Annotated in this window: 41 protein-coding genes and 2 tRNA genes (1 of these 43 running past the window's edge); 26 read left to right on the top strand and 17 right to left on the bottom strand. The window is 49.8% G+C overall.

The features are described from left to right. Positions 1 to 2 precede the first annotated feature (2 nt). The 5 genes from ACTHSW_RS05795 to ACTHSW_RS05775 form a co-directional block, all read right to left on the bottom strand. Positions 3 to 75: transfer RNA gene (locus ACTHSW_RS05795), tRNA-Gln, on the bottom strand. Positions 76 to 85: 10 nt separating this feature from the next. After that, positions 86 to 161 (bottom strand) — tRNA-Gln (locus ACTHSW_RS05790). A gap of 5 nt (positions 162 to 166) precedes the next feature. Then, positions 167 to 1,015: a 4-(cytidine 5'-diphospho)-2-C-methyl-D-erythritol kinase gene (gene ispE, locus ACTHSW_RS05785; protein WP_070461946.1), complete on the bottom strand. Its 849-nt coding sequence runs from the start codon at positions 1,013 to 1,015 to the stop codon at positions 167 to 169. A gap of 8 nt (positions 1,016 to 1,023) precedes the next feature. After that, the gene (lolB, locus tag ACTHSW_RS05780; RefSeq protein WP_004519905.1) at positions 1,024 to 1,608 is read right to left on the bottom strand and encodes a lipoprotein insertase outer membrane protein LolB; all 585 of its coding nucleotides are present in this window, start codon (positions 1,606 to 1,608) and stop codon (positions 1,024 to 1,026) included. Between the two features lie 56 nt (positions 1,609 to 1,664). Beyond that, positions 1,665 to 3,527, bottom strand: coding sequence for a tetratricopeptide repeat protein (locus ACTHSW_RS05775; RefSeq protein ID WP_070461774.1), 1,863 nt, complete (start codon positions 3,525 to 3,527; stop codon positions 1,665 to 1,667). A 175-nt stretch (positions 3,528 to 3,702) separates the two neighbouring features. Between ACTHSW_RS05775 and ACTHSW_RS05770 the strand changes: the two genes are divergently transcribed. Beyond that, the gene (locus ACTHSW_RS05770; RefSeq protein ID WP_070461773.1) at positions 3,703 to 4,308 is read left to right on the top strand and encodes a CoA pyrophosphatase; all 606 of its coding nucleotides are present in this window, start codon (positions 3,703 to 3,705) and stop codon (positions 4,306 to 4,308) included. A 53-nt stretch (positions 4,309 to 4,361) separates the two neighbouring features. On the opposite strand, the gene cysG is transcribed toward ACTHSW_RS05770, so the two are convergent. Beyond that, positions 4,362 to 5,759, bottom strand: coding sequence for a siroheme synthase CysG (gene cysG / locus ACTHSW_RS05765; RefSeq protein WP_070461772.1), 1,398 nt, complete (start codon positions 5,757 to 5,759; stop codon positions 4,362 to 4,364). Positions 5,760 to 6,059: 300 nt separating this feature from the next. Between cysG and aroA the strand changes: the two genes are divergently transcribed. Continuing rightward, a complete protein-coding gene (aroA, locus tag ACTHSW_RS05760; protein WP_070461771.1) occupies positions 6,060 to 7,352 on the top strand; it encodes a 3-phosphoshikimate 1-carboxyvinyltransferase in 1,293 nt (430 codons plus the stop codon). A 147-nt stretch (positions 7,353 to 7,499) separates the two neighbouring features. Then, complete coding sequence (recA, locus tag ACTHSW_RS05755; RefSeq protein WP_003680794.1) at positions 7,500 to 8,546, top strand: recombinase RecA; 1,047 nt, start codon at positions 7,500 to 7,502, stop codon at positions 8,544 to 8,546. Positions 8,547 to 8,638: 92 nt separating this feature from the next. Here the strand turns inward: recA and fghA are convergent, their stop codons facing one another. Continuing rightward, positions 8,639 to 9,487 carry an S-formylglutathione hydrolase gene (gene fghA, locus ACTHSW_RS05750; protein WP_070461770.1) on the bottom strand — a complete coding sequence of 283 codons (849 nt, stop codon included), beginning with the start codon at positions 9,485 to 9,487 and terminating at the stop codon, positions 8,639 to 8,641. Positions 9,488 to 9,982: 495 nt separating this feature from the next. Here fghA and ACTHSW_RS05745 point away from each other — a divergent pair, with 495 nt between their 5' ends. Further along, positions 9,983 to 11,695 (top strand): proline--tRNA ligase, encoded by a 1,713-nt coding sequence (locus ACTHSW_RS05745; RefSeq protein ID WP_070461944.1) that lies wholly within the window; start codon positions 9,983 to 9,985, stop codon positions 11,693 to 11,695. Positions 11,696 to 11,761: 66 nt separating this feature from the next. On the opposite strand, the gene pflA is transcribed toward ACTHSW_RS05745, so the two are convergent. The 5 genes from pflA to ACTHSW_RS05720 all read right to left on the bottom strand — a co-directional run bounded on the left by pflA (position 11,762) and on the right by ACTHSW_RS05720 (position 18,921). Next, positions 11,762 to 12,568 (bottom strand): pyruvate formate lyase 1-activating protein, encoded by an 807-nt coding sequence (pflA, locus tag ACTHSW_RS05740; RefSeq protein WP_039862212.1) that lies wholly within the window; start codon positions 12,566 to 12,568, stop codon positions 11,762 to 11,764. A gap of 139 nt (positions 12,569 to 12,707) precedes the next feature. Continuing rightward, on the bottom strand, positions 12,708 to 14,993 hold the full coding sequence (gene pflB / locus ACTHSW_RS05735; RefSeq protein WP_070461769.1) for a formate C-acetyltransferase: 2,286 nt from the start codon (positions 14,991 to 14,993) through the stop codon (positions 12,708 to 12,710). 302 nt (positions 14,994 to 15,295) lie between these two features. Continuing rightward, on the bottom strand, positions 15,296 to 16,594 hold the full coding sequence (locus ACTHSW_RS05730) for an adenylosuccinate synthase (RefSeq protein WP_070461768.1): 1,299 nt from the start codon (positions 16,592 to 16,594) through the stop codon (positions 15,296 to 15,298). Between the two features lie 43 nt (positions 16,595 to 16,637). Then, a complete protein-coding gene (locus ACTHSW_RS05725; protein ID WP_070461767.1) occupies positions 16,638 to 17,795 on the bottom strand; it encodes an ATP phosphoribosyltransferase regulatory subunit in 1,158 nt (385 codons plus the stop codon). Positions 17,796 to 18,117: 322 nt separating this feature from the next. After that, positions 18,118 to 18,921: an outer membrane protein assembly factor BamD gene (locus tag ACTHSW_RS05720; protein WP_003680807.1), complete on the bottom strand. Its 804-nt coding sequence runs from the start codon at positions 18,919 to 18,921 to the stop codon at positions 18,118 to 18,120. Here ACTHSW_RS05720 and rluD point away from each other — a divergent pair. From rluD to ACTHSW_RS05690, 6 genes are all read left to right on the top strand, one after another. Further along, entirely contained in the window at positions 18,920 to 20,044 is a 1,125-nt protein-coding gene (gene rluD / locus ACTHSW_RS05715; RefSeq protein ID WP_070461766.1) for a 23S rRNA pseudouridine(1911/1915/1917) synthase RluD, read from the top strand. The genes ACTHSW_RS05720 and rluD overlap by 2 nt on opposite strands. Before the next feature lie 81 nt (positions 20,045 to 20,125). Continuing rightward, complete coding sequence (gene pgeF / locus ACTHSW_RS05710; protein ID WP_107810891.1) at positions 20,126 to 20,896, top strand: peptidoglycan editing factor PgeF; 771 nt, start codon at positions 20,126 to 20,128, stop codon at positions 20,894 to 20,896. Between the two features lie 120 nt (positions 20,897 to 21,016). Beyond that, the gene (locus ACTHSW_RS05705; RefSeq protein WP_070461764.1) at positions 21,017 to 21,496 is read left to right on the top strand and encodes an LPS-assembly lipoprotein LptE; all 480 of its coding nucleotides are present in this window, start codon (positions 21,017 to 21,019) and stop codon (positions 21,494 to 21,496) included. Further along, positions 21,496 to 22,497: a DNA polymerase III subunit delta gene (gene holA, locus ACTHSW_RS05700; RefSeq protein WP_070461763.1), complete on the top strand. Its 1,002-nt coding sequence runs from the start codon at positions 21,496 to 21,498 to the stop codon at positions 22,495 to 22,497. Before ACTHSW_RS05705 ends, holA begins: the two co-directional genes overlap by 1 nt. Before the next feature lie 146 nt (positions 22,498 to 22,643). Continuing rightward, entirely contained in the window at positions 22,644 to 23,063 is a 420-nt protein-coding gene (locus ACTHSW_RS05695; protein WP_003746427.1) for a hypothetical protein, read from the top strand. A 91-nt stretch (positions 23,064 to 23,154) separates the two neighbouring features. Beyond that, positions 23,155 to 23,679: an RDD family protein gene (locus tag ACTHSW_RS05690; RefSeq protein WP_049359744.1), complete on the top strand. Its 525-nt coding sequence runs from the start codon at positions 23,155 to 23,157 to the stop codon at positions 23,677 to 23,679. 94 nt (positions 23,680 to 23,773) lie between these two features. Here ACTHSW_RS05690 and ACTHSW_RS05685 read toward each other — a convergent pair whose 3' ends face one another. The 3 genes from ACTHSW_RS05685 to ACTHSW_RS05675 all read right to left on the bottom strand — a co-directional run bounded on the left by ACTHSW_RS05685 (position 23,774) and on the right by ACTHSW_RS05675 (position 26,285). Continuing rightward, positions 23,774 to 25,009 (bottom strand): beta-ketoacyl-ACP synthase, encoded by a 1,236-nt coding sequence (locus tag ACTHSW_RS05685; protein ID WP_070461762.1) that lies wholly within the window; start codon positions 25,007 to 25,009, stop codon positions 23,774 to 23,776. Beyond that, positions 25,003 to 25,731 (bottom strand): 3-oxoacyl-ACP reductase FabG, encoded by a 729-nt coding sequence (fabG, locus tag ACTHSW_RS05680; protein WP_003746422.1) that lies wholly within the window; start codon positions 25,729 to 25,731, stop codon positions 25,003 to 25,005. The genes ACTHSW_RS05685 and fabG overlap by 7 nt, the downstream gene beginning before the upstream one ends. 65 nt (positions 25,732 to 25,796) lie before the next feature. Continuing rightward, positions 25,797 to 26,285, bottom strand: a complete 489-nt coding sequence (locus ACTHSW_RS05675) for an ApeP family dehydratase (RefSeq protein ID WP_168160499.1) — start codon at positions 26,283 to 26,285, stop codon at positions 25,797 to 25,799. 110 nt (positions 26,286 to 26,395) lie between these two features. Between ACTHSW_RS05675 and ACTHSW_RS05670 the strand changes: the two genes are divergently transcribed. The 9 genes from ACTHSW_RS05670 to ACTHSW_RS05630 all read left to right on the top strand — a co-directional run bounded on the left by ACTHSW_RS05670 (position 26,396) and on the right by ACTHSW_RS05630 (position 33,718). Continuing rightward, a complete protein-coding gene (locus ACTHSW_RS05670; RefSeq protein ID WP_070461760.1) occupies positions 26,396 to 27,157 on the top strand; it encodes a beta-ketoacyl synthase chain length factor in 762 nt (253 codons plus the stop codon). Then, positions 27,154 to 27,912: a lysophospholipid acyltransferase family protein gene (locus ACTHSW_RS05665; RefSeq protein WP_049344240.1), complete on the top strand. Its 759-nt coding sequence runs from the start codon at positions 27,154 to 27,156 to the stop codon at positions 27,910 to 27,912. Before ACTHSW_RS05670 ends, ACTHSW_RS05665 begins: the two co-directional genes overlap by 4 nt. After that, positions 27,909 to 28,169, top strand: a complete 261-nt coding sequence (locus ACTHSW_RS05660; RefSeq protein ID WP_003680822.1) for a phosphopantetheine-binding protein — start codon at positions 27,909 to 27,911, stop codon at positions 28,167 to 28,169. The genes ACTHSW_RS05665 and ACTHSW_RS05660 overlap by 4 nt, the downstream gene beginning before the upstream one ends. 12 nt (positions 28,170 to 28,181) lie before the next feature. Further along, positions 28,182 to 28,430, top strand: coding sequence for an acyl carrier protein (locus tag ACTHSW_RS05655; protein ID WP_003680823.1), 249 nt, complete (start codon positions 28,182 to 28,184; stop codon positions 28,428 to 28,430). 118 nt (positions 28,431 to 28,548) lie between these two features. Further along, positions 28,549 to 28,983, top strand: a complete 435-nt coding sequence (locus tag ACTHSW_RS05650; protein ID WP_101755195.1) for a hypothetical protein — start codon at positions 28,549 to 28,551, stop codon at positions 28,981 to 28,983. 269 nt (positions 28,984 to 29,252) lie between these two features. Then, a complete protein-coding gene (locus ACTHSW_RS05645; protein WP_070461758.1) occupies positions 29,253 to 30,038 on the top strand; it encodes a lysine exporter LysO family protein in 786 nt (261 codons plus the stop codon). Between the two features lie 78 nt (positions 30,039 to 30,116). Next, a complete protein-coding gene (locus tag ACTHSW_RS05640; protein ID WP_070461757.1) occupies positions 30,117 to 30,656 on the top strand; it encodes a septation protein IspZ in 540 nt (179 codons plus the stop codon). A gap of 233 nt (positions 30,657 to 30,889) precedes the next feature. Beyond that, entirely contained in the window at positions 30,890 to 32,593 is a 1,704-nt protein-coding gene (locus tag ACTHSW_RS05635; protein WP_440373790.1) for an AMP-binding protein, read from the top strand. Positions 32,594 to 32,629: 36 nt separating this feature from the next. Then, on the top strand, positions 32,630 to 33,718 hold the full coding sequence (locus ACTHSW_RS05630; RefSeq protein ID WP_070461755.1) for a class I SAM-dependent methyltransferase: 1,089 nt from the start codon (positions 32,630 to 32,632) through the stop codon (positions 33,716 to 33,718). Between the two features lie 91 nt (positions 33,719 to 33,809). Here ACTHSW_RS05630 and ACTHSW_RS05625 read toward each other — a convergent pair whose 3' ends face one another. After that, the gene (locus ACTHSW_RS05625) at positions 33,810 to 34,466 is read right to left on the bottom strand and encodes a cytochrome b/b6 domain-containing protein (RefSeq protein WP_070461754.1); all 657 of its coding nucleotides are present in this window, start codon (positions 34,464 to 34,466) and stop codon (positions 33,810 to 33,812) included. Between the two features lie 53 nt (positions 34,467 to 34,519). Here ACTHSW_RS05625 and ACTHSW_RS05620 point away from each other — a divergent pair, with 53 nt between their 5' ends. Together ACTHSW_RS05620 and ACTHSW_RS05615 are read left to right on the top strand one after the other, a co-directional pair. After that, complete coding sequence (locus ACTHSW_RS05620) at positions 34,520 to 35,401, top strand: NAD(P)H-hydrate dehydratase (protein WP_070461753.1); 882 nt, start codon at positions 34,520 to 34,522, stop codon at positions 35,399 to 35,401. Positions 35,402 to 35,551: 150 nt separating this feature from the next. Further along, on the top strand, positions 35,552 to 36,499 hold the full coding sequence (locus ACTHSW_RS05615; protein ID WP_440373789.1) for a bile acid:sodium symporter family protein: 948 nt from the start codon (positions 35,552 to 35,554) through the stop codon (positions 36,497 to 36,499). A 97-nt stretch (positions 36,500 to 36,596) separates the two neighbouring features. Here the strand turns inward: ACTHSW_RS05615 and ACTHSW_RS05610 are convergent, their stop codons facing one another. Continuing rightward, the gene (locus ACTHSW_RS05610; RefSeq protein ID WP_070461751.1) at positions 36,597 to 37,160 is read right to left on the bottom strand and encodes a YceI family protein; all 564 of its coding nucleotides are present in this window, start codon (positions 37,158 to 37,160) and stop codon (positions 36,597 to 36,599) included. A gap of 277 nt (positions 37,161 to 37,437) precedes the next feature. On the opposite strand from ACTHSW_RS05610, the gene ilvD reads away from it, so the two are divergent. The 5 genes from ilvD to ACTHSW_RS05585 all read left to right on the top strand — a co-directional run. Next, positions 37,438 to 39,297: a dihydroxy-acid dehydratase gene (ilvD, locus tag ACTHSW_RS05605; protein ID WP_070461750.1), complete on the top strand. Its 1,860-nt coding sequence runs from the start codon at positions 37,438 to 37,440 to the stop codon at positions 39,295 to 39,297. A 68-nt stretch (positions 39,298 to 39,365) separates the two neighbouring features. Next, a complete protein-coding gene (locus ACTHSW_RS05600) occupies positions 39,366 to 39,497 on the top strand; it encodes a hypothetical protein (RefSeq protein ID WP_256388404.1) in 132 nt (43 codons plus the stop codon). 69 nt (positions 39,498 to 39,566) lie between these two features. Then, a complete protein-coding gene (locus ACTHSW_RS05595) occupies positions 39,567 to 40,856 on the top strand; it encodes a CAP domain-containing protein (protein WP_070461749.1) in 1,290 nt (429 codons plus the stop codon). A 76-nt stretch (positions 40,857 to 40,932) separates the two neighbouring features. Beyond that, positions 40,933 to 41,166 (top strand): hypothetical protein, encoded by a 234-nt coding sequence (locus ACTHSW_RS05590; protein ID WP_003679719.1) that lies wholly within the window; start codon positions 40,933 to 40,935, stop codon positions 41,164 to 41,166. A gap of 1 nt (position 41,167) precedes the next feature. Beyond that, positions 41,168 to 41,406, top strand: partial view of a gamma-butyrobetaine hydroxylase-like domain-containing protein gene (locus ACTHSW_RS05585; RefSeq protein ID WP_070461748.1) — the 5' portion only. The gene runs 193 nt beyond the window's last position; 239 of the gene's 432 nt are visible here — the first part of the coding sequence; the start codon lies at positions 41,168 to 41,170; the stop codon falls past the right edge of the window.

The raw sequence follows: 41,406 nt of genomic DNA, 5'->3' as shown, positions 1-41,406 counted from the left end.
GGCTGGGGAGGAAGGATTCGAACCTTCGCATGCTGGAATCAAAATCCAGTGTCTTAACCGCTTGACGACTCCCCAACAAAGGGTTTGGCTGGGGAGGAAGGATTCGAACCTTCGCATGCTGGAATCAAAATCCAGTGTCTTAACCGCTTGACGACTCCCCAACTTACTAAATCATATGAAACAGCGGATGAATATCTAATCCTTCCACACAATACGCTTCATATGATTGAGAAACCTGTTGGTAAATTGTATTTGCTTCTTGATGAGATTCACTTGCTATGAATAAACAAGCTCCAGAACCAGTCATTAATGTATAACCATATTGGGATAACTCAACATAAGCCTTCCAAACTTCAGGATATTCCTGAAACACAACCGCCTGCATATCATTTTGAAACGGCTGTAATGATTGGAAAGTCGGCATTATGCTGGGTTTGGAATCCCGTGTCAAGCCTTCATGTGCAAAAATTTTAGCTGTTGCCACATGAACAGGGGGCTTAACGATAACATACCATTGTTTAGGGACATCTATTTCAGCCAGCTTCTCGCCTACGCCTTTGGCAAAAGCACTTCTTCCAAAAATAAAAAAAGGAACATCCGCGCCAAGACTTAGGCCTAAATCAATCAGTTGCTGCCTGCTCAAATCACATTGCCACCATTGGTTTAAAACCATTAAGACTGTGGCTGCATCAGAGCTGCCACCGCCCAATCCGCCTCCGGTCGGAATCACCTTATCCAACCAGATTTCAACGCCGTGCGGCACGTTGGCATAGGGCAGTAATAATTTAGCCGCCCGATAAGTCAAGTCTTGCTCAGGCTTAAGCCCTTCGACCGGCGTATGCAGAATAATCTGCCCATCAGTACGCATTTTCAGATGAACGGTATCGTATAAGCCGATCAAACAGAAAATACTTTCCAAATTATGATAACCATCGCTCCTACGGCCGGTAATCCTCAAATCCAAATTTAATTTGGCCGGCGCAGGAAAGGCTTGGATTTCCTCTGAAACAGACATGGCATCCTCTATTTGCGTGCTGCGCATCGGGTTTGTCCATTCTTATCCAAAGAGTGGTTTACCGTGTCAAACACCAAGCGGATATTAAACTTGGCATTCTCAAGTTGAAGCGTTTTAGGCTGTCCTGAACTATTTAAAGTACGCGATATTGTCCAGTCAAACTGCTCCAGACGGCCATCAGGCAGGATTTTGTATGGCGCATTGGCAACGCGTTTACCATCAGCCCAAATATGCAGATATTGGACCGGCAAAGCAAAGCCTAAAAGCTGTCTGCTCAATTCCTCAGCCGTTTCCGCCTGATAGACCTTACCCTTACTGTCTACTGCCAATACACCTTCACTGTCTTGACACAGCTGACCTACGGTATTGCCCAATGGTGTATTGACATCAATGGTTTGAACCGCATTCTGATAAGTCCAGTCGAAATTAGCATATGAGCCTTTGCCTTCCACTTTAACAGCCAATCGACCATCTGCGCTAAAATCCTGCACCTGCTCTGCTGCTTGCCAACTGTTTTGCTGAGGTAAATTTGGCTGCGCACAGGCAGCCAAAAGCAATAAGGCTGCAACCGATGATAATCGTTTCAAATTCATGGATATTCCTTCATAGGCCGTCTGAAATCAAACGCTTTTCAGACGGCCTTTTGGTTTTATTTGTGTTTTTGAGTATGCGGTTTACTGGACGTTATACCGAATTTGGACATTGTCTCTTTTAATACTCGGAGATTGCTTCCGCGCTTCAAACCATCATTCCAGATTTCTTTGGCCTTATCTTGGTCTCCAAGCGTCCATAGGACTTCGCCCAAATGCGCGGCGACTTCGGCTTCAGGTTCTTTTTCGTAGGCATATTGGATATATGGAAGCGCCATTTGCGCATCACCTTTAAGATAATACGCCCAGCCTACACTATCATTAATTGCTGCGCTTTCCGGCTCCATTTGATAGGCCGTCTGAACCATTTTAAAAGCTTCCTCCAAATCCTTGCCACTTGACAGTAAGGTATAGCCCAAAGCATTCCAACCGTGCGGATTATCCGGATACAGCTCTACCACACGGCGCAAATCGGCAATCGCCTTGCCTGGCTGATTCAGCTTCTCATACACCATCGAACGCTGATACAGCACATTGGCAAGCAACTCTGGAGAAGCTTGGGTTTTCAAGGATTTTTCGGTGGAGTTTACCAAGCTGTTCAAAGCGTTCAACGATTCTTGAAGATTGGTATTTTTAGACAATACAAACAAAGCCGTATTCAGCAAATCCCTGGCTTCAAAATAACGTCCTCTTTGCTCGGGTATTTTTTGTGCGCGTTGCACCAAAGCCCAAGCCTCTTTATGGTTGCCCTGCTTGGCCTCGATGGAAGCGGCCAAAATGGTTTTATCAAACGTATAAGCCGTAGCCGTGACCTTGGCCAGCCATTGTTTGGCTTTGGCAAAATCCTCGGCATCATTGTAAGACACCGCGCCAATCAATGCCGCACGGCTGCGCTGCTCCTCCGTACCGGCTTTATAAGCCTTTTCCAGATAGCTGTTTACTGCAGAAATATTTTCCGTCTTGCTGGCTGACAATAAGGCAGCCTGAATATACAAATCAGGGTTGGGATTTTCTTCCAACAAAGTCTGCAAACGCTTGAATGCCTTATCATTTTGACCATGAGCGATCAAATTGGCGATGTCCAATTCCTGCCAAATCGGAGATAAGGTTTTGGTGTCTGTCTCTTTGAAGAAACCGTCCAGAATATCAGGATGCCGTTGCGCCATCAGCCGCAGGGTGACGAAAGTCGGCGGCAGGATTTCGTTGTCCAACTTGGCCAATCGCTGCAATGCCGCAATGGCGTGTTTCTTTTGACCGTCTTTTGCACTAAAAATTGCATCCGCAATCGCCGCTTCTGGAAAGTCTTTATAAATCAGTGCCGTTTTATGTACCTGTTTGACTGCATCGCTGGTCAGATTCGGCTGTTGGGCTGCGGTTTGTGCCAAAAGCAGGAACACGCGCTTTTGCTCGTCTTCACTACCGCCGGCAATCACCTTATCCAATCCGCTCAAATTCTTATCGGCTTTGCCCAGCAGCAAATTGCGCAACCAAGTCATACGCTTTTGTGTTTCACCAGGCTCCGGCTCAATTTCGCGCCATTTTTGGTAAATAGCTTCAGCCTGTTCAAATGCGTTTAAAGAAACCGCCATCTCCAAAGCGCGTTCGGCCACTTCGGGAGATTTGGTGCGATGCAACGTCAAAATATAAGTAAACAAAGCAGAAGCCGCATCACCCTTTTGCAGGGCCAGTTCTGAATTTAACAAAGTGAAAACCTGCGAGGTGCGGTTTTGTATACCCAACAGACGTATCCGCTCCTGCTCTCGTTCTTCGGGAGAAAAATGGTCGGCACGGCTTTTCTTTTTAATAATCTTAGCCGATTCAAAAACTGCATTTGAATCGCCGGGCGCGGCAAAAGTCTGTGTAGCAAACAACATCATGACAGCCGCGGCTACTACTCGAATACGGGATGGGGAAAACAACATAACTATCCTTTTTGAGAACCTGCCGACATTTTCAGACGGCCTAAGCACTTGCAAAACAGACGCAAAGCTTTATTTATCATTCAGGCATAACTGTAACACACGCACCCTATTTTGTTGACACGGTAACCGTAAACCTTGTGTAATCCTCATCTGCATAAAACGATCAGCGCCAAAAATGAATACCGACCACCTTATCCATTTCCTAACTCAAGCTTCACACTTCAGCAGCCGTATGCAAGCAGAGCGCAATCAATTAGTTACCCCAAAAACGGTCAAAAAAGCAGCCGTTTTGGTCGGCATTGTCTTGCATGAAGGAGCGTGGCAAATTTTACTGACCAAAAGGGCCGAGACCTTAAGGCAGCACACCGGACAAATCGCCTTTGCCGGCGGCCGCAAAGATGCCCAAGATGACAGTCTAACGGCAACGGCGTTAAGAGAAGCTTATGAAGAAACCGCCATTCCGATTGCCGCATGGCAGACTTTTGCGCCGCTACCCTTTTATGACACGCCTTCCGGCTACCGTGTTACGCCTGTTCCGGCAATTTGCACCCAGCCCATCAACCCAAAAGCAAATCCCGATGAAGTAGCAGAAATTTTTTATCTGCCTTTGGACTTCGCCTTAAACCTGCAAAACTACACATTCCGCCAGCTTCATCACAACAATCAAACCCTCGCCCTCCCCGCCCTACCTTTTCGGCACTACGACATCTGGGGGCTGACAGCAATCATCCTATATGGACTGGCAGAACGTTATCAGCAATATTGCCAAGCTTTTAAATAAGGCAAGGCCGTCTGAAAACCAATATTCAGACGGCCTTGTTTGATCAATACTCTTTACGCCGCTTCTTCATAGCATTCGACAAATTCTCCAAACCATTTCATCTCATCGCGCAGGGCAACCACTTCACCAATCACCATTAAAGCCGGACGCTCTGCTTCGGCAGCCAGCAAGCCCAAATCTTTCAGACGGCCTGTCCGCACGGTTTGATTAGGTAAAGTGCCATTAGAAATCACGGCAACGGGCGTAGAAGGCTGCCTGCCATAAGCCATTAGTTTTTCCGCAATCTCAGCCGCTTTAAGCGTGCCCATATAGATTACCAGCGTTTGACGGCTTAAAGCCAAAGTCTGCCAATCAGGCTGATTGCCCTCGTGTTTGCTGTGGCCAGTTACAAATAAAGCACTTTGGGCGCAATCGCGATGGGTTAACGGAATACCGGCATAAGCAGTAGCTCCAAGTGCAGCAGTAATACCCGGCACAATGCGGTAAGCGATTCCAGCTTGATGCAGGGTTTGCACTTCCTCCCCACCACGTCCGAACACAAAAGGATCGCCGCCTTTCAACCTTACCACACGCTCGCCTTTTTGAGCGTGTTCAACCAACAGACGATTGGTTTCTTCCTGCTGGACATGGTGCGCACCGGCGCGTTTGCCCACGCTGATTTTCACTGCATCTTTACGTACCATCGCCAAAATATCATCCGATACCAAAGCATCGTAAAACACCGTATCCGCAGCCTGTATCGCCTGCAAAGCATGTATAGTCAGCAAGCCCGGATCACCCGGCCCTGCGCCCACCAAAACCACTTCGCCGCCAAACGGCGTTTCCCGATTCAACTGCGTGATCAATTCACGTTCTGCCGCTTCGATATTGTTTTGAGCCGCAAAAATACTAAAACGGCTGTCGAACAACTTTTCCCAAAAATAACGGCGGCGTTCGACATGATGAATCGTCTGTTTCACCTTCTCACGCCATTTACCGGCAATACGCGCCATCGTGCCCGTATGCAACGGAATCAATGTTTCAATAATCTGCCGCCATTTACGCGCCAATACAGGCGCAGTACCGCCGCTGGATATGGCTATCTTCAATGGCCCCCTATCCACCACGGCAGGCACGATAAACGAACACAAATCTGCCGTATCCACCGTATTGCTCAATTTTGCCCGTCGTTCCGCCGCTTCAAAAACACGGCGGTTAAACCCATCATCATCCGTCGCCGCAATAACGAAATACACCTCGTCCAGCATAGCTTCTTCAAACAAGCCGCCCAGCCAAACTATTTTCCCTTCAGTCACCCATTGCTGAAACTGCGGATTCAGAGTTTCCGCAACAACGCGTACGCGCGCTCCGGCAGACAACAGGCTTTCCGCCTTGCGTTCGGCAACCTTACCCGCACCTGCCAGTAAAACTGGGCGGTCTCTCAAATCGGCAAACAAAGGATAATGTCTCATGGTCGTGCTCTTGCTTTATCAATGATTGTCCGCCGATATTAAAGGCCGTCTGAAAAAATAGGAAAGAATGGTTTCTGATTTTCTTATGGTGTTTGGTTATATGCCTGCCACAACAAAATAAGTTATAGTGGCAAACATAAAACTGAAGCAGAAAATTTCAAAATAAACGATTAGAAAATCGTGTACTGATATAAAAATTCATTTTTTCACAAATAAATTGCACCCTCTTCATTTTTCAGACGGCCTTTGCCTGCGTATAATATCGGTCTAATTTACAACTCAAATGAGCTTAGTCCAGCCATGACCGAATCCATCCGCCTGCCCGCTTCTACACTCAAGCCTTCGACCGTTGCCCTGCCCGGTTCCAAAAGCATCAGCAACCGCACGCTACTCTTGGCGGCACTCTCCGACAACGTTTGCGAAATCCATTCTTTGCTCAAATCCGACGATACCGACCGAATGCTTGAAGCACTCGATAAACTCGGTGTTCAAATTGAATCTTTACCTGAAGGCCGTCTGAAAGTTCATGGCACCGGCGGCCGCTTTCCCAACCAAACCGCCGATTTGTTTTTAGGCAACGCCGGTACGGCATTCCGTCCTTTGACTGCCGCGCTTGCCGTTTTGGGTGGCGACTATCATCTGCATGGCGTACCGCGTATGCACGAACGCCCCATCGGCGATTTGGTGGATGCGCTGCGGATTGCAGGCGCGGACGTACAATATCTGGGCAATGAAAACTATCCGCCTCTTCAGATCGGCAAACGCCAAGACAACGGCGAGCGCGTTATTCCGATTAAAGGCAATGTTTCCAGCCAATTCCTGACCGCCCTGCTGATGGCTTTGCCCTTGACCGGACAAGCATTTGAAATCCACATGGTAGGCGAATTGATTTCCAAACCTTATATCGACATCACGCTCAAGCTGATGGCGCAGTTCGGTGTGGACATCATCAATGAAGACTACCGTGTATTTAAAATCCCGGCTGGTGCCAAATATCATGCGCCCGAGCATTTATATGTAGAAGGCGATGCCTCCAGCGCGTCTTATTTCTTGGGCGCAGGCCTGATTGCGGGTACACCCATCCGCGTAACCGGCATCGGCGCACACAGCATCCAAGGCGACGTTGCCTTTGCGCGTGAATTGGAGAAAATCGGCGCAGATGTCATTTGGGGCGAAAATTTTGTAGAAATTTCCCGTCCTGCCGAGCGCAAGATTCAGGCTTTTGATTTGGATGCCAACCATATTCCAGACGCGGCCATGACTCTGGCCATTGTTGCGCTGGCCACTAAGCAACCCTGCACCCTGCGCAATATCGGCTCATGGCGCGTCAAAGAAACCGACCGCATCGCCGCTATGGCAACCGAACTGCGCAAACTGGGTGCAGAAGTCGTTGAAGAAGCCGAAGCCATCCATATTACGCCGCCCGAAACACTTACCCCCAATGCCGTCATTGATACTTACGACGACCACCGCATGGCCATGTGTTTCTCGCTGGCTTCGCTTTTGGGCGTCCCCGTCATCATCAACGACCCGAAATGTACGCATAAAACTTTCCCCGAGTATTTCCAAGTTTTTGCATCATTAACCAACTGATTGATTATTCAAAGTTTCAGACGGCCTGTTGCATACAAAAAACACAGGCCGTCTGAAAAATAAAAATAAAACTATACTTTTTCTTAATTTATGCGATAATAGCTAAATAAATTCTTAGCGATTCATATTTCCTTTCGGAGAGAAAACATGTCAGACGAAAAAAGCAAAGCCTTAGCCGCCGCCCTTGCCCAAATCGAAAAAAACTTTGGCAAAGGCTCCATCATGAAAATGGACGGCAGCCAACAGGAAGAAAACCTTGATGTTATTTCCACCGGCTCCCTCGGCGTGGACTTGGCACTCGGCGTTGGCGGTCTGCCCCGCGGCCGCGTGGTTGAAATTTTCGGCCCGGAATCCTCCGGTAAAACCACACTCTGTCTCGAAGCCATTGCCCAATGCCAAAAAAATGGCGGCATCTGCGCATTCATCGATGCCGAGCATGCTTTTGACCCGATTTACGCCCGCAAACTCGGTGTAAAAGTCGAAGAACTCTATCTCTCCCAACCGGATACCGGCGAACAGGCATTGGAAATCTGCGATACATTGGTACGCTCAGGCGGTATCGATATGGTTGTTGTCGACTCCGTAGCCGCACTTGTACCTAAAGCCGAGATCGAAGGCGAAATGGGTGACAGCCACGTCGGCCTGCAAGCTCGCCTGATGAGCCAAGCCCTCCGCAAACTGACCGGCCACATCAAACGCACCAATACATTGGTTGTTTTCATTAACCAAATCCGTATGAAAATCGGCGTGATGTTCGGCAGCCCTGAAACCACGACCGGCGGTAACGCACTCAAATTCTACGCCTCCGTCCGCCTCGACATCCGCCGTACCGGTCAGATTAAAAAAGGCGATGACGTCATTGGTAACGAAACCAAAGTCAAAGTCATCAAAAACAAAGTTGCACCTCCATTCCGTCAAGCCGAATTCGATATTCTTTACGGTGAAGGCATCAGCTGGGAAGGTGAATTGATCGACTTGGGCGTCAAACATGACATCGTTGAAAAATCTGGTGCATGGTACAGCTACAACGGCGCAAAAATCGGCCAAGGTAAAGACAATGTACGCGTTTGGCTGAAAGAAAACCCTGATATCGCCAACGAAATCGATGCCAAAATCCGTGCGGCAGTCGGTATCAATGTCGATATTACCGAAGGCAAATTGGACGATACCGACGGCGAACGTCCTGAGGAATAAGTCTGTTTGAAATTAAAGGTTAAAGACCAAATAAAGGCCGTCTGAAATCCGACCATTAATCGGATTTCAGACGGCCTTTTATTCAATACTGCTTAAAGCCCCAATGCCTGAGCATGAAACTCAATATGCGAATCGATAAAGCTGGCAATAAAGAAATAGTCATGCCCATAGCCCGGGCGTACTTTATATTGGATATTGAAACCTTTTTCGCGTGCTGAGCGGACAAACCCTTCCGGTTGCAGGACTTCAGGATACAAAGCATCTTCACTGCCGACATCAATCAAAACAGGCAATTTATGCGAGGTCGTCTGAAGCAGCTCTGTACTGTCATAGCGTTTCCACGTTTCCACGTTTTGGCCCAAATAAGCTGACAACGCCTGCCTGCCGCCTTCCGTATCGATAGGATGACATAAAGGCGCAAAGGCTGAAACCGCAGCATATCGGCCTGGATGATTCAAAGCCAAATGCAGCGCGCCATGCCCGCCCATGTTGAAACCTGCAATGCTGCGCTCTTTCGTTACCGGAAAATGATGCTCGATTAAATCAGACAATTCTTGGCTGATATAGCTTTCCATTTGGTAATGCTGCGCCCAAGGCACTTCAGTTGCATTGACATAAAATCCGGCACCCTGTCCAAGATAATGTTCCTCACTGTCGGCAACATGCTGACCGCGTGGCGAGGTATCCGGAAAAGCCACAATAATATTCCACTGTGCCGCAAAACGTTGGATTCCACTTTGCCGAACCAATTCAGAACCATCGCTATTTAAACCGGAAAGAAAATATAAAACAGGCGCGGGATAGCCTTTTAAGACTTGTGGCGGCAGATAGACATCAAATACCATATCCGTCCGGCAGGTTTGAGAAAAATGGCGGTACCGTTCCTGATACCCGTTAAACATCTTTCTGCGTTCCAGCAAATGCAATTCTGAATTTTTCATTTTACCTCTTGTAAGGAAACAGCAATAAGCAGAATGTTAGCGCAAAACCTGCCCATCGTGTTGTTGCCCCATCTTTTTAAGGCAATCAAATCTGCTTTAAACAAGGTTGCCAATCATGCAAAATCATTACGCTGGCGGCATTTAAAATCTATACACAATCTCTGTGGATAAATCTGTTGATAAGCTTTGGGTAATCGTAAAATTTTCTTTAGGAACAAACCAAGTCTTAAATTGACTAAAATTTAATCAAATAAAACATAATAAAATCAAATAGTTATATTTATAAGATTTTACTATAATCATACAGTGAAAATTTATAGGTAAAACAAGGTTATGCGGCTTTGTGCATAAATTAGGGTTGACATCCCTAAAAATCGCCCCGAATCAAAAGCTGCGTAAAACAACGGCCGATTTCATCAGATGCCATTCAAAAGACACGCGGTCATACATTTTGCGTTACAATACGCACTTATTTTTAAGAAAGAAAAATACGCCATGAAAGCCTCCCAGTTCTTCATTTCTACCCTTAAAGAAGCCCCTGCCGAAGCCGCACTTGCCAGCCACAAGCTGATGATTCGTGCCGGCTTGATCAAAGCCAACGCATCAGGTCTTTATACTTGGATGCCGATGGGTCTGCGCGTATTGCGCAAAGTTGAAAATATCGTGCGCGAAGAAATGGCCCGCGCAGGTAGCGTGGAGCTGCTGATGCCGGTGGTACAACCTGCCGAACTGTGGCAGGAATCCGGCCGCTGGGAGTTTTACGGTAAAGAACTGCTGCGCCTGAAAGACCGTCATGACCGTGATTTCTGTATGGGTCCGACTTGTGAAGAAGTGATTGCCGACATCGTGCGCAAAGAAGTCAACAGCTACAAACAATTGCCGAAAAACTTTTATCACATCCAAACCAAATTCCGCGATGAAGTGCGTCCGCGCTTTGGTGTGATGCGTGCACGCGAGTTTGTCATGAAAGACGCTTATTCCTTCCATGCCGACTATGCCTCGCTTCAGACGACCTATCAAGATATGTACGACGCTTACTGCCGTATCTTCACCCGTTTGGGTTTGGAATTCCGTCCTGTTGCCGCGGATACCGGTAGCATCGGCGGTACCGGCTCTCACGAATTCCAAGTATTGGCTGAAAGCGGCGAAGACGTTATTGCATATAGCGACACTTCTGATTACGCCGCCAATATCGAGCTGGCGCCGACTTTGCCGCTTAAAGGCGAACGCGCTGCTGCTCAGGCCGAGTTGACCAAAGTACATACGCCAAACGTCAAAACCATTGAGTCTTTGGTTGAATTCCTCAATATTCCGGTTGAACAAACCCTCAAATCCATCGTGGTTGAAGGCGAAAACGAAGGCGAACTCGTCCTGCTGCTGTTGCGTGGCGACCATGAATTTAACGACATCAAGGCAGAAAAACTGGCCGGCGTAAAATCGCCACTGACCATGGCGAGCCCTGCCGTGATTATTGAACAATTCGGCGCAAACGGCGGCTCTCTCGGCCCTGTCAACTTCAAAGGTAAAGTCTATGCCGATTTCGCTACTGAAAAAGGCGCAGACTGGGTTATCGGCGCGAACGAAGACGACTACCACTATACCGGCTTCAACTTCGGCCGAGATGCTGACGAGCCTGAATTTGTCGATTTGCGCAATGTCATCGAAGGCGATATCAGCCCTGACGAACAAGGCCGTCTAAAACTGGCGCGTGGTATTGAAGTCGGCCACGTTTTCCAATTACGCGATAAATATACCCAAGCCATGAATGTCAGCTTCTTGGACAATAACGGTAAATCCCAAATCATGGAAATGGGCTGCTACGGTATCGGTATTACCCGCGTTGTTGCTGCCGCCATCGAACAAAACAACGACGAAAAAGGCATTGTTTGGACCAAAGCAATGGCGCCGTTTGAAGTCGTTATCGTGCCGATGAACTACAAAAAATCTGAAGCCGTACGCGAAGCCGCTGACAAAATCTATGCCGAGCTTTTGGCTGCCGGTGCGGATGTATTGTTGGATGACCGCGATGAACGTGCGGGCGTATTGCTGAATGACTCTGAGCTGTTGGGTATTCCTCACCGCATCGTGATCGGTGATCGCGCCTTAAAAGAAGGCAATGTCGAATATGCCGAACGCCGTGACAATCAGGCTCAAGCTGTTGCAGTATCAGAAGTTGTTGCCAAGGTTCTGGCCGCATTGAACGCTTAAATTTTTTTCAATAATGAAAAGGCCGTCTGAAACTGATTATTTCGTTTCAGACGGCCTTTTTCTGTTTTAATAAATAATGTTTTTTCCGTAGCTCTCTAATATTTCTTTGATTTTCAAAATGGTTTCTTTAGGCGGCGGATGTACGCCTTTTAACTTGTATTCGTCGCCGCACAAAGCCCATTTGTGTGCGCCCAATTCGTGATACGGCAAAAGCTCGACCATTTCGACATTATCCATATCACCGATAAACTCGCCCAATAAATGCGCTGAACGCTCATCATCAGTGTAGCCTGGAACAACCACATAACGCACACGCGTCGGCTGATTGCGTTCGGCAAGATAGCGCGCGAATTTCAGCGTTTTGGTATTTGGAATACCGACAAGCACTTTATGAATTTCAGGATCGATTTGTTTTAAGTCGAGCATGACCAAATTGGTATGATCGAGCAAATCATCCAAAATCGAATCATAGTGCAAAGCATAGCCATTGCTGTCGAGACAGGTATGGATATCGTGTTCCCGGCAGGCCGTAAACCAATCGCGCACAAACTCATATTGCAATAACGGCTCGCCGCCGGTTGCCGTTACGCCTCCGCCTGTCGCACGCAAATAATGACGATAGGTCATGACCTGCTTCATCACAGTTGCCACATCCAATTCCTGCGCCTGCTCAGTATGAAGATCCCATGTGTCACGATTATGGCAATACAGGCAACGCATCAGGCAGCCTTGCAAAAAGAGCACGTAGCGCAAACCCGGACCATCGACAGCACCGCAAGATTCAATCGAATGAATAATGCCTTTGCCGTTATAGTGACGGTGACCAAGGTCTTTCAGTGCCGGCTCGGGGGTAATGGCAAAAGTCGTGGACATAGTGTTCGGCTCAAAAATGTTTTTGCTTATATGGATTGTACGATAATAAAGGCCGTCTGAACATTTCAGACGGCCTCGGAGCTTTGTTTCAAAACAAACCAAATGCAAATTTAGCTTCCGGTTTGTTTCTCCACCCGGATTACATGGTTTCTGTGAACGTACGGGTAATCACGTCAAGCTGTTGTTCGCGGGTCAGCGAGTTGAAGCGAACCGCATAACCGGACACACGAATGGTCAACTGCGGATATTTCTCCGGATTGTGCATCGCATCTTCCAAAGTCTCGCGATTCAATACGTTGACGTTCAAGTGTTGGCCGCCTTCCAAATTACCGTCTTCATGGTGGAAATAGCCGTCCATCAAACCGGCAAGGTTGCGTTCGCGAGAATGTTCGTCTTTACCCAACGCGCCAGGAATAATGGAGAAGGTATAAGAAATACCGTCTTTGGCAAACTCAAATGGCAGTTTGGCTACGGAAGTCAATGAAGCGACTGCACCGTTGACGTCACGGCCGTGCATTGGGTTTGCACCCGGACCAAACGGAGCGCCTGCACGGCGGCCGTCTGGAGTATTACCGGTTTTCTTACCGTAAACAACGTTGGAAGTAATGGTCAGTACGGACTGAGTCGGAGTAGCGTTGCGGTAAGTTTTGTGGGTTGCCACTTTTTTCATGAAGCGTTCAACCAAATCGCAGGCGATATCGTCAACGCGGTCGTCGTTGTTACCAAATTGTGGGTATTCGCCTTCGATTTCGAAGTCAACGGCAATGCCATTTTCGTCACGAATCGGTTTCACTTTGGCGTACTTAATGGCGGACAATGAGTCGGCAGCCACAGACAAACCGGCGATACCGCATGCCATCGTACGTTTCACATCACGGTCATGCAACGCCATCAACGCGGCTTCGTAGCTGTATTTGTCGTGCATGTAGTGAATAATGTTAAGCGCGGTAACGTATTGGGTTGCCAACCAATCCATGAATTTGTCCATGCGCTCAAAGACAGTGTCGTAGTCCAAAACTTCGTCCATAATCGGCTCGGTTTTCGGACCAACTTGCTCTTTAGATTTTTCATCCACGCCGCCGTTGATTGCGTACAGCAGAGTTTTAGCCAAGTTGGCGCGTGCGCCGAAGAACTGCATTTGTTTGCCGACCACCATCGGGCTGACGCAGCAGGCAATGGCGTAGTCGTCGCTATTAAAGTCAGGGCGCATCAAATCGTCGTTTTCGTATTGGATGGACGAAGTATCGATGGATACTTTGGCGCAGAATTCTTTAAAGCCTTGAGGCAGTTGTTCTGACCACAATACAGTGATGTTTGGCTCAGGAGACGGGCCCATGTTGTACAGGGTATGCAGCACGCGGAAGTTGGTGCGGGTTACCAGCGTACGGCCGTCCAAGCCCATACCGCCGATGGATTCGGTTGCCCAAATCGGGTCGCCGGAGAAGAGTTGGTCGTATTCGGGCGTACGCAGGAAACGGACCATACGCAGTTTCATCACCAAGTGGTCGATAAATTCTTGCGCTTGGGTTTCGGTAATCACACCGTTTTTCAGGTCGCGTTCGATATAAATATCCAAGAATGAAGATACACGGCCGAAAGACATCGCCGCACCGTTTTGAGATTTAACGGCAGCGAGGTAGGCAAAGTAAGTCCATTGGATGGCTTCTTGTGCATTTTTTGCAGGGCCGGAAATATCGTAGCCGTAAGAAGCTGCCATTTCTTTCATTTGGTTCAATGCTTTATATTGCTCATTGATTTCTTCGCGGCGGCGGATCACTTCTTCCAAGTCCACACCGTTTTCCAAATCGGCTTGCAGTGAGTTGAACTGGTTGAGTTTGTCTTTCATCAAGAAGTCGATACCGTACAATGCCACGCGGCGGTAGTCGCCGATAATACGGCCGCGGCCATAAGCATCCGGCAGGCCGGTAATCACGCCTGATTTGCGGCAGCGGCGGATGTCGGGCGTATAAACGTCAAATACGCCTTGGTTGTGGGTTTTGCGGTATTTGGTGAAAATTTCGCTGACTTCGGGATTCAATTCAACGTTGTACACTTTGCACGCGTCTTGCACCATTTTCAAACCGCCAAACGGCATGATAGAGCGTTTCAAAGGCTCGTCTGTTTGCAGGCCGACAATGGTTTCCAAATCTTTGTTGATGTAGCCTGGAGCGTGGCTGGTAATACCGGAGACGATTTGCGCGTCGATTTTATACGGCTCGTGTGTACGGTTTTCAACCTTGATACCTTCCATCACTTCCGCCCACAGCTTGGTTGTGGCTTCGGTTGCAGGTGCTAAGAATGAAGCATCGCCCTCATATGGCGTGTAGTTTTTTTGAATAAAATCGCGGACATCTACGTTGGTTTCCCAGTTGCCACCGACAAAACCTTCCCAAGCGGCAGGACGTTGCTGAACATCATTTGACATATCAAGCTCCTAATTTTATTGAAAATATAGACTGTAAATTTTCTGAAAGGATAACATCAATACCCATTTATTTACAGGGGTTTTTGTGAAATAAAATTACAGATTTGGTTTTTCTTGATTTACGTCAATGAGAATAATTGTTACTTGGCACTACATCTCATTTTCCAAACATTCGTACTTCAAAACGGCGTAAAATACAAAATTCAGCCCTGAAGACAGGTGTTCTTCAGGGCTGAGTTTTTATTGCATTTTATATAAAAGGCCGTCTGAATTTTCAGACGGCCTTTTATTCACTTAATCAATTAAGCAAACGGATGATGCAAAACAATGGTTTCTTCACGGTCAGGACCGGTTGAAACAATGGCCACAGGCGCACCGCACACTTCTTCAATACGTTTCAGATAAGCTTTAGCGTTTTCAGGCAGCTTGTCGTACTCTTTCACACCGAAAGTCGACTCGCTCCAACCCGGCATGGTTTCATAAATCGGTTTGCAGGTTTCCACCGCGTCAGAGCCGCAAGGCAGAATGTCGGTTTTGCTGCCATCAGGCAATTCATAGCCTACGCAGATATTGATGTTTTCAACACCGTCCATGACATCCAGCTTGGTAATGCACATGCCGGAAATGCCGTTAACTTGAATGGAGCGTTTCAACGCAGCCACGTCAAACCAACCGCAACGACGCGCACGACCGGTTACAGAGCCGAACTCATGACCGCGCTCAGCCAAACCTGCACCCACTTCGTCAAACAATTCAGTCGGGAACGGGCCGGAACCCACGCGGGTCGTATAGGCTTTAACAATACCCAAAACGTAATCCAGCATTTGCGGGCCCACGCCTGCACCGGCAGAAGCGGCACCGGCTAAGCAGTTGGACGAAGTTACAAACGGATAAGTACCGTAGTCGATGTCAAGCAACGTACCTTGCGCGCCTTCAAACAACAGGCTTTCGCCTTTGCGGTTTTTCTCGTTCAAAACACGGGAAACATCGGTAATCATCGGCGTAATGCGCGGCGCAACTTTTTCAATGACCGCCATCACGTCTTCAAGTTTTACCGGCTCGGCATGGTGCAGGTGTTGCAACTGAACATTGTAATAAGCCAAAACAGCTTCCAGTTTTTCAACCAGTTTTTCAGGGTGCAACAAGTCCACCACGCGGATCGCACGACGGGCAACTTTATCTTCATAAGCCGGGCCGATGCCGCGGCCGGTTGTACCAATTTTGCTTTTACCGCGGTAAGCTTCGCGTGCTTGGTCAAGCGCAATGTGGTAAGGCAGAATCAATGGGCAGGTCGGCGCAATTTTCAGACGGCCTTCAACGTTTTTCACACCGGCGGCGTTCAATTCGTCGATTTCACCCAACAATGCTTCAGGAGAAACCACGACACCCGAACCGATGAAGCAGTCTAAAGTCTCATGCAAAATGCCGCTTGGAATCAGACGCAAAATGGTTTTTTTGCCGCCGACGACCAATGTATGGCCGGCATTGTGGCCGCCTTGGAAACGTACAACACCGCTGGTTTCTTCCGCCAGCCAGTCAACAATCTTACCTTTGCCTTCATCACCCCATTGGGCACCGATTACGACAACATTTTTAGCCATAGCTATCTAACCTTATTTCAGATACAAAATTTCAAAATAAAACTCAATTATTCAAAGCGATTACTTTCCAAACGCCGTCCACTTGTTTCAGACGGCCTGTAACCTCTTCCGAACCGTTGTAGCCGATACCGTAATCGATAACGACACATTGTCCTTGTTCGCGCAAAGCATCTACCGCTTCTTGAGCCGCAGGCATGTCTTTGACATCGACCGCCACCACGGACTCTCGTCCGATAGCGGGAAGGCGGCCGATAAAGCTGCGCAAATCAAAACTGAATCCGGCAGCCGGACGTGCGCGTCCGAAGTATCCGCCCAAACCGTCATAACGGCCGCCGCGCGCCACGGCATCATAAAGATTTGAACCATAAGCCGCGTAAAGCAAGCCGGTATGGTAATTGTCAACGCGCAATTCCGACAAATCGATATGCACTTTTTGATTTGGGAACGCATCGCATACGGCCTGCAATTCATCCAGCGCCGCACTGACTGCGGATAATTCAGGTAATTTCTCACGGGCCAAAGTCAGCACTTCGCGACCGCCGTACAGTCGGGGCAACAGTGAAAACGCTTTTGCCCACATACCGTCGAGTTTCCACTCTTTGACCAACTGGCTGACAGCCTCGGCATCTTTGTCCTGCATCAATGACAGCAGGGTTGCCGATTGTTGCTCGTCCAAATGAGCGGCATTTGCCAAAGCGCGGAATACACCGATATGGCCTAATGAAAGCAGAACTTCGCCCATGTCGGCGATTTTCATGCTTTTCAGCATCAAATCAATCAATTCGATGTCTGCTTCAATGCCTTCCAAGCCGTACATTTCCGCACCGGCCTGCAAAGGCTCGCGCATATTGAGCAATCCGTCAGGCCGCGCATGAAGCACCGAGCCGGCATAGCACAAACGGTTGATGCCTTGATTGGCGGAAAGCAAATGGGCATCAATGCGCGCCACCTGCGGCGTAATATCCGCGCGGATACCGAGCTGACGGCCGCTAAGCTGATCGACGACCAAAATGGTTTTCAAAGACAAACCGGCATCGATATGCGTCAATAAGGAATGGCTGTATTCCATCAATGGCGGTTGCACCAATTCATAACCATGCACGCGAAACAAAGCCAACAACCGCTCACGGGCGCTTTCCAGTTGTCGGGCATTGGTCGGTAACACGTCGGCAACGTGTTCAGGAAGCTGCCAAGACTTCATGAGAATCTACCTCTGTTTTTTTGTAAACATAAAGGGCTGATTAAATTTAAAACCAAATCAGCCTGACGACTGAAATTTTCCTGAATGCATCAATAGCAAATCTGATGCGGCTTCAACAAAACTGATTTTAAATTTAAACAGCCCCTGAGTAACGGCTTCAAACCGTCGAGTTATTAAAATCAGACTTTACCATATTAAAACGAATTTTGCACCCTGTTTACAGAGAACGTAAAAAAACATTAAAAACAAAGGCCGTCTGAAAACCAAATGCATAGCTGCATCGTTTTCAGACGGCCTTATTCATGCCTGAACAACCCGACGCTTAGCGCCAGTAACGCCACCAAGGCATATCGTCAGATCGCCATTCGTGTTGCAAGAACGGGCTTTGCGGGAAGTTGGTTTCCAAAACGCGGCGTGTATCGGCAGCCAGTTGCGGCTTGTCCAGTTTTTTGTATGCCAATTCCATCATCGCCAAAGCTTCTTCGACGTAACGGGTATTTTGGTAACGGCTGACGATTTTTTGCGCACGGTTGGCCGCTGCGACATAAGCACCGCGTTTCATGTAATAACGTGCCACAGATATCTCGTTACCACCCAAAGCGTCCACCAGCTTGGCCATACGCTCGGTTGCATCGGCAGCGTATTTGCTGTTTGGATAACGTTGAACCAACTCGGCAAACGCCTGATAAGCATCGCGGTTAGCTTTCGGGTCGCGGTCGGACCAGTCTTGGGAAGCCAGCTTGTTCAAGAAAGACTGGTCTTCGTTAAACAGGACCAAACCTTTCAAGTACAGCGCGTAGTCCATATTCGGATGTTGCGGATGATGGCGTTGGAAGCGCGCAATGGCAGCCAAGGCTTTTTCCGGCTCATCGTCTTTATAATAGGCATACGCCGTATCCAACTGGGACTGCTGGGCATAGCGGCCGTTTGGAAAACGGGATTCTAAAATTTCGTATAACTTGACAGCTCGCGTATAATTGTTGCTGTTCAATTCGTCTTGCGCTTCGGCATAAAGCTTTTCCACACTCCAATCTTGAGTAATTTGGGCGTCTTTATCGATTGTGCCTTTATTTGCGCAGGCACTCAGTGCCAAACCTAAAGAAACTACTAAAAGAATTTTTTTCATGCAGAATACTTCCTTTGATAACGAAGCCGATTATAGCGATGATTTAGACTTTCCGTCATCCCCTGAAACAGAAAGTTGTGTTAATTTGACCGTTCCGCTCGAAATGGCGGGCGGAAGGCTGGATGCCGTATTGGCCAAACTCATGCCCGACTACTCGCGCAGCCGTCTGAGTTCGTGGATTAAAGAGGGTGCGGTCATTGTAAACGATAAGCCCGCTCAACCCAAAGATAAAATGATAGGTGGTGAATTGATTGCCGTTACGGTACGTCCGAGCGAAGAAAACCTCGCGTTCACACCCGAACCCATGGATTTGGACATTATTTATGAAGACGATACCGTTATCGTCATCAACAAGTCTGCCGGGTTGGTCGTCCATCCTGCCGCAGGCAACTGGAGCGGCACCCTGCTCAACGGCCTGTTGGCGCACTGTCCCGAATTAAGCCAAGTGCCGCGTGCGGGCATCGTACACCGTTTGGACAAAGAAACCAGCGGCCTGATGGTGGTCGCCAAGACCCTGCCGGCGCAAAACTCACTGGTTCAACAGCTTCAAGAGCGCACAGTCAAACGCATTTACCGCGCCGTTGCCAACGGAATCGTCCCTTTTGACGGCAAAATCGAAACCCAAATCGGCCGCGATCCGCACAACCGCCTGAAAATGGCAGTCGTCAAATTCGGCGGCAAACCTGCCATTACCCACGTCAAAGTGTTGGAACGTTATCTGGCGCACAGCTACATCGAATGCTCGCTCGAAACCGGCCGCACGCATCAAATCCGCGTTCATATGCGCGAAGCCAACCATCCGCTGGCCGCCGACCCTGTTTACGGCAACCTGCGCCATCCATGCAGCGACGCAGTTAAAGAAGCCATCAAAGCCCTTGGTGCGCGTCAAGCCCTGCACGCCTACCGCTTGAGCTTTGTACACCCGAAAACCGGTGAAACCGTTTCCTTTGAAGCGCCTATGCCTGACGATATGTACCACCTGCTTTCCGTCCTGCGTCTGGAAGCCGGTTTGGATTCGTCCCTAAGCAACGAGGAAGAATGGCAAGAGAAATTCGGCATGGACGATGACGATGATTGGAATGAAGACGACTACGATGTCGAAGTCGTTTATGTAAGGGATTAAACCCATTTTTCAGACGGCCTAAAATATTATTTCAGGCCGTCTGAAATCAATCCGTTCCAATATTTCAGCGACTCAAAGATTATGAAAACCATCACAGATACCCTAAACCTCGCCCCGCAAGGCAAGAATTTTTTGACTGCCGACTGGCCTGCCCCTGCCAATGTTAAAACGCTTATTACCACGCGCAACGGCGGTGTCAGCGAAGGCGTATATCGCAGCCTGAATGTCGGTTCGCACGTCGGCGACAATCTGGAAGCCGTGCTCCGCAACCGTGAAATCGTACAGGAACAAGTCGGCCTGCCCGTTGCCTACCTCAATCAAATCCACAGTACCATCGTTGTAAATGCCGCCGAAGCGTTAGGTAATACGCCCGACGCCGATGCTTCGGTTGATGCGACGGGTACAGTCGCCTGCGCTTCGATGACTGCCGATTGCCTGCCTGTCTTGTTTTGCGACAAAGCAGGAACGGTGGTTGCGGCGGCTCATGCAGGTTGGCGTGGTTTGGCTGGCGGCGTTTTGCAAAACACCATTGCAGCAATGAATGTCGAGCCGTTGGAAATCATGGCCTATCTCGCGCCTGCCATCGGCCCTGATGCGTTTGAGGTAGGGCAAGATGTATTTGATGCGTTTTGCACCCCTATGCCGGAAGCTGTCGATGCGTTTGAAGACATCGGCGGCGGCAAATACCTTGCCGACATTTACGCTTTGGCACGCATGGTTCTGCACCGCGAAGGCGTGAACATGATTTATGGCGGCACCCATTGCACCGTCTTGGAACGCGATACTTTCTTCTCCTACCGCCGCGACGGACAAACCGGTCGCATGGTCAGCCTGATTTGGTTGGAAAAATAAAATTTGCACCATCAAAGACAAGGCCGTCTGAAATACTTTCCGTTTGCGATTTCAGACGGCCTAAACATTATTCGTTATAATCCGACGATACCGTAACCGGTTTCAACGAAGGAATATCCAATGAAAAAAATCCTATTGCCTGCACTCGCCCTATTGCTTGCCTCTTGCGGTTTCCACCTGAAAGGCACAGGCGTGACTTCTCAGCCGCTGCCTTATCAAAACTGGCATGTAGAAGGCGGAGCCGTCATGCAAAAAGCGCTGGAAAATGCCTTACGCCGTGCTGACGGCCATCCAGTTAGCGAAGCCGAATCACAAATCACCCTGCGCGTTGTCGACTTTCAAAAACGCCGCGACATCTACACCATCACCCGCGCCGCCGCAATCAACGAATACCTGCTGGCCATGACCATCAAAGCCCAAGCCTTCCGCAACAGCGAGCCGGTTGGCGAACCGATGGAAGTTAAGGTTCACCGTACCATGGACTACGCCGACAGCGAAGTTTTGGGCAAACAGGAAGAGGAAGAAACCATTTGGTCTGAAATGCGCATCGACGCCGCAGATCAAATCGTCCGCCGCCTGACTTTCCTGAAGGCGCAATAATGGCTGCCGCGCCCATTGAGAGCCTGCGCCCCGATACGCCGCTCAAACCGTTGTACATTATTCACGGCGAAGAGGATTTGTTGCGCATCGAGGCTTTGGATACGCTGCGCGCAGCCGCAAAAAAACAAGGCTATCTCAACCGCGAAGTCTATACCGCCGAAAACAATTTTGACTGGAACGAGCTGTTGCAAAGTGCCGGCAGCGCAGGTTTGTTTGCCGATTTGAAACTGCTGGAAATCCACATTCCCAACGGCAAACCCGGCAAAAACGGAGGCGATGCCCTGCAAACTTTCGCCGAACGCCTGCCCGAAGATACGGTTACGCTTATCCTCCTACCCAAGCTTGAAAAAGCGCAAATCCAGTCCAAATGGTTTTCTGCATTGGCAGGCAAAGGCATCGTCTTAGAAGCCAAAGCCGTTGCGCCACATGCTTTGCCGCAATGGATACAGGGCCGTCTGAAGCAGCAAGGTTTGGATATCGAACCTGAAGCACTTGCCCTTTTTGCCGAGCGCGTCGAAGGCAATCTTTTAGCCGCCCGTCAGGAAATCGAAAAACTCGCACTGCTCCATCCCAAAGGCCATTTGATCAATATTGCCGACGCAGAAGCCGCAGTTGCCACCGTTGCCCGTTTCGACGTATTCCAACTGGCCGGTGCATGGATGAAAGGCGATGCCCTGCGCGTTTCCCGCTTACTGGACGGTTTGGAAGAAGAAGGCGAAGAGCCGGTTTTGCTGTTGTGGGCGGTTGCCGAAGACATCCGCACTCTAATCCGCCTGATTGCCGCACTCAAGCAGGGACAAAACATCCAAAGCCTGCGCAACAGCCTGCGCTTATGGGGCGACAAGCAGACCCTTGCACCGATGGCGGCCAAACGCATTTCCATCAACCGCCTGCTCGACGCGCTCAAAACCTGCGCTAAAATCGACCGCATCATCAAAGGCGCGGAAGAAGGCGATGCATGGACCGAGTTCAAACAACTCGTTACCTCGCTGGCCGCTTGAAACCGTTGCCACGCGTCAAGAAACTTGCACGCAATACGCCCCAAAAACAGAAAATACTGTAAAATAGCGTAAACTCAAATTCAGGCCGTCTGAACCTCGCATTTCAGACGGCCTCTTCCAGCAAAAAACAAGGAAACACCAACCATATGGATAATAAAACCAAACTTCGCATCGGCGGTCTGGCCCTGCTGACCACTGCCGTATTAAGCCTCATCATCGTTCTGATTGTCGATTCATGGCCGCTGGCCATTCTGTTGGCCGTCATCATCGTGGCCGCTGCCGCAGGCGGTTTCGTTTGGACTTCACGCCGTCAGCAACGCCAATTCCTCGAGCGCCTGAAAAAATTCGACATCGACCCGGAAAAAGGCCGTATCAACGAAGCCAACCTGCGCCGTATGTACCACAGCGGCGGCCAACATCAAAAAGACGCGATTACCCTGGTTTGCCTGTCACAAAAATGTTCTGTTGACGAAGCGCATGCTATCTTCAAAAAACGTCCGACCCGTCAGGAAATGAACCAAATGGCTGCCCAACAGGCACGCGGTCAAAAACGTCCACATCGCTAATCCCGACAGTAACAGGCCGTCTGAACATCCTATCCCGTTTCAGACGGCCTGTTTTTATTGCCATCAAACCCATTTTCGTTTCCATCGCATTATGACCCGTCTTCCCACTGCCCCACTTAAACGCCGCCTCGCCGCACTGGTTTACGAACTTCTGCTGACCGGCGCCGTTACCAGCATTGCCGCCCTTGCAGCCGGTATTGTCGCCATCTTTCTCAATCCCGTTTCCACGCGCCTGTCCATGCTGGCAACCTGTCTGATTCTGTTCTACGCATGGTGGCTCTACTTCCGCGCCAACTGGCACAAAAAAGGCCAAACCCTCGCCATGCAAACATGGAAAATCGGCTTAGCCGATAAAAACGACACCCAGCCGCCCCTGCCTCAACTGCGCCTGCGCTTTATTTGGGCCAGCATTTTTATTGTTTTCATTCCCCTGCTTGCCTACGCCGGATTGCGTCATCTGCTCAATATACCGCCCAAAGGCGCATTCGGAGCCGCGCTCATCTGGCTCATCCTGCCATGGGGCTTCGCCCTGTTCCATCCCGACCGCCAATTCCTCTACGACTTCTTGGCCGGAACAAGGCTGGTGGATTTAAATCAGAAGAAAACAAACGAATAAAATTCGCAAGCATCTCAAGCTCTAAATGAAATAAAGGCCGTCTGAAACTCAAGATACGTTTCAGACGGCCTTTAATCATAAAATCAAGCAATGATTATTCTTGCCAACGTTTGAACACCAGCGAAGTATTGACGCCGCCAAAAGCAAAGTTATTGCTGACCACATAATCGGTTTGAATCTCACGTCCGCCAGTTTGGATGTAATCCACCTTGCCGCAACGCGGATCGATGTTTTCCAAATTGACAGTCGGCGCAAACCAGCCGTTGTTCATCATTTCAATGGTAAACCAGGCTTCCAATGCGCCGCACGCGCCGAGTGTATGGCCGAGATAGCTTTTTTGCGAACTCATCGGCACAAAACCAAATACCGCCTCAGTCGCCAATGTTTCGGCAATATCGCCTTTTTCGGTCGCCGTACCGTGGCCGCTGACATAGCCGACTTTATCAGGCGTAATACCGGCGTCTTTCAGCGCAAGCTCCATACATTTCTGCATGGTTTCTTTTTGCGGCTGGGTAACGTGGCTGCCGTCGCTGTTGGCACCATAGCCGACAAGCTCGGCATAGATTTTCGCACCGCGCGCACGGGCGTGTTCTAATTCTTCCAATACGAAAATGCCTGCGCCTTCGCCGATGACCAAGCCGTCTCGAGCGTTGTCGTAAGGGCGCGGCGTCAGCTCAGGTTCGCCGTTGCGGCGGCTGGCGGCATAAAGTGAATCGAAAACATAAACTTCGGACGGACAAAATTCTTCGCCGCCGCCCGCCAGCATCATGTCTATCATGCCGTATTTGATGGCTTCGTAGGCATAGCCTATGCCTTGGCTGCCGGACGAACACGCGCTCGAAGTCGGGATAATGCGGCCTTTCAAGCCGAAGAAAATGCCGATATTGGCGGCAGTCGTATGCGGCATCATACGCACATAAGTATTGGCGTTGAAATTACGCGATGTGCCGGTCAGCAGGAGCTCGCCCAAATCGCCGATGTCTTGGGTACTGCCGACAGACGAACCGCACGCCACGCCCATACGGCCGTCGGTAATGCTTTCATCACCCAACAAGCCTGCATCCGTCAGGGCTTGTTCTGCCGCATCGACACACAAATGCGATACACGCCCCATGCTTCTGAGCTGCTTGCGCGTCCAATGTTTGGGAGGAGAATAGCCTTCAATCGGCGCACCCAGTTGCGCTTCCAATTCAGGAAAGCGTTCGCTCCAGTCCATATGTTTGACTGCGTTTTTTTCGGCTTTAAAGGCCGTCTGAATACTTTGCCAATCACGGCCGAAGGCGGTAATACCGCCGATACCTGTTACAACGACTCTTCTGGTATTCAACACAAACCTCCGTTCACAGCAATCACTTGGCGCGTAATGTACGCCGCTTTTTCATCCATTAAAAAGCGCACCGCATGCGCCACTTCCTCGGGCAATCCCATACGCGCGGCAGGGACAGCCTTTAAGATTTCTTCGACAGGTACGTTCTCATCGATAATATCGGTATCAATAAGGCCCGGTGCCACGCAGTTGACGGTAATTTTGCGTTTAGCCAACTCAACCGCCAAGGCTTTTGCCGCGCCGATCAAGCCCGCTTTGGACGCGCTGTAATTGACCTGACCGCGGTTGCCCGTCAAACCGGATACCGACGCCATGCACACAATCCGTCCGGCTTTGCGGCGGCGGATCATCGGCATGGTCAAAGGGTGCAACACATTATAAAAACCGTCCAAATTGGTACGCAGCACCAAGTCCCAATCATCATCTGTAAATGCAGGAAACGCATTGTCTCGCGTCAGGCCGGCATTCAGCACCACGCCGTAATATGTGCCGTTTGCCTCAATGTCGGCAGTCAAAATTTCTCGGCAAGCTTCGCGGTCGGACACGTCAAACTGCAACACGCGCGCATTTCTACCCAATGCACGGATTTCTTCTGCAACGGCTTCCGCTTCATCGCGGCGGCTGCGGCAGTGGACGACAATATCAAAGCCGTCCTGCGCCAAACCAAGCGCGACGGCTTTGCCGATACCGCGATTAGACCCTGTAATTAAAATAGTTTCACTCATACGTTTTCTCACTATATCGACAGGCCGTCTGAATCTTTGTCTTTTCAGACGGCCTTGTAAACGGTTTAAATGACTTGACCGTCTTTCGGACTGTACACATTTAAAGAAGCTTTTGCCAGTAAACCGTCCGGCGGCAACAGATGCTTCACATCTTCCGGCGCATCCGTCCAGCGCAACTCGCAATCAAATACGCCCATGCCGCCCAAATCCTGAATGGACACATGCGCCCTGACTTCCAGCTCAGTACCGACAGGCACGGAATCGGCAAACAAATCCAGCTTGCGCGTTCCCAATAAAAAACCCAAGCGTACAGGCTCTCCGGCCTTTAAAGCCTCAATGCCTGCAAACGCGCCTATACCCTGCGCCATCAATTCCATATAAGCCATAGACGGCAACACGCCATCCTGCAGCAAAATATGCTTGTCGCCAACTGGCGCACAGCAAACCGTATAGTCATCGCCAAATTCTTTCACACAGTCGATAAGCACCATATGTCCGTTGTGCGGAAGTAGCGACGCCACATCATAAATCGGGGCACTCGGTATTGAAGGCATAAAATGTCATCCGGGAATAAATTACGTTACAATATGCATTATAACAGAGCCTAGCTTTTACTAACCCATTTCATTACAATGTATGAAAATGTAAAACATTGAAAGACATCATGCCTCAAAACGTTTGCCGTTTCAGCTTCAATATCGCCGCATGGCAGGCCTCCTCCAGCAAAATCAGTACGCCGGAGCAATGGCAGGACTGGGCACAGGGAAAACTCGATACCGCCTCCCTGCCGGAGTGCAAACCAGTGCTCTCCTTTTTGCCGCCTATGCAACGCCGCCGCTTGGGAAAAGCGGCGCGCTTGGTTTGTGATGCCGCATGGAATCTGGCCGACCAATATCCTGAAAGCGTCCCGGTGTACGTTTCGCACGACGGCGAAAGCAACCGCAGCTTTGAATTATGGCAAGAGCTTCTGAACACGCATACCGTCTCGCCGACCTCATTCGGCCTGTCCGTTCACAACGCGACGATTGGGCAATGGTCGATGTTGCGTAAAGACATGAGCGAACATACCGCGTTGGCCGTTGCCGCCGATTCCTTTGAAACCGCGCTGACTGAAGCATTCGCGCTTTTGCAAGACGGCGCGCCATCTGTTTTAGTGATTGTCGCCGATGATCCGTTGTCTGAAGACTATCCTGTCTTGGCTACACGTGCGCCGTTTGCCTATGCATTGGCACTGGTCATCACAAAGGGCGAAGACTATACCCTAAGCTTGGAAACCACATCCGCAAGGCCGTCTGAAAACCCTAACGATACAACAGTCGAGCCCTATTGGAGCAGCTTGGAGTGGGTACGCTTCCTGCTTTCAGACGGCCGACAACACACGCAACACTATGCCGGTAGAAACTGGTACTGGCAGAAAAACGCATGAAGACTTTAGACTATTTCCGTCGCTTTTTTGCCACACTCTTCGGCTTCATCCTCTTCGGCGTTGCAGGCGTATTGTTCAAAATCGCACTTTTGCCCTATACGCTCAAATCGACCAAAGGCGACATCAAACGCCAACTTGAAGCAAGACGCATGATAGGCAAAGTTTGGCGTTTCTTCGTCGGCTACCTGCAATGGTCGGGCGTATTGAGCGTCCGTTTCAACGGCTTGGAAAAACTCGGCAGGCCCGGCCAGCTCATTCTTGCCAACCATCCCTCGCTTTTGGATGTCGTCTTGCTGATCAGCCACTATTCCGAGCCAAACGTACTGGTAAAAAAAGACCTGCTGCACAACCCCAGCATGAAAAGCCAGATTATCGCTTCCGGCTACATCCCCAACGATGAAAGCATGGAAATGCTGGAAGAAATCGACGCCGTGTTCAAAAGCGGACAAAGTTTGCTGATTTTCCCCGAGGGCACGCGCACAGGTTGGGACGGACAGGTTAAAATGCACCGCGGCGCCGTATCACTCGGTTTGCGCAGTGCATCAGTCATCACGCCCGTGTGCATCAAGATGACGCCACCCAATTTTAAAAAAGGGCAACCGTGGTACAAAATCCCGCCACAAAAAATTCATTATGAAATTACCGTCGGCGACGACATCCTGCCGGAAGAATGGCTGGCAGAAAAACCCCTGCCCATCGCCGCACGCCGTTTAAACGAATACCTGCAAGACTATTTCACAAGGAAAACCACATGAGCAATTTAGAAAACCAAATCAAACAATTAATCATCGACAGCTTGGGCTTGGAAGACATTACCGTTGCCGACATCGGCAGCGAAGATCCACTTTTCGGCGACGACGGCCTGGGCCTGGATTCGGTTGATGCATTGGAACTTGGTTTGGCCGTACAAAAAACCTTCGGCTTCCAGCTCGACGGTGAAAACGACAACCTGCGCGAAAACTTCGCCAACGTCAAAACTTTAGCCGAGTTCGTCAAGAGCCGCCAAGCATAAGGGAGAGACAAGATGACCGAACAAGAAGTACGCACCCTGCTGACCGATGCACTGGTTAACCTGTTTGAAATCGAACCGGAACGCATCAAACCCGAAACCAACCTCTACGAAGATTTGGAAATCGACAGCATCGACGCTATCGACCTTATCGACCACATCAAACGCGAAACCGGCCGCAAACTGCAAGCCGAAGACTTCCGCAACGTGCGTACCGTAGAAGACGTGGTTCAAGCGGTCTTGAAAGTACAACAAGATTCCTGATTTTACTTTGAATCAGCATATTTTCAGACGGCCTTACCCACCGGCAAGGTCGTCTGAATATCAATAAACAACCTAATCATCAATCTTTCTCACTTATCCATAATATACAACTAACACCATGAAAAAATTCATTTCCCTACTGCTCTTACTCCCCGCCTTGTCTGCGCACGCTGAAATTTCCCTCATCAAAAAAATGACACATGCCGAGTGTATGCAAGTCATTCGTGATTCATTGGATATGTATAACGATATGGAGTTTTGTGAAAAAAACACGAACGAGGAAACTCAACGTAACGGGATGCTGGCATGGAATATGGCTGGATTTGCCAACAGCAAATCAGCAATGGCCCCTATCTGCCCAACGGTCAAAAAAATGACCAAACAAGAGCAGACTGAAATGTTTTCCCGCTATCCTAAATCTCATGAACCCAAAGAGGTTGCAAAATTCTGCACCTCGGAAAACCGTAACCGCATCGCCAAGCTTTATCCAAAATACTATAAGCTGCTCGTAGAACATGAAGCCTTTGAAAAAAATAAGGAAGAAAACGAATAATCCAAGACACCATCGACCTTATTGACCACATCAAATGCGAAACCGGCCGCAAACTGCAACTGGCAAACCTGCTCAAAGAACAATGATATTAATTGACTTCTCTCTTACGAAACAAAATATTTAATATCAAATCAATAATTTTCAACTGGAGAATTATAAATATGGAATCATCTTTATCATCGATCTTTATTGTTCTTGCATTGTTATCTACCGGTTTCCTATCTGGTAAATTTCTTGCACCACCCCTTCGACAAGTCCTACTCAAACCCTTGTCCTTTATTGTCCTGCTGCTGCTCTTTTTCATGGGCTATGAGTTCGGCGGCGTCTTTACCGACCCGAATCTGGGCGCGGACATCGTCAAATATGCCCTGCTGCTCGCACTGATTATCAGCGCGTTTACCTTGATTGCGCTTTATCGCAAACCCGAAGCCTCGACTGCTCCCACTCCATCGGGCAGCTTTATCAAACCCTTTTACGGCTGTTTCAAAGCCTTTGCTTTTTTCGGTTTGGGTGTCGCGGCATTTGCCTTTTTCGGGCGACAGGTCGGCAATCTGCCCATCGACAGCACCCATATCCTCTATCTGCTGATTTTCATGGTTGGCATGGACTTGGTTCATTTCCAGCTTGGCGGATTCGGACGTAGGATTTTCCTGCTGCCGCTTCTGACCGTTGCTGCAACCGCCGCCGCGTGTTTCGTTTTTTCGCTATGTTCGCCCTATTCGTTTGCCCAAAGCCTGGTATTGTCGGGCGGTTTCGGCTGGTTCTCCCTTTCGGGTCCTATGGTTGGAAAAGCGGTATCGCCCGAAATGGGTGCGGCAGCGTTTATGACCGATTTTTTCCGCGAAATGATCAGCATCGTCTTCCTGTATTTCTACGGACGAAAGCAGCCTATGGCGGCAATCGGCATTTCCGGCGCAGCAGCAATGGACTCCGCCCTGCCCTTTGTAAAAGAAAACTGCCGCGCCGAATACATCAAATACGCCGTCGTCAGCGGCTTTATCCTGACCCTTGTCGCACCGTTTTTTCTGTCCGCCGCCATTGCCATGCTGCACTGACCCTACTATTTTTCCAAACAACTTTCAGACGACCTTTCCCCCCTAAAACCCAAAAGTCGTCTGAAACCGAACACCATTATGAAAACACTGGGAAAATTCCTACTGACCCTTGCCAGCCTCGCCTATCCGCTTCTATGGTATTACGGAAGGGAAAACGGTGCGTTTTTCTGGCTTGCTGCGGCCATGTGTGTGTTATGGCTGATACGCGCCGCCATGCCGCAAACCACAGCCCAACGCATTACGGCGATTATCCTTGCTGCTTTTTTTGCGGCGGTACTGGCTTTCAGACGGCCTGACTCGATGTATTGGTATCCAGTCGCCGTCAATGCGCTGATGCTTGCCATTTTCGGCGGCAGCCTGTTTGCCAAACAAACCGTTATCGAACGCCTCGCCCGACTGCAACACCCCGACCTGCCGCCCGAAGGTGTGCGCCACACTCGACGCGTTACGAAAATCTGGTGCGCGTTCTTTATCTTCAACGGCGCAACCGCCGCCATTTTGGCAAGCTTGCAATATTACGATTGGTGGGCGGCTTATACAGGCATCGTGTCGTATGTGTTAATGGGAATATTATTTGCCGGAGAGTGGATTTATCGGAAATTAGTTTTGAAGGTTTAAACCATTAAAAATATTTCATCAATTATCAGCCTTTTGTAGACGGACAAAACGGCAAAACCGATCGGTTACTCCATTGCTTCAAAAGAAGTGAAAGCCATTCATTGGAAGAGTGGCAGGCAAATGATTACGAATTGGTACGCCAAACGACAAACAAACAATACGATGAATGCTTGGCCCAATTCAAAGAAGATACCAAGGCAAATACATCAAAATTATAAAACCTTAGAACCATCATGCACCTAACCCAAATTCTATCCCCCGACCTGCCCCAACACGACCTTATCGCTGCCCATCCGAATTGGACGCGTGCTGATTTCAACCGTGCGGTTTTTCATCTGTCAGGCCGTCTGAAACAGGCAGGCGTGCAAACGGCCGCGCTGTGGTTTGACGATGCCGCGCTGTTTGCCTGTGCCGTGTTGGCAGTGTGGCATTCTGGCGGAAAGGTTTTATTGCTGCCCAATTTGGCGCAAGACAATTTGGAGTGGGGAAAAACGGCAGAAGCGTTTTTAACGGATTCAACAGATAAAAAGCTGTCTTCAGACGGCCTGAACATCTGGCACTTGCCTGATGTATTGACTCAAACAGAATCGGAAGGACTGAGCACCTATCCTGAAAACCATCTGATTCCCGACCATGCCGAAGCATGGCTGAAAACATCAGGTTCCAGCGGTGAAGCGCAAATTATTGTGAAAACCGCCGCGCAGATGCAGGCAGAAGCCCTGACTTTGGCAAATACGCTGCCATTTGGACAACACGGTGAAACCGTGATCGGCAGCGTGATTCCGCAACATCTTTACGGCTTCACATTTCGCTTCGCACTCGCGCTGACAATGGGTTGGACTATGGAACGACAGCAGGCGGTTTATCCGGAAAACCTGCTTTCCAGCACGGCCGCACACGATAAAGTGGTTTGGATTGCCAGCCCGGCCGTACTCAACCGCTTGGGCGAAAACCGCAACTGGCAAAGTATCGGCCATAAAATTGCAGGCATTGTCTCGGCCGGCGGCGCGCTTCCTTCTGCCACGGCGGATTTGCTGCAACAGGCTGCCGTCCGCCCGTTTGAAGTTTATGGCAGTACCGAAACCGGCGTGATTGCCTCACGTTGCGAACGCCAAGAATGGCAGCCTTTCGAAGGCGTGGAAATCGGGCAAAACGAAGAAGGCGCACTTTGGGCTTCTTCGCCTTGGTCGCCCGAACGCCGCCAAACCGCCGATTTGATCGAGCCGCAAGATGACGGTTTTCTGTTACTCGGTCGCCAAGACCGCATTATTAAATTTGAGGACAAACGCGTGTCGCTGACCCAAATCGAACACGAACTTTTACAACACCCTTGGATTGCCGACGCCCACTGCGGCCGTCATCCGCAACACCAACGCATTGCCATATGGGCGGCATTGAACGCAGACGGTATCGCCGCCTTGCGTGAGAAAGGCCACGCTGCGGTCGCAGATACGCTCAAACGCCATCTGGCCGCCACGCAGGACACCATCGCCCTGCCGCGTTACTGGCGTTTTACTGACAGCCTGCCGCGCAATGCCCAAGCCAAAATCGCCGCGGCAGATTTTCAGACGGCCTTTACCGTTGCCCAAACTTCTCCCGTTTGGTCGAAAACATCATCTGACGATAAAACCAATACCGAAACTTTTATCGGCCGCGTGCCTTTGGATTTGGTTTATTTCGGCGGCCATTTTGCCACCTTCCCGCTGGTTCCCGGCGTGGTCGAGCTGCAATGGGTGCGCAACCTAATCGCGCCCCAGCCATGGGGCAAACAGCGCGTCATCCGCATCGAAAATCTAAAATATCAGCAGTTTATCCGTCCTCACGATGAAGTGTCGGTAGAGCTGAAATTTGATGAAGGTAAAAACAAACTGAGCTTTAAAATCAACAACGGAGAGCATCCGTGTGCATCAGGACGGATTGTGTTTGAGGCCGTCTGAATATACCTATTAACTTTTTAGTGGAAAACCAACAATATGCAACTCTTCCCTGCCCTAGAACAACGCTATTCCCACGAACACCAGTCCGCAGGCGAGGCTCAACGTCTGGCTCAAGAAATCGCTTTTGCACCGATTGTGTTCCAAGTTTCTCGCCTGATGGTGAAATTTGGCATTCTGGATTTGCTGAACGACCATCCAGACGGCCTCACTCAAGCTGACATCGCCGAAAAAGCGAAAATCAGCAACTACGCGGCACAAGTCCTGCTGGAAGCCTCGCTGTCTATCGGCACTGTCTTGACTCGCGACAACCGCTATTTCATCAGCAAGGCCGGTTGGTTTGTCCTCAAAGACAAAATGGCCCGCGTCAACATGGATTTCACGCAAGAAATCTGCTACCAAGGCATGTTTGATTTGGAAAAAACCCTGCAAACCGGCAAGCCCGAAGGCCTGAAAGTATTCGGCGACTGGCCGACCATTTACGAAGGCTTGTCTTCATTGCCAAGCATCGCGCAGGAAAAATGGTTTGCATTCGACCATTATTATTCCGACAACTCCTTCGCAGAAGCACTCAACACCGTGTTCGCCAAACCGGTTAAAAAACTGCTCGATGTCGGCGGCAATACCGGCCGCTGGGCGGAACAATGCGTCAACCACAATGCCGAAGTCGAAGTAACCATCATGGATCTGCCGCAACAAATCGGCTTGATGCGCGAAGCGACCAAAGGCAAAAACGGTGCGGACCGTATCCACGCCCATCCGGCCAACCTGCTTGATCCTGAAATTCCGTTCCCAACCGGTTTTGACGCGATCTGGATGAGCCAATTCCTAGACTGTTTCACCGAGGAACAAGCTACCAGCATTCTTCAACGCGCCGCTGCATCTATGAGCGAAAACACCAGCCTCTACATCATGGAGCCTTTCTGGGACAGACAACGCTACGAAACCGCCGCCTACTGCCTGACCATGACCAGCCTGTATTTCACTGCCATGGCCAACGGCAACAGCAAAATCTTCCACTCTGAAGACCTAATCCGTTGCGTCGAAAAAGCCGGATTGAAAGTAGCGGAAGTTTCAGACGGCATCGGCCGCGGCCACAGCATCTTGCGCTGCGTTAAGGCCGTCTGAACATCATCTTTTAAACCCTAAAAATAAACCGACCCCAACAACCATTTCGGCTATCGGGGTCGGTTTGTTTTTAGGTATCAGCCTTAAAACATCAACCGCGCAACATCCATACTGCGCACACTAACGCAATCGCCACCGACAAAGCGGCAAGCAGTTGTCCCACTCCGGCCAACTTAGGCTGCTTGGCATCGATGGTTTTAAAGCCGCTCATCATTGGCGTAATCAAATCCTGTTTTTTCACAAAGCGATACAGCAAAACAGCCGCGATATGTACACCCGCCAAAACAGCTAAAACATTAAAGAAATTGACATGGATTTTTCGCGCCAGCGTACCGGCGTGTTCGCTGACCAAATGATTTAAAAAGCCGGAATTGGTAAACGTATTTTCATCGGCGGCAAATAAACCTGTAGCCGTCTGAAAAACCAAGGCGGCCAATAAAGCGATGACCATCAGCGCGCCCAAAGGATTGTGGCCGACCAATTCGTCTTCAGACATTCGGCCTTGCGTGTAGCGGCGGATTTCGGAAAACGGGCGCACAAATTGGCTGAATTTTGCCGTATCGCTACCCCAAATCCCCCAGCACAAACGAAAAGCCACCAACGCTAGCATCAACAAGCCGCCGCGCAAGTGCCATATCAGCATATCGCCGCCTTGGGTTGCGCTGTACCACATGAATCCCATCAATAACACCAAGAGCCAATGGAACAGGCGCGTAGGTGCATCCCAAACTTTTATTTTTTGCTTCATTACCTTTTACTTTCTGATTTAAAATTAAATTTCTTATCTTGGAAGGTTACGCCATGCAGCCCATCTACACGCTTCCCGAATCGCTTCAAGCTTTTCAGACGGCCTTAGCATTTCCCGACGTATTCCACCCCCGCGCACAAGAATCGCACAAAGGCACATACGGCACGCTTGCCATTATCGGCGGCGCAACGGGAATGAGCGGTGCAGTGGTTTTGGCAGCTACAGCCGCCATGTATCAAGGATGCGGCAAGGTTTGGGCAGGCTTCAACCAAGCCATGCTGCCTTTTGCCATTATTCCCGAACGCCCTGAAATTATGCTCGCTACTGCGACCCAATTGATGGAGCGCAACGATGTCAGCGCACGCGTAATCGGTTGCGGCTTTGGTTTGGACGGATTATCAGAGCATCTGCTGCCCCAAATACTGTCTACACACCACGACCGGCCTTTATTGCTCGATGCCGATGCTTTAACACTGCTTGCCCGTTCTCCCGAATTGGCCGAACGCCTCAAATTGTACAAACATATCATCTTGACACCTCATCCGGCCGAAGCCGCCCGCTTACTCGGCACCGATACCCAATCAGTTCAAGCCGACAGGCAAAAAGCCGTAACCGAAATCAGCCAAAAATATGGCGCGACTGTCGTATTGAAAGGCCATCATACATTAGTTGCCGCAACTGACGGCATGACCTATACCAACACCAGCGGCAATGCCGGTTTGGCCACCGCCGGCAGCGGCGATGTCTTGAGCGGCATTATCGGCAGCCTACTGGCACAAGGCATTCCGACATTCCAAGCCGCCTGCGCCGGCGTATGGCTGCACGGAGCGGCAGCCGATGTTATCAAACACAGCGGCAAAATCGAAACCGGTATGCTCGCCGGAGAAATCGCACCTGCCGCCCGATGGCTGCGCAATATTTTATCAAAAGAATAATGCCGTCTATATCATAAATACAAATTGCAGGCCGTCTGAAAATCAATCTCTATTTTCAGACGGCCTGGTTTATTTTTAAGTCATTTTGCAAATTAAGGTTAAGGCGTGTATCCTTGATTTCCCTTAAAAACAACTTCACAACATATTATCATGAGTATCTTCAATAAAATCAGCAACTTTATTGGAAAAACATTTTCCCTTTGGGCTGCGCTCTTTGCCGGTATCGCTTTTTTCTCACCCGATACCTTCAAATGGGTCGGCCCTTACATTCCTTGGCTTCTGGGCATCATCATGTTCGGCACGGGCTTGACCCTCAAACCTTCCGACTTTGACATTTTGTTCAAACACCCCAAAGCCGTCATTATCGGCGTGATTGCCCAATTTGCCATCATGCCTGCAACTGCCTATCTGCTGGCGAAACTGTTGGACCTGCCTGCCGAAATCGCGGTTGGTGTGATTTTGGTCGGCTGCTGCCCGGGCGGTACGGCTTCCAATGTAATGACTTATCTGGCGCGCGGAAATGTGGCTTTGTCGGTTGCCGTTACATCGGTTTCTACTCTGATTTCCCCATTGCTGACCCCTGCTATCTTCCTGATACTTGCCGGTGAAATGCTGGAAATCCAAGCGGGCAGTATGTTGATGTCCATCGTCAAAATGGTTTTGTTCCCCATCGTTTTGGGCTTGATTGTCCATAAAGTCTTGGGCAACAAAACTGAAAAACTGACCGACGCGCTGCCGCTGGTTTCCGTTGCCGCCATCGTGCTGATTATCGGCGCGGTAGTCGGCGCCAGCAAAGGCAAGATTATTGAAAGCGGCCTGCTGATTTTCGCGGTTGTCGTACTCCACAACGGCATCGGTTATCTGCTCGGCTTCTTTGCCGCCAAATGGACCGGCCTGCCTTATGATGCACAAAAAACGCTGGCCATCGAAGTCGGTATGCAAAACTCAGGCTTAGGCGCCGCGCTTGCCGCCGCACACTTTGCCGCCGCGCCGGTTGTTGCCGTTCCCAGCGCGTTGTTCAGCGTGTGGCACAATATCTCCGGCTCACTCCTGGCAACTTATTGGGCAGCCAAAGCCGATAAAAATAAAGAATCCTAAACGTCTTTAATCATAAGGCCGTCTGAACAGGGATAAACGAAATCAACGATTTCTGCCTTACCTGTTCAGACGGCCTTTATTTTGAAATCAAGCAGGATTATTGTTTCACTGCTTCGATTTGGATATTGATGTTAACTTTTTTGCTCATACCGGCACTCACCAAATAATCCAAGCCCCATTTGGTACGGTCGATGGTGGTGCTGAAGTCGCCGCCACACACTTCTGCTTTTGCCATCGGGCTTTGGTAGCAGTTGAATTTGTCAGCTTTGAGTTTCACCGGCGCAGTTTTGCCGTTCATGGTCAGATTGCCGTCAACGGAAAGCAGTTTTTTGCCGTTGAAATTGAATTTGGTGGATACAAAACGGATTTCAGGGTATTTGTCTGCATTGAAAATATCGGCAGATTTCAAATGTTGAGTAAAGCGATCTGAACCGGTTTGCAGTTTGGACAAAGGCAATACGATATCGATTGAGCCTTGGCGTTTGGCACGGTCAAATTCCAAATTACCGGTCAAACCATAAATACCGCCGACGTTGGTGCTGGTGTTGAAATGGTCGATGGCAAAGCGGGCATTGGCATGGAATTCGTCCACTTTATAAACAGCGGCAGACGCAGCAGAAGCCAATATGGCCGAACACAATGCAAACATGATTTTTTTCATCGTCTTATCCTTAGAAATGTGAGAAGTTCCCTATCATATCACTTTTTGACACCAACATCTTTTGCAACTGGGAAAGACAGCGTTTCATCCAAGAAAACTTCAGGCCGTCTGAAAGAATGAGCAGCAAATTCAGGTGAAGCAAATACAGTTTAGTTTTATTACAAAATAGCGTGCTTCATCGCTCGTAATTGGTATAAAATAGCCAGTTATTTCTACAACGGGCCGCCAACCAACCAGCCTATTTCAGACGGCCTCAGCATAAAACAAAGGAACAAAAATGCCTGAATACCGCTCCAAAACCTCTACCCACGGCCGCAATATGGCAGGTGCGCGCGCATTGTGGCGTGCGACCGGCGTAATGGAAACCGACTTCGGCAAACCGATTATCGCCATTGCCAACTCCTTCACCCAATTCGTCCCAGGCCATGTGCACCTGCACAATATGGGCCAACTGGTTGCCCGTGAAATCGAAAAAGCCGGCGGCATTGCCAAAGAATTCAACACCATTGCCATTGACGACGGTATCGCCATGGGCCACAGCGGTATGCTCTACTCCCTGCCCAGCCGCGACCTGATTGCCGACTCTATCGAATACATGGTGAATGCCCACTGCGCCGACGCGCTGGTGTGCATTTCCAACTGCGACAAAATTACCCCGGGCATGCTGATTGCCGCCATGCGCCTGAACATTCCGACCATCTTCGTTTCCGGCGGCCCTATGGAAGCCGGTAAAGTTATCGGAGTTGCAAACATTCAACCCGAACGCCGTTTGGACTTGATTGACGCCATGATCGAATCGGCTGACGACAATATCAGCGACAAGCAAGTCGAAGAAGTCGAACAAAACGCCTGCCCGACTTGCGGCTCCTGCTCAGGCATGTTTACCGCTAACTCCATGAACTGCCTGACCGAAGCACTCGGCCTTTCCCTGCCGGGCAATGGTTCATACTTGGCGACCCACGCAGGCCGCAAAGAATTGTTCCTCGAAGCCGGCCGCATGATTGTCGAAATCACCAAACGCTACTACGAACAAGACGACGAAACCGTGTTGCCGCGCAGCATTGCCACCAAAAAAGCGTTTGAAAACGCCATGACCATGGACATTGCCATGGGCGGCTCTACCAATACCATTTTGCACCTGTTGGCCGTTGCCAACGAAGCCGGTGTCGATTTCAAAATGGCAGACATCGACCGCCTGAGCCGCGTTGTACCTTGCATCTGCAAAACCGCGCCAAACAACCACGACTACTACATGGAAGACGTGCATCGCGCAGGCGGCATCTTCGCTATCCTGAAAGAATTGGACAAAGCAGGCAAACTGCACACCGACGTGTACACCATCCACGCGCCGACACTGAAAGATGCGATTGAAAAATGGGACGTGACCAACCCTGAAAACACCCATGCCATCGAGCGTTTCAAAGCGGCTCCCGGCGGCGTGCGCACTACTCAGGCGTTCTCGCAAAACCGTATGTGGAAAACCCTAGACCTCGACCGCGAAAAAGGCTGTATCCGCGATGTCGAACATGCCTACTCGCAAGACGGCGGCTTGGCAGTATTGTTCGGCAACATTGCCGAGCGCGGTTGCGTAGTGAAAACCGCAGGCGTGGACGAGAGCATCCTCAAATTTACCGGCCGCGCCCGCGTATTTGAAAGCCAAGAAGATGCAGTAGAAGGCATTTTGGGCAACCAAATCGTGGCAGGCGATATCGTCATCATCCGCTACGAAGGCCCTAAAGGCGGCCCGGGCATGCAAGAAATGCTGTACCCGACTTCTTACCTGAAATCCAAAGGTTTGGGCAAAGCCTGTGCCCTCCTGACCGACGGTCGCTTCTCCGGCGGTACTTCCGGTCTGTCCATCGGCCACGCTTCGCCTGAAGCGGCAGAAGGCGGCGCCATCGGTTTGGTACACGAAGGCGACACCATCGAAATCGATATTCCAAACCGCAGCATCCACCTTGTCATTTCCGATGAAGAGCTTGCCGCACGCCGTGCCGAAATGGAAGCACGCGGCAGTAAAGCGTGGAAACCGGAAAACCGCGACCGCCACGTCTCCGCAGCCCTGCGTGCCTACGGCGCGATGGCGACTTCCGCCGACAAAGGCGCAGTACGCGACGTATCGCAAATCGAACGTTAATTAACCTGACTTAAGGCCGTCTGAACGCTTTCAAGTGTTTCAGACGGCCTTCATTCAAACGGACAAATATGGACAAATTCATTTTAGCGATGATTGGCATGGCCATTGCCCTCTTGATTATTATTGGCGGCGGATTTATCGCTGTCGAATATTTCAAATCCCATCCTGAAGCATTCCAAGTCAAGCCGCTATCAAAATAATCATTTAACGGCATGAGTTTCAAGGGGGAAAGAGCCGTAGCTCAAGGCCGTCTGAACGCAGTACATATAATGAAACACATTCTTTACTGGCTGGGTGGTTTTGCCGTCACCCTCGGCATATTCCAATACTACGAAACCCATCGCTATTCCGAAGACCAGCTCATCTATGCCCAACCGCCACAAAATCGTTCTGCCGTTGCCGATTTTGACGCTTTGGCGTATTTAAACTTCCTCCGCGCCTCAGCCAATCTGCCCGCACTGGCGCACTCAGCCACACTCGAACGTGCCGCGCGCAATCATGCCCGCTATCTGCTGCAAAACCCTGACGACGGACATGACGAACACAATACACACAATCCCTTTTATACAGGCCCACGCCCATCAGACCGCACGCGCAAAGCCGGTTATGCCTATAAAGGCGTGCACGAAAACGTCAGCACCGGCCAGCATCCGCCAAACGAAAAAATCAACAGCCATCTACCTGCCCAACATCAGCTGGATAATCTGATGACGGCGATTTACCACCGTCTCTCCTTACTCGATCAAAATATCGACGAGGCCGGAGCCGCATTTGAATCGCAAGGCAAACAAATCGCGCTGAGCATCAATCAGGGCGACAGCAGATTCAACAGCCTCTGCCAAAAAAACCGCCCCCTCTCCGACCTCAGCCGCTCGTTTTATCAAGATGCCTGTCATGGCCATTCCATTGTTTATGCGGATGAAATCTCCAACCGCAAATTCCGGCCTTACATCACCTATCCGCAAGGCAACTTCGCTTTACCGGTTTTCCATGGCGAACGTCCCGACCCTATGCCTCATTATGAAATGACCGGCAATCCGGTCAGCATCGCGTTCTCAGAACAATCGCCTCCGGTCAAAATGCGTTCGTTCAAACTGTATCAGGACACAAAAGAAATCAGAGACGTCAAAATATTAGATAAAGATAATGACCCAAACCGCCTCCTGACCGAACGTCAATTTGCGCTGTTTCCTTTGCAGCCATTGGAATACGACACCAACTACCGTGCCGCGTTCGAATACCGTCAAAACGGAAAAGACAAAACGGCCGAATGGACATTCAGCACGCAAAAACCCGATTACCCTTACTTCATCGTCAAAGGCGGCGAAACGCTGGCCATCGAATCCGGACAAAAATATTTTATCCATTGGCAAGATTTTTGGTGCTTGAAACAATGCGAACGCTACAACTACCGCATGAACCGCGACACCCAACTCGACATTATCGAGCGGCAGGCCGGCGGCATCATTATCCGTGTCAACGGAAGCAAAGGCAGCAGCATCCGCTTAATGCCCGAAGGCGAAGACAGGCGCGCCATTACACTTTATTTATGGAAATAAAGCCGTTTTCAGACGGCATGAAGCACCAAAAAGCTGATAAAATACCGCCTCACTACCCTAGGGCAAGCTATCCAATATGACCAAACATCCGCAAACAGCAGCCAATACTCGCTATGCCTTTGCCAGCATTGCCGCCATGTTGGCCGCGTTTTTACTGTTCGTTGCCGTGATGTTGTTGCCTTTGGGGCTGACGGCGGACACCCAAGTGAGCCTGATACGGTTTTCACTCTACGCAATCGTGCTGTTTGCCGTACTTGGCGGTATTTTTTCTGTACGTGTTGCCTATTTGCGTAAAAAGAACGGAGCATGACATGACCCAAGCCGATAAAATTCCACAAGAAATCCGCCTCCAGCAAGAGCGGCGCGTACTGACTTTGGTCTATGCTGACGGTGCCAAGAGCCTTCCTGCCGAATACCTGCGCGTGTACTCGCCCAGCGCGGAAGTGCGTGGACACGGTGCCGGTCAAGATGTATTGCAAACAGGCAAAGCCGAAGTCAGCATTACCGATTTAGACCCCGTCGGCCAATACGCATTGAAAATTACTTTTTC

Origin of the sequence: Neisseria sp. P0008.S004, assembly GCF_051962755.1 — a bacterium.
In the GTDB taxonomy this organism is placed as follows: Bacteria; Pseudomonadota; Gammaproteobacteria; order Burkholderiales; family Neisseriaceae; genus Neisseria; species Neisseria subflava_A.
Note: the sequence above shows the minus strand (reverse complement) of the source record. Positions and strands in the feature narration are given on the sequence as shown.

Coding starts and splice junctions, on each gene's coding strand:
- ispE (WP_070461946.1), bottom strand. CDS start 1,015: ATGTCTGTTTCAGAGGAAATCCAAGCCTTTCCTGCGCCGGCCAAATTA.
- lolB (WP_004519905.1), bottom strand. CDS start 1,608: ATGAATTTGAAACGATTATCATCGGTTGCAGCCTTATTGCTTTTGGCT.
- ACTHSW_RS05775 (WP_070461774.1), bottom strand. CDS start 3,527: ATGTTGTTTTCCCCATCCCGTATTCGAGTAGTAGCCGCGGCTGTCATG.
- ACTHSW_RS05770 (WP_070461773.1), top strand. CDS start 3,703: ATGAATACCGACCACCTTATCCATTTCCTAACTCAAGCTTCACACTTC.
- cysG (WP_070461772.1), bottom strand. CDS start 5,759: ATGAGACATTATCCTTTGTTTGCCGATTTGAGAGACCGCCCAGTTTTA.
- aroA (WP_070461771.1), top strand. CDS start 6,060: ATGACCGAATCCATCCGCCTGCCCGCTTCTACACTCAAGCCTTCGACC.
- recA (WP_003680794.1), top strand. CDS start 7,500: ATGTCAGACGAAAAAAGCAAAGCCTTAGCCGCCGCCCTTGCCCAAATC.
- fghA (WP_070461770.1), bottom strand. CDS start 9,487: ATGAAAAATTCAGAATTGCATTTGCTGGAACGCAGAAAGATGTTTAAC.
- ACTHSW_RS05745 (WP_070461944.1), top strand. CDS start 9,983: ATGAAAGCCTCCCAGTTCTTCATTTCTACCCTTAAAGAAGCCCCTGCC.
- pflA (WP_039862212.1), bottom strand. CDS start 12,568: ATGTCCACGACTTTTGCCATTACCCCCGAGCCGGCACTGAAAGACCTT.
- pflB (WP_070461769.1), bottom strand. CDS start 14,993: ATGTCAAATGATGTTCAGCAACGTCCTGCCGCTTGGGAAGGTTTTGTC.
- ACTHSW_RS05730 (WP_070461768.1), bottom strand. CDS start 16,594: ATGGCTAAAAATGTTGTCGTAATCGGTGCCCAATGGGGTGATGAAGGC.
- ACTHSW_RS05725 (WP_070461767.1), bottom strand. CDS start 17,795: ATGAAGTCTTGGCAGCTTCCTGAACACGTTGCCGACGTGTTACCGACC.
- rluD (WP_070461766.1), top strand. CDS start 18,920: ATGCAGAATACTTCCTTTGATAACGAAGCCGATTATAGCGATGATTTA.
- ACTHSW_RS05720 (WP_003680807.1), bottom strand. CDS start 18,921: ATGAAAAAAATTCTTTTAGTAGTTTCTTTAGGTTTGGCACTGAGTGCC.
- pgeF (WP_107810891.1), top strand. CDS start 20,126: ATGAAAACCATCACAGATACCCTAAACCTCGCCCCGCAAGGCAAGAAT.
- ACTHSW_RS05705 (WP_070461764.1), top strand. CDS start 21,017: ATGAAAAAAATCCTATTGCCTGCACTCGCCCTATTGCTTGCCTCTTGC.
- holA (WP_070461763.1), top strand. CDS start 21,496: ATGGCTGCCGCGCCCATTGAGAGCCTGCGCCCCGATACGCCGCTCAAA.
- ACTHSW_RS05695 (WP_003746427.1), top strand. CDS start 22,644: ATGGATAATAAAACCAAACTTCGCATCGGCGGTCTGGCCCTGCTGACC.
- ACTHSW_RS05690 (WP_049359744.1), top strand. CDS start 23,155: ATGACCCGTCTTCCCACTGCCCCACTTAAACGCCGCCTCGCCGCACTG.
- fabG (WP_003746422.1), bottom strand. CDS start 25,731: ATGAGTGAAACTATTTTAATTACAGGGTCTAATCGCGGTATCGGCAAA.
- ACTHSW_RS05675 (WP_168160499.1), bottom strand. CDS start 26,285: ATGCCTTCAATACCGAGTGCCCCGATTTATGATGTGGCGTCGCTACTT.
- ACTHSW_RS05670 (WP_070461760.1), top strand. CDS start 26,396: ATGCCTCAAAACGTTTGCCGTTTCAGCTTCAATATCGCCGCATGGCAG.
- ACTHSW_RS05665 (WP_049344240.1), top strand. CDS start 27,154: ATGAAGACTTTAGACTATTTCCGTCGCTTTTTTGCCACACTCTTCGGC.
- ACTHSW_RS05660 (WP_003680822.1), top strand. CDS start 27,909: ATGAGCAATTTAGAAAACCAAATCAAACAATTAATCATCGACAGCTTG.
- ACTHSW_RS05655 (WP_003680823.1), top strand. CDS start 28,182: ATGACCGAACAAGAAGTACGCACCCTGCTGACCGATGCACTGGTTAAC.
- ACTHSW_RS05650 (WP_101755195.1), top strand. CDS start 28,549: ATGAAAAAATTCATTTCCCTACTGCTCTTACTCCCCGCCTTGTCTGCG.
- ACTHSW_RS05640 (WP_070461757.1), top strand. CDS start 30,117: ATGAAAACACTGGGAAAATTCCTACTGACCCTTGCCAGCCTCGCCTAT.
- ACTHSW_RS05635 (WP_440373790.1), top strand. CDS start 30,890: ATGCACCTAACCCAAATTCTATCCCCCGACCTGCCCCAACACGACCTT.
- ACTHSW_RS05630 (WP_070461755.1), top strand. CDS start 32,630: ATGCAACTCTTCCCTGCCCTAGAACAACGCTATTCCCACGAACACCAG.
- ACTHSW_RS05625 (WP_070461754.1), bottom strand. CDS start 34,466: ATGAAGCAAAAAATAAAAGTTTGGGATGCACCTACGCGCCTGTTCCAT.
- ACTHSW_RS05620 (WP_070461753.1), top strand. CDS start 34,520: ATGCAGCCCATCTACACGCTTCCCGAATCGCTTCAAGCTTTTCAGACG.
- ACTHSW_RS05615 (WP_440373789.1), top strand. CDS start 35,552: ATGAGTATCTTCAATAAAATCAGCAACTTTATTGGAAAAACATTTTCC.
- ACTHSW_RS05610 (WP_070461751.1), bottom strand. CDS start 37,160: ATGAAAAAAATCATGTTTGCATTGTGTTCGGCCATATTGGCTTCTGCT.
- ilvD (WP_070461750.1), top strand. CDS start 37,438: ATGCCTGAATACCGCTCCAAAACCTCTACCCACGGCCGCAATATGGCA.
- ACTHSW_RS05600 (WP_256388404.1), top strand. CDS start 39,366: ATGGACAAATTCATTTTAGCGATGATTGGCATGGCCATTGCCCTCTTG.
- ACTHSW_RS05595 (WP_070461749.1), top strand. CDS start 39,567: ATGAAACACATTCTTTACTGGCTGGGTGGTTTTGCCGTCACCCTCGGC.
- ACTHSW_RS05590 (WP_003679719.1), top strand. CDS start 40,933: ATGACCAAACATCCGCAAACAGCAGCCAATACTCGCTATGCCTTTGCC.